The sequence below is a fragment of the Rhodoferax sp. GW821-FHT07F03 genome, from assembly GCF_059418745.1.
This window is the reverse complement of record NZ_JBWKQM010000015.1, coordinates 57,672-115,342: the sequence shown is the minus strand read 5'-3', so window position 1 is coordinate 115,342 and position 57,671 is coordinate 57,672. Positions and strand designations below refer to the sequence as shown.

The 57,671-nt window shown below is 60.0% G+C and carries 47 protein-coding genes, 1 tRNA gene and 1 pseudogene (2 of these 49 cut by a window edge); 32 read left to right on the top strand and 17 right to left on the bottom strand.

Translation table 11 applies throughout. From position 1 onward, the window contains the following. Positions 1-568, bottom strand: the beginning of a protein-coding gene (locus tag AC07R0_RS21945; protein WP_495106452.1) for a hypothetical protein. 1,949 nt of this gene lie to the left of the window's left edge; the window shows 568 of its 2,517 coding nt (coding positions 1-568); its start codon is at positions 566-568; the stop codon falls past the left edge of the window. Positions 569-773: 205 nt separating this feature from the next. Between AC07R0_RS21945 and AC07R0_RS21940 the strand changes: the two genes are divergently transcribed. Both AC07R0_RS21940 and AC07R0_RS21935 read left to right on the top strand, forming a co-directional pair. Continuing rightward, complete coding sequence (locus tag AC07R0_RS21940; RefSeq protein ID WP_495106451.1) at positions 774-1,367, top strand: DUF1345 domain-containing protein; 594 nt, start codon at positions 774-776, stop codon at positions 1,365-1,367. After that, positions 1,364-2,860 (top strand): phospholipid carrier-dependent glycosyltransferase, encoded by a 1,497-nt coding sequence (locus tag AC07R0_RS21935; RefSeq protein WP_495106450.1) that lies wholly within the window; start codon positions 1,364-1,366, stop codon positions 2,858-2,860. Before AC07R0_RS21940 ends, AC07R0_RS21935 begins: the two co-directional genes overlap by 4 nt. Here the strand turns inward: AC07R0_RS21935 and AC07R0_RS21930 are convergent. Together AC07R0_RS21930 and AC07R0_RS21925 are read right to left on the bottom strand one after the other, a co-directional pair. Beyond that, the gene (locus AC07R0_RS21930; protein ID WP_495106449.1) at positions 2,857-3,651 is read right to left on the bottom strand and encodes a ChbG/HpnK family deacetylase; all 795 of its coding nucleotides are present in this window, start codon (positions 3,649-3,651) and stop codon (positions 2,857-2,859) included. The genes AC07R0_RS21935 and AC07R0_RS21930 overlap by 4 nt on opposite strands. Positions 3,652-3,665: 14 nt before the next feature. Then, positions 3,666-4,676, bottom strand: coding sequence for a glycosyltransferase family 2 protein (locus AC07R0_RS21925; protein WP_495106448.1), 1,011 nt, complete (start codon positions 4,674-4,676; stop codon positions 3,666-3,668). A 173-nt stretch (positions 4,677-4,849) separates the two neighbouring features. Here AC07R0_RS21925 and AC07R0_RS21920 point away from each other — a divergent pair, with 173 nt between their 5' ends. From AC07R0_RS21920 to AC07R0_RS21905, 4 genes are all read left to right on the top strand, one after another. After that, on the top strand, positions 4,850-6,268 hold the full coding sequence (locus tag AC07R0_RS21920) for a polyhydroxyalkanoate depolymerase (protein ID WP_495106447.1): 1,419 nt from the start codon (positions 4,850-4,852) through the stop codon (positions 6,266-6,268). Between the two features lie 47 nt (positions 6,269-6,315). Next, the gene (locus AC07R0_RS21915) at positions 6,316-6,963 is read left to right on the top strand and encodes an RnfABCDGE type electron transport complex subunit B (protein ID WP_495106446.1); all 648 of its coding nucleotides are present in this window, start codon (positions 6,316-6,318) and stop codon (positions 6,961-6,963) included. A 134-nt stretch (positions 6,964-7,097) separates the two neighbouring features. Next, positions 7,098-7,607 carry a putative pterin-binding protein gene (locus tag AC07R0_RS21910; RefSeq protein WP_495106445.1) on the top strand — a complete coding sequence of 170 codons (510 nt, stop codon included), beginning with the start codon at positions 7,098-7,100 and terminating at the stop codon, positions 7,605-7,607. Between the two features lie 151 nt (positions 7,608-7,758). Next, positions 7,759-8,931 carry a response regulator gene (locus AC07R0_RS21905; RefSeq protein WP_495106444.1) on the top strand — a complete coding sequence of 391 codons (1,173 nt, stop codon included), beginning with the start codon at positions 7,759-7,761 and terminating at the stop codon, positions 8,929-8,931. On the opposite strand, the gene AC07R0_RS21900 is transcribed toward AC07R0_RS21905, so the two are convergent. Genes AC07R0_RS21900 through scpA form a run of 9 tightly spaced genes read right to left on the bottom strand, consistent with a single transcriptional unit; the run spans position 8,928 to position 19,084 of the window. Next, complete coding sequence (locus AC07R0_RS21900) at positions 8,928-9,434, bottom strand: VOC family protein (protein WP_495106443.1); 507 nt, start codon at positions 9,432-9,434, stop codon at positions 8,928-8,930. The genes AC07R0_RS21905 and AC07R0_RS21900 overlap by 4 nt on opposite strands. Positions 9,435-9,438: 4 nt before the next feature. Next, positions 9,439-10,458 (bottom strand): biotin synthase BioB, encoded by a 1,020-nt coding sequence (bioB, locus tag AC07R0_RS21895; RefSeq protein WP_495074810.1) that lies wholly within the window; start codon positions 10,456-10,458, stop codon positions 9,439-9,441. A 9-nt stretch (positions 10,459-10,467) separates the two neighbouring features. Beyond that, the gene (locus AC07R0_RS21890) at positions 10,468-12,516 is read right to left on the bottom strand and encodes an acetyl-CoA carboxylase biotin carboxylase subunit (protein ID WP_495106442.1); all 2,049 of its coding nucleotides are present in this window, start codon (positions 12,514-12,516) and stop codon (positions 10,468-10,470) included. 9 nt (positions 12,517-12,525) lie between these two features. Continuing rightward, complete coding sequence (locus tag AC07R0_RS21885) at positions 12,526-12,816, bottom strand: helix-hairpin-helix domain-containing protein (RefSeq protein ID WP_495106441.1); 291 nt, start codon at positions 12,814-12,816, stop codon at positions 12,526-12,528. Between the two features lie 14 nt (positions 12,817-12,830). After that, positions 12,831-13,877: an acyltransferase family protein gene (locus tag AC07R0_RS21880; RefSeq protein WP_495106440.1), complete on the bottom strand. Its 1,047-nt coding sequence runs from the start codon at positions 13,875-13,877 to the stop codon at positions 12,831-12,833. 16 nt (positions 13,878-13,893) lie between these two features. Next, the gene (locus tag AC07R0_RS21875; protein WP_495106439.1) at positions 13,894-15,426 is read right to left on the bottom strand and encodes an acyl-CoA carboxylase subunit beta; all 1,533 of its coding nucleotides are present in this window, start codon (positions 15,424-15,426) and stop codon (positions 13,894-13,896) included. A gap of 30 nt (positions 15,427-15,456) precedes the next feature. Continuing rightward, the gene (gene meaB / locus AC07R0_RS21870) at positions 15,457-16,446 is read right to left on the bottom strand and encodes a methylmalonyl Co-A mutase-associated GTPase MeaB (protein WP_495106438.1); all 990 of its coding nucleotides are present in this window, start codon (positions 16,444-16,446) and stop codon (positions 15,457-15,459) included. Further along, the gene (locus AC07R0_RS21865) at positions 16,443-16,877 is read right to left on the bottom strand and encodes a GNAT family N-acetyltransferase (protein WP_495106437.1); all 435 of its coding nucleotides are present in this window, start codon (positions 16,875-16,877) and stop codon (positions 16,443-16,445) included. Before AC07R0_RS21865 ends, meaB begins: the two co-directional genes overlap by 4 nt. A gap of 17 nt (positions 16,878-16,894) precedes the next feature. Beyond that, positions 16,895-19,084: a methylmalonyl-CoA mutase gene (scpA, locus tag AC07R0_RS21860; RefSeq protein ID WP_495106436.1), complete on the bottom strand. Its 2,190-nt coding sequence runs from the start codon at positions 19,082-19,084 to the stop codon at positions 16,895-16,897. A gap of 87 nt (positions 19,085-19,171) precedes the next feature. Between scpA and AC07R0_RS21855 the strand changes: the two genes are divergently transcribed. The 6 genes from AC07R0_RS21855 to AC07R0_RS21830 all read left to right on the top strand — a co-directional run bounded on the left by AC07R0_RS21855 (position 19,172) and on the right by AC07R0_RS21830 (position 29,219). After that, a complete protein-coding gene (locus tag AC07R0_RS21855) occupies positions 19,172-19,816 on the top strand; it encodes a GntR family transcriptional regulator (protein ID WP_495106435.1) in 645 nt (214 codons plus the stop codon). 226 nt (positions 19,817-20,042) lie between these two features. After that, entirely contained in the window at positions 20,043-20,957 is a 915-nt protein-coding gene (locus tag AC07R0_RS21850; protein ID WP_495106434.1) for a protoglobin domain-containing protein, read from the top strand. 24 nt (positions 20,958-20,981) lie between these two features. Beyond that, positions 20,982-21,344: an STAS domain-containing protein gene (locus tag AC07R0_RS21845; RefSeq protein ID WP_495106433.1), complete on the top strand. Its 363-nt coding sequence runs from the start codon at positions 20,982-20,984 to the stop codon at positions 21,342-21,344. 2 nt (positions 21,345-21,346) lie between these two features. Continuing rightward, entirely contained in the window at positions 21,347-22,438 is a 1,092-nt protein-coding gene (locus AC07R0_RS21840; RefSeq protein ID WP_495106432.1) for a SpoIIE family protein phosphatase, read from the top strand. After that, positions 22,426-25,137 carry a response regulator gene (locus tag AC07R0_RS21835; RefSeq protein WP_495106431.1) on the top strand — a complete coding sequence of 904 codons (2,712 nt, stop codon included), beginning with the start codon at positions 22,426-22,428 and terminating at the stop codon, positions 25,135-25,137. The genes AC07R0_RS21840 and AC07R0_RS21835 overlap by 13 nt, the downstream gene beginning before the upstream one ends. Positions 25,138-25,430: 293 nt before the next feature. Next, on the top strand, positions 25,431-29,219 hold the full coding sequence (locus AC07R0_RS21830) for a response regulator (RefSeq protein ID WP_495106430.1): 3,789 nt from the start codon (positions 25,431-25,433) through the stop codon (positions 29,217-29,219). A 5-nt stretch (positions 29,220-29,224) separates the two neighbouring features. On the opposite strand, the gene dusA is transcribed toward AC07R0_RS21830, so the two are convergent. Next, the gene (dusA, locus tag AC07R0_RS21825) at positions 29,225-30,199 is read right to left on the bottom strand and encodes a tRNA dihydrouridine(20/20a) synthase DusA (RefSeq protein ID WP_495106429.1); all 975 of its coding nucleotides are present in this window, start codon (positions 30,197-30,199) and stop codon (positions 29,225-29,227) included. 195 nt (positions 30,200-30,394) lie between these two features. Between dusA and icd the strand changes: the two genes are divergently transcribed. Then, positions 30,395-31,657, top strand: a complete 1,263-nt coding sequence (gene icd / locus AC07R0_RS21820; protein ID WP_495106428.1) for an NADP-dependent isocitrate dehydrogenase — start codon at positions 30,395-30,397, stop codon at positions 31,655-31,657. Between the two features lie 183 nt (positions 31,658-31,840). Here icd and AC07R0_RS21815 read toward each other — a convergent pair. Then, positions 31,841-32,159: pseudogene (locus AC07R0_RS21815) on the bottom strand (flavin reductase family protein); the annotation flags it as partial. 308 nt (positions 32,160-32,467) lie between these two features. Here AC07R0_RS21815 and AC07R0_RS21810 point away from each other — a divergent pair. Beyond that, positions 32,468-34,120 (top strand): methyl-accepting chemotaxis protein, encoded by a 1,653-nt coding sequence (locus tag AC07R0_RS21810; RefSeq protein ID WP_495106427.1) that lies wholly within the window; start codon positions 32,468-32,470, stop codon positions 34,118-34,120. 92 nt (positions 34,121-34,212) lie between these two features. On the opposite strand, the gene AC07R0_RS21805 is transcribed toward AC07R0_RS21810, so the two are convergent. Continuing rightward, positions 34,213-34,842 carry a flavin reductase family protein gene (locus AC07R0_RS21805; protein WP_495099386.1) on the bottom strand — a complete coding sequence of 210 codons (630 nt, stop codon included), beginning with the start codon at positions 34,840-34,842 and terminating at the stop codon, positions 34,213-34,215. Positions 34,843-35,131: 289 nt separating this feature from the next. Here AC07R0_RS21805 and AC07R0_RS21800 point away from each other — a divergent pair, with 289 nt between their 5' ends. Both AC07R0_RS21800 and AC07R0_RS21795 read left to right on the top strand, forming a co-directional pair. After that, entirely contained in the window at positions 35,132-35,632 is a 501-nt protein-coding gene (locus tag AC07R0_RS21800; RefSeq protein WP_495074928.1) for a chemotaxis protein CheW, read from the top strand. 43 nt (positions 35,633-35,675) lie between these two features. Continuing rightward, a complete protein-coding gene (locus AC07R0_RS21795; RefSeq protein ID WP_495106426.1) occupies positions 35,676-37,418 on the top strand; it encodes a methyl-accepting chemotaxis protein in 1,743 nt (580 codons plus the stop codon). 182 nt (positions 37,419-37,600) lie between these two features. Here the strand turns inward: AC07R0_RS21795 and AC07R0_RS21790 are convergent, their stop codons facing one another. Both AC07R0_RS21790 and AC07R0_RS21785 read right to left on the bottom strand, forming a co-directional pair. After that, entirely contained in the window at positions 37,601-38,593 is a 993-nt protein-coding gene (locus tag AC07R0_RS21790) for a response regulator (RefSeq protein ID WP_495075088.1), read from the bottom strand. A gap of 16 nt (positions 38,594-38,609) precedes the next feature. Further along, positions 38,610-42,227, bottom strand: a complete 3,618-nt coding sequence (locus AC07R0_RS21785; protein ID WP_495106425.1) for a hybrid sensor histidine kinase/response regulator — start codon at positions 42,225-42,227, stop codon at positions 38,610-38,612. 189 nt (positions 42,228-42,416) lie between these two features. Between AC07R0_RS21785 and AC07R0_RS21780 the strand changes: the two genes are divergently transcribed. From AC07R0_RS21780 to AC07R0_RS21705, 16 genes are all read left to right on the top strand, one after another. After that, entirely contained in the window at positions 42,417-42,719 is a 303-nt protein-coding gene (locus AC07R0_RS21780; protein WP_495074931.1) for an urease subunit gamma, read from the top strand. A 30-nt stretch (positions 42,720-42,749) separates the two neighbouring features. Continuing rightward, a complete protein-coding gene (locus AC07R0_RS21775) occupies positions 42,750-43,340 on the top strand; it encodes a HupE/UreJ family protein (RefSeq protein WP_495106424.1) in 591 nt (196 codons plus the stop codon). 12 nt (positions 43,341-43,352) lie between these two features. Next, a complete protein-coding gene (locus AC07R0_RS21770; RefSeq protein WP_495106423.1) occupies positions 43,353-43,658 on the top strand; it encodes an urease subunit beta in 306 nt (101 codons plus the stop codon). Then, positions 43,658-45,376 (top strand): urease subunit alpha, encoded by a 1,719-nt coding sequence (gene ureC, locus AC07R0_RS21765; protein ID WP_495106422.1) that lies wholly within the window; start codon positions 43,658-43,660, stop codon positions 45,374-45,376. The genes AC07R0_RS21770 and ureC overlap by 1 nt, the downstream gene beginning before the upstream one ends. Then, on the top strand, positions 45,376-45,993 hold the full coding sequence (ureE, locus tag AC07R0_RS21760) for an urease accessory protein UreE (protein ID WP_495106421.1): 618 nt from the start codon (positions 45,376-45,378) through the stop codon (positions 45,991-45,993). Before ureC ends, ureE begins: the two co-directional genes overlap by 1 nt. A gap of 4 nt (positions 45,994-45,997) precedes the next feature. Beyond that, positions 45,998-46,762 carry an urease accessory protein UreF gene (locus tag AC07R0_RS21755; protein ID WP_495106483.1) on the top strand — a complete coding sequence of 255 codons (765 nt, stop codon included), beginning with the start codon at positions 45,998-46,000 and terminating at the stop codon, positions 46,760-46,762. A 48-nt stretch (positions 46,763-46,810) separates the two neighbouring features. After that, entirely contained in the window at positions 46,811-47,455 is a 645-nt protein-coding gene (ureG, locus tag AC07R0_RS21750; RefSeq protein ID WP_495106420.1) for an urease accessory protein UreG, read from the top strand. Between the two features lie 46 nt (positions 47,456-47,501). Next, positions 47,502-48,140 (top strand): 7-carboxy-7-deazaguanine synthase, encoded by a 639-nt coding sequence (queE, locus tag AC07R0_RS21745; RefSeq protein ID WP_495106419.1) that lies wholly within the window; start codon positions 47,502-47,504, stop codon positions 48,138-48,140. 28 nt (positions 48,141-48,168) lie between these two features. Then, a complete protein-coding gene (locus AC07R0_RS21740; protein ID WP_495106418.1) occupies positions 48,169-48,534 on the top strand; it encodes a 6-carboxytetrahydropterin synthase in 366 nt (121 codons plus the stop codon). 54 nt (positions 48,535-48,588) lie between these two features. Beyond that, positions 48,589-48,676, top strand: a tRNA-Ser gene (locus AC07R0_RS21735). A gap of 331 nt (positions 48,677-49,007) precedes the next feature. Further along, on the top strand, positions 49,008-49,841 hold the full coding sequence (locus tag AC07R0_RS21730) for an ABC transporter permease (protein WP_495106417.1): 834 nt from the start codon (positions 49,008-49,010) through the stop codon (positions 49,839-49,841). Continuing rightward, entirely contained in the window at positions 49,831-50,526 is a 696-nt protein-coding gene (cysC, locus tag AC07R0_RS21725) for an adenylyl-sulfate kinase (RefSeq protein ID WP_495106416.1), read from the top strand. Before AC07R0_RS21730 ends, cysC begins: the two co-directional genes overlap by 11 nt. Beyond that, entirely contained in the window at positions 50,519-51,889 is a 1,371-nt protein-coding gene (locus AC07R0_RS21720; protein ID WP_495106415.1) for an ABC transporter ATP-binding protein, read from the top strand. Before cysC ends, AC07R0_RS21720 begins: the two co-directional genes overlap by 8 nt. Positions 51,890-51,903: 14 nt before the next feature. Further along, the gene (locus AC07R0_RS21715; RefSeq protein WP_495106414.1) at positions 51,904-55,017 is read left to right on the top strand and encodes a glycosyltransferase; all 3,114 of its coding nucleotides are present in this window, start codon (positions 51,904-51,906) and stop codon (positions 55,015-55,017) included. A 5-nt stretch (positions 55,018-55,022) separates the two neighbouring features. Then, on the top strand, positions 55,023-56,477 hold the full coding sequence (locus AC07R0_RS21710; protein ID WP_495106413.1) for a UbiA family prenyltransferase: 1,455 nt from the start codon (positions 55,023-55,025) through the stop codon (positions 56,475-56,477). Next, positions 56,477-57,671 carry the 5' portion of an FAD-binding oxidoreductase gene (locus AC07R0_RS21705; RefSeq protein ID WP_495106412.1) on the top strand. Its footprint extends 122 nt past the window's final position, so 1,195 of the gene's 1,317 nt are visible here — the first part of the coding sequence; the start codon lies at positions 56,477-56,479; its stop codon lies off the right edge, out of view. The genes AC07R0_RS21710 and AC07R0_RS21705 overlap by 1 nt, the downstream gene beginning before the upstream one ends.

The window sequence follows — 57,671 nt, the reverse complement described above, 5'->3', positions numbered from 1 at the left end:
GCACCACCGCGGCCCGCCAGAGCGGAAACACCAGCAAGGCCAGGAAGAAGCTTTTCGCCAGGCGCAGGCTGTTCATGGACTCGTGGTAGCCCTGGTACCAGCCAAAGCTGAAACCACCGGCGTTATCAAAACCCCGGACCATGGCCACCAGAATTGAAATGCAAAACAGCAACACCAGCAGCCACACGCCGCCGGACGCATGCTGGCCGCTACCCCGCCTGTGCGATGCCGACAACGGGTGAAGAGTGCGGCGGGCATACCCCCCTGCTGCTGCGGCCAGCACCAGCATGTCCAATTCTTCAAAGGTCAGCCAGCCCGTCCACGGTGCAAAGCCAACCAGTGGCAGCAAGCCCGGCACCGCCAGCAGCCAGGTATCGGGCCAACGGTAGAAAACTGCGCAGGCCAGTACGAACAGCGCAAGCACCAGGGAAGGCAACACTGGGTAATGCAGAGCCAGGGCCAGGCCGGCACCACCACTGGCCAGTGCCAGCAGCGCAAAACGTGCGCGAAAGCGCAGGGTTCGAGGCTCTGCGCGTACACCGGCCAAAAGCTGCTGTTGGGAGTCCATCCTGGTCCGCCGCCGTCCATGTTGAAGTGGGGTGATGGTATCGTACGCAAGCCCGACCAGATCGGATACGCCAGTGCATGCATTGCACTGTTGACCAGTCCCTTCACACAGCCATATGAGCGCCCAGCCACCCCGACATCGTGTATCGCCAATCCGGCTCATTCGCAGCCGTCCCCGCCTGTTTTCTTCAGCGCTGGTAGGCACTTTGGTCGTCCTGGCCCTGGGCTATTTACCAGCCTTCCAAACCGCTACCCGCTTGATATTGGGCTGGAACACCTTTGCCCTGATTTACCTGGCGCTGGCCGGACGCATGATCTTCTATTCCGACCACGACAAGATACGTCGGCGCGCGCAGCAACAGGACGAAGGCCGCGGCACGATACTGGCCCTGGTGGTGCTGGCCGCAATGGCCACCTTAGGCGCCATCATTGCCCAACTGGGAGTGGTGAAAGACTTGCAAGGGTGGTTGCGCTACACCCATCTCGGCCTGGCTGTCTTGACCATCGTCACATCCTGGGCCTTTACCCACGTGATGTTTGCGCTGCACTACGCCCATGACTTCTATGCAGCGCTGGTGCGCGGCAAGCCAGTAGGCCTGTCCTTCCCGGGCACGGACAAGCCGGACTACGGCGATTTTCTGTATTTCGCCTGCATCATCGGCACCTCGGGCCAAACCGCCGACGTCAGCTTTACTACTTCGTCCATGCGGCGTACCGGTCTGCTGCACTGCGTGCTGGCCTTCTTCTTCAACACCACCCTGGTGGCGCTGACCATCAATATTGCATCCGGGCTTCTGTGAATACTTCCTTCCCTACGCCTCCATCCCGTCGGCTGAACAACCCGGCCCTGGTCCTGCTGCTGCTAGCGCTGTGGCTGCTGGCCACTTTAGGCGTGCGCCCCCTGCTACTGCCCGACGAAGGGCGCTACGGTAATGTGGCGCGCGAGATGCTGCTGGGCGACGGCCTGGTGCCTACGCTGAACGGCCTGCCCTTCTTCCACAAGCCGCCGCTGATGTACTGGTTGGACATGGCCGCTTTCCAGGTATTTGGGGTCAGCGCATTTGCTGCGCGGTTTGGCGCCTTCGTTGGCGCCTGGCTGATGGGTGCATCGCTGTTCCTCGCGCTACGCCGCTGGGTCGGCCTGCGGTTTGCACTCATCGCGCTAGGCATACTGGCCACCTGCCCATTCTTCTATGTGGGCAGCCAATACGCCAATCTGGACATGCTGGTGGCCGGCATGCTGACCGTGGCCATACTGTGCTTTGTACGCGCGCTGGAACTGCCCAAGATAGACCTGGCCTGGTTGGTCGCCGGTTGGCTAGCCTGCGCACTGGCGATGTTGGCAAAGGGCCTGATCGGCTTCGTGCTGCCAGCACTGGTGCTGGGCCCCTGGCTGCTGGCGCAGGGCCGTTGGCGCCAGATCATCGGCATGCTGCACCCGCTGGGCTTGCTGGCGTTCGGCCTGGTGGCGGCACCCTGGTTTCTGTGGATGCAGCAGCGCTTTCCGGGGTTTTACGACTATTTCTTCATAGAGCAGCATTTCCGCCGCTTCGCCCAGGCCACGTTCAACAACGTCCATCCGTTCTGGTTCTACATCGCTGTGTTGCCGCTGCTGACACTGCCGTGGAGCCTATGCTTGCGCAGCCAGTTGCAGCCCAGCCCCGACACACCAGCCCAGCCACTCAAAGGGCTGACCAGCCTGTTGGTGTGGTGGGTACTGGCCATCGTCGGATTCTTTTCGCTGCCCAGCAGCAAGCTGGTGGGCTACATCCTGCCGGCATTGGCGCCCTGGTGCGCGCTGCTGGCCGTGGCGGTTGCGCGTGGCCGTGTCTGGCGTTGGCTGATACCGACCAGCGCAGCGCTGTGTGTGGCTGTAGTGCTGGGCCTGGCCTGGAAGGCACCCGGCTCGCACCGGGACGTGGCCGAAGAACTGGCCCGCGTGCAGCAGGTCGAAGACCATGTGGTGTTCATCAACGAAGCGTTTTACGACGTGCCGTTCTATGCCCATTTGCGCCAACCTGCCATCGTGCTGAGCACCTGGAACGATGCGGATATTTCCCAGCATGACAACTGGCGCAAAGAGTTTGCCGACGCCGCCCGCTTCGACACGGCCCAGGCCGCCAAAGTGCTGTGGACGCCCGACCGCCTCACCACGCTGCGCTGCAGCCCCGGCACGACCTGGCTGGTCGCCGAGAAAAACTACAGCCTGCCGCCAGAGATGGGAACTGCCAGCCCGGTCTTCACCGGTACCAACGCGCAGCTGCTGCGGCTGGAAAAAACCGGCTGCCCTTAAATCGTCCCCAGCACCACGCCCGCACTGCGCAAATCCTGCGCAAAAGCCTCGCTACGCAAATACGCCCATTCGCGCAGCCGTGCGGGGGCAATCGGGTCCACCACGGTGTGCGGTGGGCCGTCCACGCCAGGGTGGCAAAACAGCAAACCACCCTCGGCAGGCAGAGCCGCCAGCCAGGCACGCATACGCCCAGCATAGTCGGGATCAATAAAGTCGTAAGCCCCGGTCAAACAAGGGTTGTGGCGTATACCCTGGCGGGCCAGCGCGCTTTGCAGCGCACGGCCGCCGGTTGCCTGGATCAGCCATCGTTTCACCCCCTCGCCCGGCCCCAACAGGCGGCCGGTGGCACGCACGGCCGGCATCGGCGACAGCGACGTGACCAACTCCAGCAGCACCTGCCGCACACCGGGCAAATGGTGCACATGCTGGTGGCCGTCCACGAATTGCGGGGCGCCGTCGGTCGCATCGGCAAAGGCCTGCCACTGTGCCCGCAACTCCAGAGCGATGGCGGCCAATGGCAGTTGCCGCAGATGCGCCGCCAAAATCAGCTTGGGCAGGCTGGGAAAACGGGGCCAATGGTGGCGCAGCTCCGGACTCAGGGGCTGGCCTTCGGTGAGGTTGAAATGCAGTCCGCGCTGCACGGCGGCAGGCATAGCCGCCAGCAAAGGTAAAGAAGCCTGCCAACCCGGCGCCTGCGGCATGCACGACACCAGATTAATACAACCGGCCTGGGCCAGCTCTGCAATCCCTTCGGAAATACCTGGCGTCAGACCAAAATCATCTGCGCACATAGCCAGAACACGCGTCACCCGGCCTGCCCTTCATCCGCATCGGTAAACGTGCTACGCCCTTGCTCGGACGCCACGATGTATATGGGCCGGTGTTTCACCTCATCAAAAATCCGCCCCACGTATTCGCCCAGTATGCCGATGGACAGCAGCTGCACACCGCTGAAGAACATCATGCTGGTCGCCAAGGTTGCCCATCCGGGCACGGCCTCTGAGTCTATGTAGTGCTCGATGATGATCCAGCAGCCAAACAGCAAGGCCCCCAACGCGATCAAGGAGCCCAAAGCGCTCCATAGGCGCAGCGGGAAATTGGTGAAGGTGGTAACGCCGGTAAACGCCAGCCGAGCCAGCCGCTTGAGCGAGAAACTGCTCTGCCCGGAAGCCCGTTCGTGTGGTGTGTAAGGCAGTATCTGCGTGCGAAAACCCACCCAGGCAAACAGCCCCTTCATGAAGCGATTGCGTTCGGGCAAGGACTTCAGGGCGTCCACGACCCGACGGTCCATCAGCCTGAAATCCCCGGCATCCACAGGTATGTGCACCGAAGAGTTGGTGTTGATCAGCCGGTAAAACAACCAGGTCCCCAGGCGCTTGGCCGCGGTTTCGTCGGCGCGCGACGAGCGCGCGGCACACACCATGTCCACACCGTCGCGCCAGGCATGCAGCATGGGGCCCAACATGTCCACCGGATGCTGCAAATCGGCATCCATACACACCACCACATCGCCCTGGGCGTGTTCAATACCGGCAGTGAGTGCACATTCCTTGCCGAAGTTGCGGCTCAGGCGCAAATAGCGCACACCGGATGCGCTGACCCAGGGCAACATGGCAAGGGGCGTGGCATCGCGGCTGCCATCGTCCACCACCAGCACCTCCCATTCGTCCGTCAACTGGCGCAGTGCGTGCGTCAGTCCGGTCAGCATGGCCGGCAGGTTGGACGCCTCGTTATAGGCAGGCACCACCACGCTCATGCGCGGGCGCATGGAACGGATTGAAAAAGAGGCCTGTACCACAGCCGGTTCGTTATTCATAAAAACTATATTATTCAAGCCCCCGGAGCCCCTGCCCGAGTCGCAAGTTCTAAGTGTAGGTGTTCACCGTAACGCTGCCGTGAACGCGCGTATTGGTGTTTCCTCTCCACTTAAAGCAACAAGCAACTGCTATATTGCACTGCAACAATACTTTCCCCCTGCTGAAACCCACCATGCTCTACCAAATCTACGAAACCCAGCGCGCGTTGATGGAGCCGTTTGCAGATTTTGCGCAAGCAGCTTCCAAGCTTTACAGCACCCCTTTGTCCCCCCTGGGTAAAACCAGCCTGTCGCAGCGCGTATCTGCCGGCTATGACCTGCTCTACCGCCTGGGCAAGGACTATGAAAAGCCCACATTCGGCTTGCAAACCATCGAGGTAGACGGCACCAATATCGCCATCCACGAGCGCGTGGAAATCGACAAGCCCTTCTGCGAACTGCGCCGTTTCAAGCGCTTCACCGACGACATCCACACCCTGACCCAGCTCAAGGGCCAGCCCGCCGTGCTGATCGTGGCCCCCCTCTCGGGCCACTACGCCACGCTGCTGCGCGACACCGTCAAAACCATGCTGAAAGACCACAAGGTCTACATCACCGACTGGAAGAATGCCCGCCTGGTGCCGCTGTCCGAAGGCGAATTCCACCTGGACGACTATGTGAACTATGTGCAGGAATTCATCCGCCACCTGCAAGGCATTTACGGCAACTGCCATGTCATGAGCGTATGCCAGCCCACCGTACCGGTGCTGGCAGCCGTGTCGCTGATGGCCTCGCGCGGTGACCTTACCCCTCTGACCATGACCATGATGGGCGGCCCTATCGACGCCCGCAAGTCGCCCACCGCGGTGAACAACCTGGCCATGAACAAGAGCTACGAGTGGTTTGAAAACAATGTGATCTACAAGGTGCCCTCCAGCTTCCCTGGCGCAGGCCGCAAGGTCTACCCCGGTTTCCTGCAGCACACCGGCTTCGTGGCAATGAACCCGAACCACCATGCCAAAAGCCATTACGACTACTTCCAGGACCTGATCAAGGGCGATGACGTGAGCGCCGAAGTCCACCGCAAGTTCTACGACGAGTACAACGCCGTGCTCGATATGGACGCGCATTACTACCTGGAAACCATCTCCACCGTGTTCCAGGACTTCAAACTGGTCAACGGCACCTGGAATGTGCGCGGCTTAGACGGCAAGATCGAATTGGTGAAACCGCAAGACATCCACCAAACCGCCCTGCTGACCGTGGAAGGCGAGCTGGACGACATTTCTGGCTCCGGCCAGACCCGTGCCGCACATGATCTTTGCACCGGCATCCCCACCAGCCAGCAGTGGCACTACGAAGTCCAGGGCGCAGGCCACTATGGCATCTTCAGCGGCCGCCGCTGGCGCGAGATGGTGTACCCCGAAGTCAAGGCTTTTATCAAGGCACACAGCCACATTGCCGCCACCGCTACGCCCAGCACCACCACGCCCGCTACACCTACTGCACCGGCAAGCCCAGCTCCAGCAGCACCCGTGGCTGTCAAACCGGCAGCCGCAGCGCCCGTGGCCCGCAAGGTGGCAGCTCGCAAGCCTGCGACCCAGAAAGCCTGATTCCGCGCAGGGCCCAGGTGCCAGTGCTTTCGCCCCCCTCGGCCCGCATGCTGCAAGCCGAGCAGATCAACGCTGCGCTTCCGCAAACCCAGTGCACCCGTTGCGGCTACCCGGACTGCGCATCTTATGCGCAGGCCATTGCCGCACAGGAAGCCCCCATCAACCAATGCCCCCCCGGCGGGGCCGAGGGCATTGCGCGGCTGGCACGCATTACCGGGCAGGCGGTGATACCGCTGAATCCCGTCTTTGGGGTGGAAACCAGCCGCGCCGTGGCTGTGATCGATGAAAGCTGGTGCATAGGCTGTACCCTGTGCCTAGCCGCCTGCCCCACCGACGCCATTCTGGGCAGCAACAAACGCATGCATACCGTCATCGAGGCGCACTGCACCGGCTGCGAACTCTGCCTGCCCGTCTGTCCGGTGGACTGCATCCAGATGCTGAACGCCAGTGGCGAGCGCACCGGCTGGAACGCATGGTCTGCCGCCGAGGCGCTTAACGCCCAAACTCGCTATGCAATCCATAGCAGCAGGCGCAATCAGGAAGAGCGCCAGACCGATAAAACATCTAAACAACCCAGCCAGGTAGCTGCCCCCACCTCACCAGCCAACGCGCTGCCCGCCGCAGACGCCAAGCAGGCCACCATCGCCGCCGCGCTGGCCCGCGCCCGCGCACGGCGCCAATCCGACGCCAGCTGACCAAGCCATCCACAAAGGGGAGCATGCCCCAGAGCCTGTGGCTGCTAAAAGCCTACAACGCAGGAGTCGGCCTTGTTATAGTCAATTGGCGTTACAAAATGCCACATCGATCAGCCATTCCCAGGAGCCTGTCCATGCAAACCTCTCTGCGAAACATCCGAATCTTGGCCTGCACCCTGGGTGCTTTCTGGGCGTTCTCAGTGATGGCCCTGGACAAACCGGAGGGGCGCGTCATCCTGACCGTCAGCGGCGCGATCACCCAGGCCAATGTTGGCGCCAATGCGGAATTCGACATGAAGATGCTGGAAAAGCTGCCGCAAAAAACCTTCACCACGCAAACCCCCTGGTACGCCACACCGGTCAGCTTCACCGGCCCCTTGCTGCGCGATGTGCTGGCCGCCGCCGGCGCCAAGGGCAACAAGATCCTGGCCACGGCACTGAACGACTACAAGACCGAAATCCCGTTTGACGATGCCGTCAAGTTCGACACCATCGTCGCCCGCCTGATGAACGACAAGCCCATGCCGGTGCGCGAAAAAGGCCCCTTGTTCATCGTCTACCCGTTTGACACCAAGCCCGAGCTACGCACCGAAACCTATTACAACCGCTCTGCCTGGCAGCTCAGCAGCCTGAAGGTTCAATAAAGTGTTTGCGTCCAACGGGTAGGCCAGCAGCCCTCAACCCAGGTCCCGCCACCGCGCAAACCGGCACAGACCGGCCCAGTCTTTCAGACGCTCTGTAGTAACTGCGTACGTGCCAGCCATGCCAGCACGTACCGAATGACGAGGAGATACCATGAGCCATCCATCCGATGTGCCAGACAGACTGACGGTACTGGTGGTAGACGACACGCCAGACAATCTGTCACTGATGAGCAACCTGCTGCGCAGCGTGTACCGGGTCAAACTGGCGCCGAATGGTGAGCGCGCGCTGAAAATCGCCCAGGCCGACGACAAACCAGACCTGATCCTGCTCGACATCATGATGCCCGGCATGGACGGCTACGCGGTGCTCCGCCAGCTGCAAGCCCAACCGGCAACCGCGAATATCCCCGTCATCTTCCTCACCGCGATGAGCGCCACGGAGGACGAGAAAATTGGCCTCGACCTGGGGGCCGTGGACTACATCACCAAGCCCATCAACCCGGCCACCGTCATGTCCCGGGTACGCAACCACCTGGAGCTGAAGCGGGCACGCGACTTTCTGCAGAACCAAAGCCGCTTCCTGGAGCTGGAGGTGCAAAAACGCACCCGCGAAGTTGCAGCCATACAGGACATCACCGTGCGGGCCATCGCCCTGCTGGCCGAAACCCGCGACAACGAAACCGGCAACCACCTGCGCCGCACCCAGAAATACGTCAAGGCGCTGGCGCAGCAGCTGCAGACCCACCCGCGCTTTTGCGACGAACTGACCGATGCGGCCATAGAGTCGCTGTACAAATCTGCACCGCTGCACGATATCGGCAAGGTCGGCATTCCTGACCGCATCCTGCTCAAGGAAGGCAAGCTGGACTTCAACGAATTCGAAATAATGAAGACCCACACCACGCTGGGCCACGCGGCGCTGGTCAAGGCCGAGGAAGGCGCGGACTACGCCACGGCATTCCTGCGCTACGCCAAGGAGATCACCCTGTGCCACCAGGAAAAGTGGGACGGCTCGGGCTACCCACAGGGCCTGCGCGGCGACGCCATACCCGCCTCAGCGCGTCTGATGGCGCTGGCCGATGTGTACGACGCCCTGATCTCCAAACGCGTCTACAAGCCCGGCTTCAGCCATGCCGAGGCCAGCGACATCATCCGCAGGGGTAGCGGCACACATTTCGACCCCGACATCGTGACGGCCTTTGGCGCAATCGAGGCGCAATTCCAGAAAATTGCCACCGACTTCGCCGACGATGACGGCATGGCGTCGGCCGAGGTGTACCGCATGGCCCTGGAGTTCGCGGCCGAATCCAGCGTAAAGATTTAAGCTTGGACCTGCGCCCAGCGCGCGAATGCGCCCACCACCTCGGGCGGCGCCTGCACCAGCTCGATCAGCACGCCCTCGCCCGACACCGGGAGCACCTCGTTCGACTTGGGGTGCACAAAGCAGATATCGAAACCCGCAGCCCCCTTGCGGATGCCGCCCGGCGCAAAGCGCACGCCCTGGGCCGTCAACCACTCCACGGCCAGCGGCAAGTCGTCCACCCACAGCCCCACGTGGTTCAGCGGCGTGGTGTGCACCGCCGGCTTTTTGTCTATGTCCAGCGGCTGCATCAGGTCCACCTCGACCTTGAACGGGCCGCTGCCGAGGGCGCAGATGTCCTCGTCCACGTTCTCACGCTCGCTGACGAAGTTACCGGTGACCTCCAGGCCCAGCAGATCCACCCACAGTGTGCGCAAACGCTGCTTGTCGGGGCCACCAATGGCGATCTGCTGGACGCCCAGCACCTTGAAGGGCCTGTCCTGAGCTTGTCGAAGGGGACGGGTCATCGGTTTAGGACGCCAGCACGCCCGAGGTCGGCAGGCCCAGCTTGGCCAGCAGCTGGCGGTCAGCTTCCACATCCGGGTTGCCGGTGACCAGCAGCTTGTCGCCGTAGAAGATCGAATTCGCGCCGGCCAGGAAGCACATGGCCTGCACGGCCTCGCCCATCTGCTGGCGGCCGGCCGACAGGCGTACGCGAGCGGTCGGCATGGTGATGCGGGCCACCGCAATCACGCGCACAAACTCCAGCGGGTCCAGCGGCGGCGCATCGGCCAGCGGCGTGCCTTCCACCCGCACCAGGTTGTTCACCGGTACCGATTCGGGATAGGACGGCTCCAGATTCGCCAGCTGGGCCACCAGGCCGGCGCGCTGGGCACGGGTTTCGCCCATGCCGACAATGCCGCCGCTGCACACCTTCACGCCAGCGCCACGCACGCGGTCCAGCGTGTCCAGGCGGTCCTGGTAGACACGGGTGTCGATGATGTCGCCGTAGAAATCGGGCGAGGTGTCCAGGTTGTGGTTGTAGTAGTCCAGGCCGGCGTCGCGCAGCTGGGCGGCGTGGCCGTCTTCCAGCATGCCCAGGGTGGCGCAGGTTTCCATGCCCAGGGCCTTCACGGCCTTCACCAGTTCGGCCACGTTGTCCACATCGCGGTCCTTCGGGCTGCGCCAGGCCGCGCCCATGCAGAAGCGCGTGGCACCGGCCTCCTGGGCCGCCTTGGCCGCGGCGACCACCACATCCACGCCCAACATCTTGGTGGCGGGGGTGCCGGTGTCGTAGTGCACCGACTGCGGGCAGTAGCCGCAGTCTTCTGGGCAGCCCCCGGTCTTGATAGACAGCAGGGTCGAGAGTTGCACGTCACCTGCGGGGAAGTTCTCGCGGTGCACGGTTTGCGCGCGGTGCATCAGCTCCAGGAAAGGCAGCTCGAACAGCGCCTCGACTTCGGCCAGAGGCCAGCGTTCTTCGGAATTCACCACGGGTTTCGGAGCCGTACGGTGCAAAGTGATCGGCTGTTCAAGGGTCGCAGTATTCATGGGTATCTCTTATGCAAAACGGACAATGGGCTGGTCTACAGACAGGGATTCTCCCTTAGCTGCCAAGACCTCTTCCACCACGCCATCGGCGGCGGCGAACAGCACATTTTCCATCTTCATGGCTTCGATCACGGCGACACGCTCGCCGGCCTGCACTTTTTGCCCCGGCTGCACCGCCACATCCACCAGCAAACCCGGCATGGGCGAGAGCACGAAACGGCTCATATCCGGCGGCGCCTTGTAGGGCATCAGGGCGTGCAGGGCTGCTGCACGCGGCGACAGCACCAGGGCATCCAGCTGGCGGCCGTCATGCGCGATGCGCAGGGCCAGCGGGTTGCGCGGCGTGCCCCGTTCCACCTGGGCGGTAAAGGCTTGGCCGTTGCATGTGCCATGGATACGCGGCGAGCCCAGGCGGGCATTACTACAAAATTTATAGCTTCTTGCGCCGATAGATACTGCGCTGGAGCCTGTTTTCCCTTCAAAGTCCTGCACACGAACCTGGGTGTGCACCGTGTGCCCGCCAGCACCCAGGGCCACCACGGTAAAGGCCTCACCCACCTCCACCTCGTGCCCAGCCACCTGGCCGCGGATGCCGCTGGCGCGGTCGCGGTAGCGGCGGTGCACAAAGGCGGCCAGGGCTAGCAGAAAGTCGGGGTCTGCATGCGGCACGTCCTCGGCGCGGAAGCCGCTGGCGTAGTGTTCGGCGATGAAACCCGTGTTGAAGTCACCGGCCACAAACTTCGGGTGCGCCAGCAGCGCCGCCTGGAACGGGATGTTGCTGCTTACGCCGCGAATGACAAAGCCGTTCAGCGCCTCGCGCATCTTGGCGATCGCATCCAGCCGGTCCGTGCCGTGCACGATCAGCTTGGCGATCATGGAGTCGTAGAACATCGGGATCTCGCCGCCGTCCTGCACACCGGTATCCACACGCACGCCGTACAAGTCCTGCGTGTTCGCCTGGAACATGCTTTCCTTCGGCGGCTGGAAGCGCACCAGGCGCCCAGTGCTGGGCAGAAAGTTGCGGAACGGGTCTTCGGCATTGATGCGGCACTCCATGGCCCAGCCATTGCGTTTGACCTCGGCCTGCGCCAGCGGCAGCTTCTCGCCCGCCGCCACGCGGATCATCAGCTCCACCAGGTCCAGGCCGGTGATGCACTCGGTCACCGGGTGCTCCACTTGCAGGCGGGTGTTCATCTCCAGAAAGTAAAAGCTCTGGTCCTTGCCGACCACGAACTCCACCGTGCCCGCGCTCTGGTACTGCACGGCCTTGGCCAGGGCCACCGCCTGCTCGCCCATGGCTTTGCGCGTGGCGTCGCTGATGAAGGGGCTGGGCGCCTCCTCGATCACCTTCTGGTGCCGGCGCTGGATGGAGCATTCGCGCTCGTTCAGGTAAATCACGTTGCCGTGTGCATCGCCCAGCAGCTGGATCTCGATATGGCGGGGTTCCTCGACAAACTTTTCGATGAAAACACGGTCGTCGCCAAAGCTGTTGCGCGCCTCGCTGCGGCAGCTGGTGAAGCCCTCCAGCGCCTCCTTGTCGTTATAGGCCACGCGCAGGCCCTTGCCGCCGCCGCCGGCGCTGGCCTTGATCATCACCGGGTAGCCTATGCCATGGGCGATCTGCACCGCGCGCTCGGCTGTTTCTATGGCGTCATTGACGCCCGGGATGCAGTTCACACCTGCTGCAGCTGCTAGTTTTTTGGAAGCAATCTTGTCGCCCATCGCCGCAATCGAATGGTGCTTGGGCCCAATGAAGACAATGCCCTCTTCCTCCACCCGCTTGGCAAACTCGGCGTTCTCGCTCAGGAAGCCATAGCCTGGGTGCACCGCCTGCGCGCCGGTGGCCTTGCAGGCGGCGATGATCTTGTCGGCCTGCAGATAGCTCTCGCGGCTGGGGGCGGCGCCGATATGCACAGCCTCGTCTGCCAGCTCCACGTGGCGCGCGTCCTTGTCGGCGTCCGAGTACACGGCCACCGTCTTGATGCCCATCTTGCGGGCCGTAGCAATAACGCGGCAGGCAATCTCCCCACGGTTCGCGATCAGTATTTTGGTGAACATGGAATAGTCCTAAGTTTTATTCTTCAGCAAAGCTTTGCGTTCGGCGGTGAAGTCCCACCAGGGTTGGCGTGGCCCACCGTTCATGAATTTCTTGGCAGCCATGAAGGTGTCCAGTACGCAGGGATCGTGGCGCTGGCCCATGGGGCCGCGCAGAGCCTCGTAGACCGCCACGGGGTCCATGGCGGCCACATCGGCGGGGGTCCGCAGACCCAGGCCACGCAGGTCTTGCGCGATGGATGCACCGATATTCGGGATGTCGGTCAGTACGCGGACCTGGGCAGCAGTATCGGCTTTGGGCATGGCTACTCCTCCACTCAAGACAGGCCACGCCTGAGCATCCGGCGTTTGCCGACGAACCGGATCGACTCGACGTAGCGGTAGGAAATGAAAGACAGCACGTATACCAGCAGCACATAGGCGGTGAACCACAGCCACTCCAGCATGCCGCCTGCGGGGCGCCAGGCAATGGCATGCAGCAACACCAGCACCACCGGGTGCCAGAGGTAGGTGGAGTAGGAATAGTCGCCCAGCCGAACCAGAAAACTTGCCCCTGGCAAACGGCTGACCCAGTTGTTGCACAGCAGAGCACTCAGCACCATGGCGCAGGCCAGAAACATCTTGAACGCCCCCGAAAACTGCCAGACCACGGGCCAAGGGTAGGTCGCCAGATACGCCACCGTCACGCCTGCGATCGCAACGGCCAAAAGCAAAACACTACGCCGGCGCTGGTTCTGCGCAGGCAGCGCCAGCCATTGGCCGGCCAGCAGCCCCACCGCGAACAAAATCAAGAGTGGGCTGCTGGCGATGCTGGCCAACCACCACTGCGGCCCCCATACCAGCGGCAGCACGCACAAAACACCCAGGGTCGGCCACAGCCAGGCCCGCCTGAACAGGCCCAACATCAGCGCCAGCAGGGCATAAAAAAACATCTCGAAATTCAGCGACCAACCCACCACCAGCGTCGGGAACAGCCCCAGGCCTGCAGGGTGCTGGTGCGGAACAAAGGCCAGGGATAGCAGCAGGCTTTGCAGCGTCCACACACCCCAGTTCAAAGCGCCCAGCCCCACCACGCTGGCCGCCAGAATCAGACACAGCGTCGCCACCCAGTAGGCCGGCACGATGCGCTCCACCCGCCTGGCCAAAAAACTGAGTGCGGACACGGGGCGCTGCGCCAGCGAACGCTGCATGATGAAACCGCTGATCACAAAGAACACAAACACCGCGTAGGTACCCACCGCCCCGGCGAAATGCCACAGGCCTGGACTGTCATCCATGTTGTGAAAGAACTGGTGGTAGTGGTGCAACACCACCAGCCAGGCCGCCACGGCCCGCAGTATCTGCAGGGACAACAGCTTGTTCATCGCGCGCTCTGCATGCTTACAGCGGAATATTGCCGTGCTTGCGCCACGGGTTTTCGATCTTCTTGCTGGCCAACATGACCAGGCTGCGGCAGATGCGCTTACGGGTTTCGTGCGGCAGGATCACGTCGTCGATGTAGCCGCGCGCACCAGCCACAAAAGGGTTGGCGAAGCGGGCCTTGTACTCGGCTTCCTTGGCGGCCAGCTTGGCCGGGTCGCCCTTGTCTTCGCGGAAGATGATTTCCACCGCGCCCTTGGCGCCCATCACGGCGATCTCGGCATGCGGCCAGGCAAAGTTGACGTCGCCGCGCAGGTGCTTGGAGGCCATCACGTCATAGGCGCCGCCATAGGCCTTGCGGGTGATGACGGTGACCTTGGGTACGGTGCATTCGGCGTAGGCGTAGAGCAGCTTGGCGCCGTGCTTGATGATGCCGCCGAACTCCTGGCTGGTGCCGGGCATGAAGCCGGGCACGTCCACGAAGGTGATGACCGGGATATTGAACGCATCGCAGAAGCGGATGAAGCGCGCGGCCTTGATGCTGCTCTTGATATCCAGGCAGCCGGCCAGCACCAGCGGCTGGTTGGCCACGATGCCCACCGTCTGGCCCTCCATGCGGGCGAAGCCGATGACGATGTTCTTCGCGTATTCGGGCTGCAGCTCGAAGAAGTCGCCGTCGTCCACCGTCTTGGTGATCAGCTCCTTCATGTCGTAGGGCTTGTTGGGGTTGTCGGGCACCAGGGTGTCCAGGCTGTAGTCCATGCGATCGGCACGGTCGCCGCTGGGGCGCAGGGGCGCTTTTTCGCGGTTGTTCAGCGGCAGGTAGTTGTACAGGCGGCGCAGCATCAGCAGCGCCTCCACATCGTTCTCGAACGCCAGGTCGGCCACGCCGCTTTGCGTAGTGTGGGTGATGGCGCCGCCCAGTTCCTCGGCCGTCACCTCTTCGTGGGTTACGGTCTTCACCACCTCGGGGCCGGTGACGAACATATAGCTGCTGTCCTTCACCATGAAGATGAAGTCGGTCATGGCCGGGCTGTACACCGCACCGCCGGCGCAGGGGCCCATCACCATGCTGATCTGCGGCACCACGCCGCTGGCCATGGCGTTCTTCAGGAACACGTCGGCATAGCCGCCAAGCGAAGCCACGCCCTCCTGGATGCGCGCACCGCCCGAGTCGTTCAGACCGATCACCGGCGCTCCGACCTTCATCGCCTGGTCCATGATCTTGCAGATCTTCTCGGCATGGGCTTCGCTCAAAGCGCCGCCGAACACGGTGAAGTCCTGGCTGAAGACAAACACCAGACGGCCGTTGATCATGCCGTAGCCGGTGACCACGCCGTCGCCGGGAATCTTGTTGTCGGCCATGCCGAAATCGGCGCAGCGGTGCTCGACAAACATATCCCATTCTTCGAACGTACCCTCGTCCAGCAGCAGCTCCAGGCGCTCACGCGCCGTGAGCTTGCCCTTGCTGTGCTGGACGTCGATGCGCTTTTGCCCGCCGCCCATGCGGGCTTGTTCGCGCTTGGCTTCCAGCTGTTCCAGGATATGTTGCATAAGAATGGTTGCTCCGTTTTTGATAGCTAGCTACGCAGATGTTTTCTGCGCCAGCAATAGATTTCGTGCTGCGGTGGATGCGGGCAGCCGTCCTGCCGCCACCTCGGCCTGCAGCTGCGGCAACAAAGCCTGCACCTGCGGGTGCTGGCGAAAGGCCTGCTTCAGCCCCGCGTCTATGCGCTCCCACATCCAGGCCAGCGACTGCTGCTGGCGCCGGGTCTGCCAGTTGCCGTTGGCAGTTTGCAGTTTTTGGAACTTCAAGGCTGCGGCCCAAAATGCCTCTACACCCTGGCCTGCCAGCGCGCTCAACAGCAAGGCCTGCGGCCGCCAGTGTGCGTCGTCGTGCGGGCCAAATAAGCCCAATAGCTGCATGGCGGAAGTCATTTGCAACTGGGCGCGCTGGGCCGCCAGTGCATCGATGTCGGACTTGTTGATCAGCACCAGGTCGGCCAGCTCGACCACGCCTTTTTTAATGGCCTGCAGGTCGTCACCAGCATTCGGCAGCTGCATCAGCACGAACATGTCCGTCATGCCGGCCACGGCCGTCTCGCTCTGGCCCACGCCCACGGTTTCCACGATCACTACGTCATAACCCGCCGCTTCACACACCAGCATGGCCTCACGCGTCTTCTCGGCCACACCGCCCAGGGTGCCGCTGCTGGGGCTGGGGCGGATGTAGGCCCGCTCGTGCACAGACAGCTTTTCCATGCGCGTCTTATCGCCCAGGATGGAGCCACCGGACACCGTGCTGGACGGATCAATCGTCAGCACCGCCACGCGGTGGCCCAGGCCTATCAGGTACAGGCCCAACACCTCGATAAAGGTGGATTTGCCCACGCCTGGCACGCCGCTGATGCCGAGGCGGAAGGATTTGCCGGTGTGCGGCAGCAGCGCGGTCAGCAGTTCATCTGCCTGCGCGCGGTGCTCTGCACGGGTGGATTCGAGCAGGGTGATGGACTTGGCGATGGCGCGGCGCTGGGCCGGGCTATCGCCTGCCAAAAGGGCAGCAAGAAAGCTCATGCGATCTGCGCCTTCCAGCGGTAGTCGATGTCGAATGCGCTTTCTCCTACCACCTCGAAACCATGGCGCAGGTAAAAACGGTTGGCATCACTCAGGCGCAGTGCAGAAAGCGTGACGTCCTGGCCATGGCTCTTGACCCACGCCATGGCCCAAGCCCCCACACCCTGCCCCTGTAGTCCGGGACGGACGTAGAGGTGCTCCAGGTGCAAAGAACTTTCATCCGTTGGCCTGAGCGTGACGTAGCCAATGCGCTCGTCCGCCAGGCAGATGTGCTGCATATGCTGCGGCGCAAAGGCGGCCTGCAAGCGTGCACGGGCGCGTTGCGGGTCGAAGCGCCCCAGCCGCTCCAAACTTTCACGCAAGGCGGCAATGCGCAGCTCCGCCATGGACTCGAAATCTTCCGCGACAACGGGGGCAAAACTCAAACGCATAAGGCTCCGGCTTTGGCTCAGGCCTTGGCTGCGCCCAAGGATTGGCGGATCTGCTCCAGCACATCCCGCGCACTCACCGGAATCGGCGTGCCAGGCCCGTAGATGCCCTTCACGCCCGCCGCATACAGCATGTCGTAATCCTGGCGCGGGATCACGCCGCCCACGAAAACGATGATGTCGTCCGCGCCCTGCTTGCGTAGCTCGGCAATGATGGCCGGCACCAGGGTTTTGTGGCCTGCTGCCAGGGTGCTCACCCCCACGGCGTGCACATCGTTTTCAATCGCCTGGCGCGCGCATTCCTCGGGGGTCTGGAACAGCGGGCCCATGTCCACGTCGAAGCCCAGGTCGGCAAAGGCGGTAGCCACCACCTTGGCGCCCCGGTCGTGACCGTCCTGGCCGAGCTTGCTGACCATCACCCGGGGGCGGCGGCCAAATTCTGCGGCGAAGGCGTTGATGTCGGCCTTGAGAGCGTCCCAGAATTCCATGGTGTCCCCTTCGCCCGAGGCGGAGTCGTAGGCTGCAGCGTACACGCCGGTGACTTTCTGCGTGTCGGCGCGGTGGCGGCCGTACACCTTCTCCAGCGCATCGCTGACCTCGCCCACGGTGGCGCGGGCGCGGATGGCGTCTATGCTCAGGGCCAGCAGATTGCCCTGGCCTGTTTCTGCTGCAGAACTAATAGCAGCCAGCGCACGATCCACCTGCTCGGAGTCGCGTTTTTGCTTGATAGCCTGCAGGCGGGTAATCTGGCCATCGCGCACCGCCACGTTGTCGATGTCACGGCTTTCGATGGCGTCTTCGGTCTGCAGCTTGTATTTGTTGACGCCAACGATCACGTCCTTGCCGCTGTCGATGCGCGCCTGCTTCTCTGCCGCGGCGGCTTCGATCTTCAGCTTGGCCCAGCCGCTGTCCACGGCCTTGGTCATGCCGCCCATGGCGTCGACTTCTTCGATGATCTTCCAGGCGGCATCGGCCATGTCCTGGGTCAGCTTTTCCATCATGTAGCTGCCGGCCCAGGGGTCGATCACATGCGGGATGTGGGTCTCTTCCTGGATGATGAGCTGGGTGTTGCGGGCGATGCGGGCTGAAAACTCGGTGGGCAGGGCGATGGCTTCGTCGAAGCTATTGGTGTGCAGGCTTTGCGTGCCGCCAAATACGGCCGCCATGGCCTCGATGGTGGTGCGCACCACGTTGTTGTACGGGTCTTGTTCAGTCAGGCTCCAGCCACTGGTCTGGCAATGGGTGCGCAGCATCAGGCTCTTGGGGCTCTTGGCGTCAAAGCCCTTCATGATGCGGCACCACAGCAGGCGCGCGGCGCGCATCTTGGCCACTTCCAGGTAGAAGTTCATGCCTATGGCCCAGAAGAAGCTCAGACGCCCGGCGAAGGCGTCCACATCCATGCCGGAGGCGATGGCGGTCTTCACGTATTCCTTGCCGTCTGCCAGGGTGAAGGCCAGCTCCAGGGCCTGGTTCGCGCCCGCCTCCTGCATGTGGTAACCCGAGATCGAGATCGAGTTGAACTTGGGCATGTGCTGTGCCGTGTAGCCGATGATGTCGCCAATGATGCGCATGCTGGGCGCGGGCGGGTAGATGTAGGTGTTGCGCACCATGAACTCTTTGAGAATGTCGTTCTGGATGGTGCCGCTGAGCTGGTCCTGGCGCACGCCCTGCTCTTCCGCCGCCACCACATAGCCGGCCAGCACCGGCAGCACGGCACCGTTCATGGTCATGCTGACACTGACCCGGTCCAGCGGGATCTGATCGAACAGAATCTTCATGTCCTCCACCGAGTCGATGGCCACGCCGGCCTTGCCCACATCGCCGGTCACACGCGGGTGGTCGCTGTCGTAGCCGCGGTGCGTCGCCAAGTCAAACGCCACGCTGACGCCCTGGCCGCCAGCGGCCAAGGCCTTGCGGTAGAAGGCATTGGACTCTTCGGCGGTGGAGAAGCCCGCGTACTGGCGGATGGTCCAGGGCCGCACCGCATACATGGTGGCTTGCGGGCCACGCAGATAAGGCTCGAAGCCGGGCAAAGTATTGGTGTGCGGCAGGCCCGCCGTGTCCTCGGCGGTGTACAACGGTTTGACGGTGATGCCGTCGGGCGTATGCCAGTCCAGTGCCGATACATCGCCGCCCGGCGCCGACTTGGCGGCAGCTTTGGCCCATTGCGCGAGGCTGGCAGGGCTAAATTCAGGTACGGTGTGACTCATATGACTTAGGGCTTGGCTGCGTTGTGCGGCAGTTTACTGCATTCATAATTATAAATTCAGAATTATTTTTGCCGTAGAATCCGGCCCATGGCTGCCACCACCCTTACTCCACTGACTCCCCGCGCGCTCTACGAAGAAGTGGCCGAGCTGCTGCGCCAACGCATTTTTGCGCGCACGCTGGAGCCAGGCAGCTGGATCGACGAGCTGAAGCTGGCCGAGGAATACGGCATCAGCCGCACCCCGCTGCGCGAGGCGCTGAAGGTGTTGGCCACCGAAGGCCTAGTGACCATGAAGGTGCGGCGTGGCGCTTATGTGACCGAGGTGTCGGAAACCGACCTGTCCGATGTCTACCACCTGCTGGCGCTGCTGGAGTCCGACGCCGCCGGCGTAGTGGCCACCCGCGCCACCCCCGCGCAACGCGCCGAGTTGCAGGCCCTGCACGCCGAGCTGGAAGCCGCGGTGGACCAACGCGAGCAGTTCTTTGCCATCAACGAGCAATTCCATATGCGCCTGCTGGCTATCGCCAACAACCGCTGGCGCGACCAGATCGTGGCCGATCTGCGCAAGGTAATGAAGCTGAACCGGCACAACTCGCTGCTCAAGTCCGGCCGCATCCAGGAGTCGCTGCAGGAGCACCGGGCGCTGATGGATGCCCTGCTGGCCCAGGACGCCGCGCGCGCCAGCCAGTGCATGCACCAGCACTTCCACAATGGACTGGAAGCGGCCTCCTGACGACTCGGAAAAGCTACAGTATTTGTAGCTGCCTGCGCAGATAAACCCTGCGCCAGCGCGTATTTTTACCATCATCCCCTAAACAGATGATCGCCCCGCTCCACGGGTTGCTACGGGGCTTGGCGAATGGTCTAAAGCACTACAAAATGGGCCATACCTGCGGCCCGGCGCATATCCAACGCGTATACGGCCCGCCCCCCTGCCAGAGCCATCTCCAAGGAGCGCCATGACATCGCACGAGTTGCTGGAAAAGTTCAATATCACCCCCCAAGATGTAGACCATGTTCGCAAGGCAGGCAGCATCATCGAACCCCAGCTGGAGGCATTTGTGGAGGAGTGGTATGTGTGGCTGCGCAAGCAGCCGGAGTACCTGCAGTTCTTTCCGGACAGCGACAACGTGGGCCGGGTGCGCAAGCTGCAGGTACGCCACTGGCAGCAGTTCTTTGCCGCCGAGATCAACGACTTCTACGTGGCCCGCTGCACGCATGTGGGCGCCATCCACGCCCATATCGAGCTGCCCAACGACATCTACTTCGCCGGTGTCAGCATGTTCTACCAGATGCTGGTGAAAAAACTGCGTACTACCAACCTGTCCACCGAGGAGGTGTTGGACATGGCCCTGTCCATCAGCAAGCAGCTGAAGATGGACACATTTCTGGTGATAGACACCATCTCGCGCATCGCACGCGAACGCATTGCCGACCACAGCCGGGCCATGATGGAAATGTCCACCCCGGTCACGCCGATCTGGGAGGGCATCCTGCTGCTGCCGCTGGTGGGCATCATCGACACCACGCGCACGGCCGAGATCATGAACAAGACGCTGACCAAGATCGCCGAGAGCCGCTCCAAGGTCTTTGTGCTGGACATCAGCGGCGTGGCCTCGGTGGACACCGGCGTGGCCAACCAGCTGATCAAGATCACCAAGGCCACCCGGCTGATGGGCTGCGAGTCCATCATCTCCGGCGTGTCGCCCTCCATCGCCCGCACCATGGTCGAGCTGGGCGTGGTGATCGGCGAAGTACGCACCACCGCCACCCTGCGCGATGCCTTCGAGCTGGCGCTGCGCGCAGTGGGCGTAACTGATGTCAGCGCCACCGCCCAACTTACCGGCGGCCTGCGTCCCCGGAACGGGTCGTAGGGACGCGTTGGCATGTCCGCCAGCATGCTCCACAACGTCTCCATGACCGAGGTGCAGGGCTGCCTGGTGGTGGCCATGCAGGCCGATTTGCGGGACGAAAGCTTTGATGCGCTACACCAGGCCGTAACCGAGCGCCTGGTGGACAAACGGCTGCCAGCGGCCGTGCTCGACTTCTCTGCCGTGCCGGTGCTGGACCTGCATGAGTTCTCGCGCATCCAGGCCCTGGCCCGGGTGATGGGGTTTCTGGGCGCGCAGGTGGTGTTTGTGGCGCTCAATCCGGGTATTGCCAGTTTTCTGGCCCAGGCCGGTGCGAACATCGGCGACCAGCAGTTTTGCATGCACATGGAAGACGCCTTCGTGCTGCTGGCGTCCCAGGGTACGTATTAACCATGTCCGGCAGCACCCACGACAGCGCCGCCTTCCGCATCCAGTCCGCACTGGACCTGCGCATGGCCGTGGCCCAAGTGGGGCGCATGCCGGCACTGGCGCAGTACTCGGCGGTAGACCTGACGATGCTGGCCACCGTGGTCGCCGAGCTGGGCAGCAACATCCTGAAATACGCGGGCCAAGGCCAAATCCGCATCCAGCCCGTGCACAGCGGCTACCGCCATGGCGTGGACATCGTGGCCGAAGACGCCGGGCCGGGCATTGCCGACGTGGCCCTGGCCATGGAGGAACACTACAGCTCCTCGGGCACGCTGGGCCTGGGTCTGAGCGGCGTGCGCCGCATGGTGTCCGAGTTCCACATCGCGTCCGCCCCCGGACAGGGCTGCAAGGTGCAAACCCGCAAGTGGTTGAACCAGTCTGCCCACACCATGGCCCTCTCCGCCGCCCCGCCGCGGCCCGGCCCTGCCCCATTGCAGGCTGCCCCCGCACCGGGGCCTGGCCAGGCCCCGAAGCTGTCGTTCGATCTGGCCGAAATCAACCGCCCCCGCTACCCGGAGTACCTGTGCGGCGACAGCACAGTGGCACAACAGGTACCGGACGGCTTGCTACTGGCCTGCATCGATGCATCGGGCCATGGCAAACGCGCGCATGCGGTAGCCGAGCCGCTGGCCGACCTGGTGCGCACGGCCGGCAACACCCAACCGGACCAGCTGCTGCAGCGCATGCACCAGTACTGCATAGGCACGGTGGGCGCAGCTGCAGCCGTGGCCTTCGTGCATGCGGTACGCGGCGAGCTGTTGTTTGCCGGCGTGGGTAATATCCGCATCCGTTGCGTCGGGGCCATCCCCTGGGCCGGCATCTCACGTGACGGCGTGCTGGGCGAACGCTTCCCTTCGCCGCATGTACAACGCTTCCCCCTGCATGCCGATGATGTGGTGCTGCTCTATTCGGACGGCATACGCGAAACCATCAGCAGCCAGATGCTGCGCCGCGCCCGCCTGGGTACGGCACAGCAAATTGCCGAGCATGTGCTGCGCGAGGGCAGCAAAACAACAGACGATGCCAGCTGCATCGTGCTCAAGTGCAAGCGGTAGCCAGCATAGGCCAGCTGTCGCTGTATGCGGCCCACTCCTGCCTGGAGGCGCGCAGCAAGGTCTTGCATGCCCTGCTGGCCATCGAGGGCCCGTCGCCACACTGCACGCCCATGGCAGCATGCACCTCCGAAATGTGCCGCTGGCTGCTGGCCCATGGACAAGACCCGCAGCTGGCCATGGACATCTACCGCCTGGGGCTGCGCGATTTTGCCGGCCTGAGCTTCAGCGCCAGCACGCCGCTGCCGGCGCCTGCACTGGTATTGCGCGGTCTGGTGCACAACAGTGAAACCTTCCAGAAAGACGGCCGCCACGGCCTGCGCCTGTACTTTGCCCTGCAGCAAACGCTGCGCCCCGAGCGCCTGGACGACCTGCGGGCCCGGTTTGCCGAAAAGTCGCGCGAAGAGCTGTTCATGGAGTCCCGCCAGGCCGAGAGTGATATGCGCGCCATGCTGGAGCAGTTGCGCTTGGCCAAGGATGCAGCCGATGCAGCCAGCCGGGCCAAAGGCGACTTTCTGGCCAATATGAGCCATGAAATCCGCACGCCCATGAACGCCATCATCGGCATGTCCTACCTGGCGCTGAAGACCGACCTGAACCCGCGCCAGTATGAGTATGTGCTCAAAATCCGCCAGTCCGGCCAGCACCTGCTGGGCATACTGAACGACATACTGGACTTCTCCAAGGTGGAGGCCGGCAAGCTGCGTGTGGAACAAACCGCCTTCGAGCTGGACCAACTGCTGGAAAACGTGGCCACCGTGGTGGCCGACAAGGCGCAGAGCAAGAACCTGGAGCTGGTGTTCAAGGTGCCAGCCGACATGCCGCAAAGCCTGCTGGGTGACCCACTGCGCCTGGGCCAGATCCTTATCAACTACGCCAACAATGCCATCAAGTTCACCGAAGACGGCGAAATCGATATCGTCGTACGCATGGAAGAACGCAGCGACACCCAGGTCCTGCTGCGCTTCGAGGTACACGACACCGGCATAGGCCTCACGCCCGAGCAGATCAGTCGCCTGTTCCAGAGCTTCAGCCAGGCCGACAGCTCAACTACCCGCCAGTATGGCGGTACCGGCCTGGGCCTGGTGATCAGCAAAAACCTGGCCGAGCTAATGGGCGGCAACGTAGGCGTGTACAGCGATAAAGGCAAGGGCTCCTGCTTCTGGTTCACCGCCCGGCTGGGCCTGGGCGAGCAGCGTCCGCGCTGGCTGGCCCCCAGTATCGACCTGCGCGGACGCCGGGTACTGGTGGTGGATGACAACGACAGCGCCCGTGCCGTACTGGTGGACATGCTGGCCGCGCTGAACCTGAGCGTGGCCTCGGTCGCGTCCGGCCCACAGGCGCTGGACGCCTTGCAGCTGGCCTCCGACGCTGGCACGCCCTTCGACATCGTGATGCTGGACTGGCAGATGCCCGGCATGGACGGGCTGGAGGTCGCGCAGCGCATTACGACGCTGCGCCTGCCTCTGCTGCCACGCCGCGTAATGGTCACGGCTTATGGCCGAGACGAAATCGACGGCCAACATGCGGCCTTTATCGACGAACTGCTGCACAAGCCGGTCAGTGGCTCGGTGCTGTTCAACACCATGATGCGCCTGCTGGACGCACGCCCACCACAGGCAGGCGCACAAAATGCGTCCCCAGCCGGCAGTTCAGCCCTGGCCGCGCTGGCCCCCTTGCGCGGCGCGCACATCCTGCTGGTGGAAGACAACCCCTTGAACCAGCAGGTGGCCAGCGAGCTGCTGCAAGAGGCGGGCTTCCAGGTCAGTCTGGCCGACAACGGCCAGATCGCCATCGACATGGTGTGCGCGCGGTCTGTGCAACAAGCTTTTGACGTGGTGCTGATGGACATGCAGATGCCGGTGATGGACGGCATCCACGCCACGCTGGCGATACGCGCGAACCCCGATTTCGCCCAGATGCCCATCCTGGCTATGACGGCGAATGCCATGCAGGCGGACCGCGACCGCTGCGCCGCCGCCGGCATGCAAGGCTTTATCGCCAAGCCCATAGACCCCGAAGAACTCTGGCGGGCTCTGGCACGCTGGATACACCCGCGTGCCGGGCTGGGCGGCGTGGCATCCATTGCAGCAGCCCCACCCGGCCCAGCCCTCTCCCTGACCAGCCGGCTGCGGGCGGTGCCCGGGCTGAACGTCACCATGGGGCTGGAGCACATGATGGGCAAGGAGTCCTTCTACGGCAGCATGCTGGGTAAGTTCATCGACGGTCAACATGACTGCTGCACACGCATACGCCTGGCCCTGCAGCAGAACGACCCCGCCATAGCCGAGCGCCTGGCCCACACCCTGCGCGGCGCAGCAGGCACGATTGGCGCCGCGGGCCTGCAGCATGCCGCCGCCCAGGTGGAGTTCGCCATCCGAGACCAACGCAGTCCGACCGAAGTGGAAGCCCTGTTGCAACTGCTGCAGCAGCCGCTGGATATCCTGGTGCAGGCCACCCAATCGGTACTGGGCAAGGCGCCGTCCCCAGCCCGGGCCACAGACCCCATACCTGCTGAAGTGATGCAACGCTTCGTGCTTCAGCTGCAAGACAACGACCCAGATGCGCGCGATGTTTTCCAGCGCTACCGCGAGCCCTTCAGAGCCGTGCTGGGCGGCCGCCATGCCGACATGGAAGCCGCCCTGCGGGATTACGACTTTGAACTGGCACTGACAGAGCTATCCCAGGCCATGCAGGCCTGACTCAGCTCCAGAAGGTCACCCGTCGACCACTGGCTACGCTATATCCATTACGCTCAAAGTTCCAATCCACGGTGTTCGGTATATTGGCAGCTCGCCACCCTGGCGCTGCAAGCGAAAAATCAGGCCCGTCTACCAACCGATATGAATTACAAAGAAAATAGACCTGCGGCGCAGATAAATCGTACGCAAGCAGCTATTGAATATATAGCACCCCAAATACGTGCGAACGCCCTGAGGCGCGCACATGCGGCGGGCCATACTGCACACCATCACCGCACTAGAAACAGCGCACCATGAAAGCCTGGCTGAACCGCCGGTTGATATCGCAGAAAGTGGCCCTGCTGGGTTTACTCAGCCTGTTGCTACTGGCCTTGCCCATGGCCCTGTACCTGCGCGAGGCCAACACCACCACCGACACGTTACACAAAGAGCTGCAGGGCGTACCGCCGATACGCTCGGTGCTGACACTGGTGATGCAGCTGCAAAAACACCGTGGACTGGTGGCACAAACCTCGTCCAGCAGCCCCACCGCCGGGCTGCGTGACGCACGGGCCGGCGTCCACACGGCGATGGCGCGTGTCCAGTCCCAACTGCCCGGCATACGCACGCCGGTGATCTCCGCCCTGTGGGAGCAATGCCAATCCGAGTGGATGGACCTGCAGGACACGCTGGACAGCAAGCACCCGCTGCAGGATCAGAGCTTTGTCCAGCACACCACGCTGATACGCCTGCTGACGAAGATCAACGACCAGCTGGCCGACGACTTCGGTCTGAACCTGGACCCGCACGCCGAGAGTTATCTGCTGGAGCGTGTGGCCTTGATCGAATCTCCCTCGCTGCTGGAATCGCTGGCGCAAGTGCGTGACAAGGGCGTGGAACTTATCAACAAGATCGATGTATCGGCCGAAGAGCGCAACTACCTGACGGCCCAGATCGGCCGCATCACCGACGACTTCGACGAGCTGCAAAACACACTGGAAAAAGCCGTACGCGCCAACGCAGACTTCCGCGAACCGCTGCAGACACCGGTGCTGGCCAGCAGCTTCCATTGGCAACGCATCTACAAGAACCTGCATGCCCACATCCTGCAGCCGGAGATCTTCGGCCGCAATGCGCCCGACGATTTCCAGACCTTGAACGAAATCATCGACACCCAAAGCCGGTTCACAGAAGCGGCCTTCCTGGCACTTCAAAGCAGCCTGGACCAGCGCCTGGACGCACTGACCACCACCAAGTACACGCTGCTCACCGTGGTCGCCTTGCTGTACCTTGTGCTGGCGGTGCTGGCCTACTTCATAGGCCGATCCATCAGCGAACCGGTACTGCAAGCCGTGCAGATTGCACGCCAGGTTGCCGCCGGCAACTTGTACGACACCCCGCTGCCGCATGACAACAACGAGATGGGCCAGCTGCTGGCCTCGCTGAACGACATGAACCAAAGCCTGCTGCAAACCAACCGGGCGCGGCAACAGTACGAGGAACGGCTGGCGGTTGCACTGCGTGAGCAGGAAACCATTTTCGAATCGGTGAGCCTGGGCGTAATCTTCGCCGTGGACTACACCATCCAGCGCTGCAACTCGGCCATGGAGCGCATGTTTGGCTACGGCCCGGGCGAACTGCTGCAGCGTGGAACCAAGGAGCTATTCCTGTCCGAGAAAGCCCTCTCCGCCATCCGCCGGCGGGTCAACCCGGCCATGCAGGCCAGCGGATTCTTCTCAGGCGACGTGGAGTTGCGGCGTAAAGACGGATCGCCACTGTGGGTGCATACCTACGGCCGCGCCATCAATCCAAAGAAGCTCGAAGAAGGCGTGGTATGGGTCTATGAAGACATCTCCATCCAGCGCGCCACCGCCACCGAACTGCGCCGCGCCAAAGAAGCAGCCGAATTGGCCAGCCAGGCCAAGAGCGACTTTCTGGCCAATATGAGCCACGAAATCCGCACGCCTATGAACGCCGTCATCGGCATGTCGCACCTGGCGCTAAAAACCGACCTGGACCCGCGCCAGCGCGACTACCTGCAAAAGATCTACAAGTCAGGCCAGCACCTGATGGGCATATTGAATGACATCCTGGACTTCTCCAAGGTCGAGGCAGGCAAGCTGCAGGTGGAGCACATCGCCTTCGACCTGGAACAGGTGCTGGGCAATGTGGTCACCGTGATTGCCGACAAGACCCAGGCCAAGAACCTGGAGCTGGTGTGCGACCTGCCCGCCCAGGTACCGCAGCAGCTGGTAGGCGACCCACTGCGGCTGAGCCAGATCCTGATCAACTACGCCAACAATGCCATCAAGTTCACCGAGCATGGCGAGATTGAAATCTCGGTGCGTGTGCAGGAGTACACACCCAGCGGCGTCGTTCTGCGCTTCACCGTGCGCGATACCGGCATCGGCCTGAGCGCCGAGCAAATTGGCCGTCTATTCCAAAGCTTCAGCCAAGCCGACAGTTCCACCACCCGGGAGTACGGCGGCTCGGGCCTGGGGCTGGTGATCTGTAAGCGCCTGGCGGAACTCATGGGGGGCCAGGTCGGCGTGGACAGCACGTCGGGCCAGGGCTCCAGCTTCTGGTTCACGGCCCGCATGGGACTCGGTCAACGGGTGGCACGCCCACACCTGAGCGACATGCAGCTGCGTGGCCGCCGGGTGCTGGTGGTAGACGACAACGACGCTGCGGCCACGGTGCTCAGCGAAATGCTGCGCAGCATGGATTTTGTGGTGGAAACCGCCTCCAGCGGTGCGCTGGCACTGGAAGCTGTCAGCAGCCGCGCCCAGAGCAGCAGCCCCTTCGATCTGGTGATGATGGACTGGCAAATGCCCGGCATGGACGGGCTGCAAGCCATACAGCGGCTGCGCGCCCTGAAGCTGCCAGCCGAACCACAGGTCGTGCTGGTCACGGCCTTCGGCCGCGAAGAAATCATGCTGGGTGCAGGTGATGCCCACGTTCCCAATGTGCTGCTCAAGCCTGTCAGCCCCTCCCTTCTCTTCGACACCATGGTCAACGCGCTGGGGCAGCACACGACGCTCAGCCCGGCCCAAGACACGGCCGCGCACACCAGTGCCGCACTGCGCAGCCTGGCGCCGCTGCGCGGTGCACGCATCCTGTTGGTGGAAGACAATCTGCTGAACCAGCAGGTTGCCGGCGAGCTGCTGAAGTACGCTGGCTTCCATGTGGATATGGCCGACAACGGACAAATCGCAGTGGACATGGTTCAACAAGTGGCCTACGACCTGGTGTTGATGGACATGCAGATGCCGGTGATGGATGGCATCACCGCTACCGAGGCGATTCGCCAATTGGGCGCCGGCAGCGCGCCGGCCACGCTGCCCATCGTGGCCATGACCGCCAACGCCATGCAAGCAGACCGCGAGCGCTGCCTGGCCGCCGGTATGAACGGCTTCGTTGCCAAACCCATAGAACCCGATGAACTCTGGTGTGCGCTGGCGCAGTGGGTACTGCCCCGCAGCGGCCTGGGCCTGGACGTCAAGCCACCAGAGGTCGCTACCGAGCCGCCAGCAGATGCCGTGCCGCAGCACATCGCCGCGCTGGACACCGCTCTGGGCCTGCGCCGCGTCATGGGCAAACAGTCGCTCTATGTATCGATGCTGCGCAAATTTGCCCATGGCCAGGCGCACTCCGCCAGCGCTATAGCCCAAGCACTGGAGGCGGACGACGCAACCAGCGCGGAGCGCTACGCCCACACCCTCAAAGGTCTGGCCGGCAATATTGGAGCCACCGATTTACAACATGCCGCGAATCAGCTGGAGGCCGCCCTGAAAGCCCGGGAACCCGCAGAAGCCGTGGCCATACTGCTTGCCCTGGTCGCAAGCCAGCTGGCCGCGCTGGTTGAAGCCATACAGGCAGCCCTACCCAGCACCAAGACATCCAGCACCGAAGCAGACCCGGTACTACTGGCTGCCACGCTGGATACGATACGCCGGCAACTGGCCGACAGCGACCCAGAGGCCCTGGACACCTGGCAAGAGCACAAGGGCATGCTGCAAGACGCGCTAGGGGAGACCTACCGCACGGTATCTGCTGCCATGGCCAACTACGACTTTGAAACCGCGCTGGTCGAACTGAAGTAATCCTGTCAGTGGGCGTGGGCCAGGGCCATCACCTCGCGCGGTGGCGTGGTTTTCAGGCGGTGGTCGCTCCAAACCTGGCGCCAGCGGCGCGCACCGGGCAGGCCGTGGCGCAGACCCAGCATGTGGCGGGCAATACCATACCAACCCAGGCCTTGCTCTGCGGCCAGGCGCTCCATATAAACCACCATCTGCTCTTCCACGGATTCACGCGTAGCCTCGCTAGGCGCAGCACCGTAAAAAGCCTGGTCCCAGCCCGCCATGGACCAGGGGTTGTGGTAGGCCTCGCGGCCCACCATTACACCGTCCAGCAGGTCCAGTTGCTCGGCAATCTGCTGCTGCGTGGTGATGCCACCGTTGATGGCAATCGTCAGCGCCGGAAAGTCGCGCTTGAGGCGGTGCACCAGCTCGTAGCGCAGCGGGGGAATCTCGCGGTTTTCCTTGGGGCTCAGGCCTTTCAGCCAGGCGTTGCGCGCATGGACGATGAAGGTGCTGCAGCCAGCCTCGGCCACCGTGCCGACGAAGTCGCGCACAAACTCATAGCTCTCGGTCTTATCGATGCCGATGCGGTGCTTCACCGTGACGGGCACATCCACCACATCCACCATGGCCTTCACGCAGTCGGCTACCAGCGGCGCCTCGTTCATCAGGCAGGCGCCAAAGGCACCGCGTTGCACCCGCTCGCTGGGGCAGCCGCAGTTAATATTGATCTCGTCATAGCCCCACTGCTCGCCCAGCACAGCGCAACGCGCCAGGTCGGCCGGCTCGCTGCCACCCAGCTGCAGCGCCACCGGATGTTCTTCGGCATTGAAGCGCAGGTGCCGAGGCACGTCGCCATGCAGCAAGGCGCCGGTGGTCACCATCTCGGTATAAAGCAATGTGTGGCGGGAAATCAGACGGTGGAGATAGCGGCAATGCGCGTCAGTCCAGTCCATCATGGGCGCAACGGACAGGCGCCAGGGACTGTGGGCAGGGGACGTCATGGAATGCAGGGCTTGGGGAAATAGGCTAACCCGTGATTGTCCTGCTTTTCCCTATCTAGATCAGAGCCGCGCAACAGAAGCCATCCATGCCGATGCAGTAGGGGTTTAAAGTTAAACTTTATAAGCAGTCCTCGGCAAGTGCTGCCGCCAGGAGCATTGCGTGCCCGTTTCCTAATCCTCCGGAGTTTTACCCCCATGTACCAGCACATCACCGTACCTGCTGAAGGCCAAAAAATCACCGTCAACGCAGACACCACACTCAATGTGCCGGCCAACCCCATCATTCCCTACATTGAAGGTGATGGCACGGGCCAGGACATTACCCCGGTGATGCTGAAAGTGGTGGATGCTGCCGTGGCCAAGGCCTATGGTGGCAAACGCAAGATCCACTGGATGGAAATCTTTGCGGGTGAAAAATCCACCACCATCTACGGCCCTGACCAATGGCTGCCCCAGGAAACCCTGGCCGCCATACGCGAATACCTGGTATCCATCAAGGGGCCGCTGACCACGCCGGTGGGCCGCGGCATACGCTCGCTGAACGTGGCCCTGCGCCAGGAGCTGGACTTGTACGTCTGCCTGCGCCCGGTGCAGTACTTTGACGGCGTGCCCTCCCCCGTCAAGGCGCCGGAGAAGATCAATATGGCAATCTTCCGCGAGAACTCCGAAGACATTTACGCCGGCATCGAGTTCGAAGCCGAGTCCGACAAGGCCAAGAAGCTGATCCAGTTTCTGCAGGACGAGATGGGAGTGAAGAAGATCCGCTTCCCGCATACCTCGGGCATCGGCATCAAGCCCGTGTCGCGCGAAGGCACGGAACGCCTGGTGCGCAAGGCGCTGCAGTACGCCATAGACAACGACAAGCCCAATGTGACCATCGTGCACAAGGGCAACATCATGAAGTACACCGAAGGCGCGTTCCGCGACTGGGCCTACAGCCTGGCGCAGAAGGAATTCGGTGCAGAGCAAATCGACGGCGGCCCCTGGATGCGCTTCCAGAACCCCAAGAACGGCAAGCAGATCATCGTCAAGGACGTGATCACCGACGCCTTTCTGCAGCAAATCCTGCTACGCCCGGCCGAGTACAGCGTGATCGCCACGCTGAACCTGAACGGTGACTATGTGTCCGACGCGCTGGCGGCCCAGGTGGGCGGCATCGGCATTGCGCCGGGCGGCAACCTGTCCGACTCAGTGGCCTGCTTTGAGGCCACCCACGGCACGGCGCCCAAGTACGCGGGCAAGGACTATGTCAACCCCGGCTCCGTCATCCTGTCCGCCGAAATGATGCTGCGCCACATGGGCTGGCTGGAGGCCGCTGACCTGATCATCGCGTCCATGAAAGCCGCCATCGCCAGCAAGAAGGTCACCTACGACTTCGCGCGCATGATGGCAGACGCGATCCAGGTCAGCTGCTCGGGCTTTGGCGATGTGATGATTGAACAAATGGAGCAGATTTAACACGTAGCACCAGCCGAAACCCGCTCAGTCGCTGCGGGTCTCGGCTTGTACCTGCAGCAAAAAACCCTACAGGGTTGGCGCCAAGCCGCTGCCGCTGCTTCCGGCTTTGACGTTACCTGGTTGGCGGAGGGCGGTGCCCCCCATCAACCGTTGGGTGACCCCGCTGGCGACATGACGCAATCTCTTATTCATATGGGGCGGCAGGCGCTCGCCGCAACGGTGCGTTTGCGCGGCTAAATCTTCGTCGCACATATGCACCACGCCTCCCTGGCTGCGCTGAATGCTGGCAGCCGTGCCCATGAGGTAACCGTCTTTCAGCCAATTGATGCTGAACATGACGATGGGTGGCCCTTCGCCCTCATGTAGAACATTCTGAACGGTGCGGCGTTGACCGCCCCGGTAACCCCAACGTGGTGACCAGCGCAATCGGCCGCGGCACGATCAGGCGGGCCATCATCTCGTAGTACTGGTATTCGGTCAGGGTGGCGAAGTCGATGTTCATGGGACGGTGAGCACTATCAGCCACGCCTGGCCCGCGCATAGGTTCAAGTAGATGCGGCGTCAACGCAATATGTGTACCCATGGAAACCGGCCCAATCGCTATAGCCCGCATCGGCATTTGACGATTTCCTTGATGCAACGCAAGTTCCAGGGATTGGAACGATTGACTATGCCGAAAAAGAGCGCATGCTGGTCTTGCTGGATATCGAAAAGCACACAGTCAGCTATCGCACAGCCCTTGTGCAGCGCGGCGCACCTGTATCCGCATCAATATTGCCTCACCCAACTACGCCAAATACAAGATACAAGATGAAAAACCTCAAAATATCGACCCGTTTGACGGCAATGTTCACATTGATGGCTGCGCTCATGCTGGTAATTGCCGCTGTCGCGCTGTTGCAAATGGCCACCATGTGGAAGAGCACACACGAGATCACCTCCAACTGGTTGCCCGCCGTGGAAAAGGTTAACCAGATGAATACCAACACCTCGGACCTCCGTGTCTCCGAGTTTCAGCACGTCATGAACACAGAAGATGCGGCCATGGCTTCTATTGAAAAAGACATGGCAGCCGTGCTGGCAGAATTTGATAAAAATGAAAAAGTCTATGTCCAGCTGATCAGCAGCCCTGAAGAACAAAAGCTCTACGACAGCTTTTCCTCAGAGTGGAAGCAGTACATGCAAATCCACCAACAAATGCTCGTTCTCTCGCGCAAGAACGAAAACGATGCCGCCAAGAAGCTGCTCGAGGGCGAGATGCGCAAGCTGTTTGACAGCTCCAGCGACACGCTGCTAAAGATGGTCCAACTCAACAGCAAAGGTGGTGTCGACGAGAGCGCCACTGCCGAACGGGCCTACGCTACGGCACGCAGCGTCTTGATCGGATTTTGCTTGGCAGGATTGGCACTGGCGCTTGTGGTGGCCATCTGGCTGATCCGCTCCATTGCCGGGCCACTGACGATGGCGGTGGACGCCATTGAGCGCGTGGCAGCCGGCGACCTGAGTGTGCGCATCGAATCCAACACCAAGGACGAAGCCGGCAAACTGCTGGGCGCGCTCCAGACCATGCAGGAAAACCTCGTCCGCGTGGTATCCAATGTGCGTGACGGCTCCGAAGGCGTGGTCACAGCCAGCGCCGAAATCGCCCAGGGCAACAACGATCTGTCCAGCCGCACCGAGCAGCAAGCCAGCGCCCTGGAAGAAACCGCCGCCTCCATGGAAGAGCTCTCCAGCACCGTACGGCAAAACGCCGACAGTGCCCACCAGGCCAACCAATTGGCCGTGAACGCATCGACCGTTGCGGTACAGGGCGGTGAAGTGGTTAGCCAGGTAGTGGACACCATGAAGGGCATCAACGACAGCTCCAAAAAGATTTCCGACATCATCAGCGTGATCGACGGCATTGCCTTTCAAACGAACATCCTGGCGCTGAACGCCGCGGTGGAAGCTGCCCGCGCCGGAGAACAAGGCCGCGGCTTTGCGGTGGTGGCCAGCGAAGTGCGCAGCCTGGCGCAGCGCAGTGCGGCGGCAGCCAAGGAAATCAAGGTTTTGATCGACAACAGCGTGACCCAGGTCGACCTGGGCACGGCCCTGGTGGCCAAGGCCGGCAGCACCATGACCGAGGTGGTGGCCTCCATCCGCCGAGTGACCGATATCATTGGTGAAGTCAGCTCTGCCAGCAATGAGCAAAGCCAGGGCGTCGCGCAGGTAGGCGAAGCCATTACCCAGATGGACCAGGTCACGCAGCAGAACGCGGCCCTGGTCGAAGAATCAGCCGCAGCCGCCAATAGCCTGCAGGGGCAGGCCGAGCAACTGCTACAGGCCGTGGCCACCTTCAAGCTAAGTACGGCCGACAACCACAGCCCAACCCCGGTAGCAGCGCCACAACGCGCCGCCAGACGCTCCAGCAACTTGCCCCGCCCGACATTCCAGGCAAAAGCTCCTGCGCGACTGAAAGCCTAACTTTCTTCCGCCGGGACAGCATGTTCCGGATAGTGGCCAAAGTCGATGCGTTGTTACGACGGGCATCGACTTTGGTGTTTATAGACACCGACTTACATCTCGTCTATCTGCGTCGAGCGCGACTGGGCCTGTGCCTCCAGGGCGTAGCGCTCATTCGTCTTCACATAGAAGCTGGCGCCAAAGCGACCCACCGGGTGGTAATGCTGCAGGCGCACGCGCCAAGTGTCGGTGTCGATCAGCTCGTCGCGCGCATGCATCCAGCGCACCTGGCCGATGAAGATCTGGCGGCTGTCGGTCTCCAGCGTTTCCCATAGCGTGCACTCAAACGCCACGGGCGCCTCGGCGATGCGCGGCGGCGCCACAGCGCAGGACGGCGCGGCCGTCAACCCCACGGCTTCCAGCTCGCTCTCGTGGGGTGGTAGGCGCTCGCCGCAGCGGTGCATTTGCTCGGCCAGGTCTTCGTCGCACATATGCACCACGAATTCCCCGCTGCGCTGGATGTTGGCGGCCGTGTCTTTCAGGTAACCGTCCTGCAGGCGGTTGATGCTAAGCATGACGATGGGTGGCTCCTCGCCCATCATGTTGAACATGCTGAAGGGCGCGGCATTCACCACGCCGGTAGGCCCCAGGGTGGTGACCAGGGCAATCGGGCGCGGCACGATCAGGCTCGCCATCATCTTGTAGCGCTGGTATTCGGTCAGGGTGGAAAAGTCGATGTTCATGGAACGCCATGGAGTGGTGAAGAGGCAACTGGGCCAACGGCCTCACAAGCCATCAGCAATATGCATACCCGCGCCGAAGCGGGCAGCGGCAAAAACGAGCACACCCCTAGCCTTCTTACGACAAACCAATGCGCCACGAGCAAATGAATCATTAATATCAAATTATTTCAATAAGACGATCTATTTGATATTAAATGTTCCTTTTTATCAAAATGTGCACTTTTTAACGATAAAAATGAAACGAAAAAATTAAAATACACACATCTACCCACACATCCAGGATGCCACGATGACCCAACCGGTCCCCCACCCAAATACCAGCGCGCCAACAGCGCGTGGCACAACCAGCGAGTACCTCTCGTTTCAGCTCGGTACCGTGGAATACGGCATCGACATCCTGAAAGTGCAGGAGATCCGCTCGTACACCCAGCCTACGCACATCGCCAACGCACCCGACGAATTGCTCGGCGTCATCAACCTGCGCGGTGTCATCGTGCCGATCATCGACCTGCGGCTGAAGCTGCATTGCCCCACAGCCGCCTATACGGCGTCCACCGTGGTGATTGTTTTAAGCCTCGTCCACCAAGTCATCGGCGTGGTGGTCGACTCGGTGTCTGACGTGGTGCAACTGGAGCCCACTTGCATCCAGCCGCCGCCCGGTCTGCAGATGGGTACCGACGAAGGTTTCATCACCGGCCTGGCCAATCTGGAAGAACGGATGTTGATCCTGCTGGATACCGAATCCTTTCTGGGCAGCGCCGAACTTAGCCAAAACCTCACCGTTCACTAGTAGCCCGTTATTTCCGAACAATTCAATTCAAAGAGGAATCAAAATGAACTTCAAGAACTTCACCGTCAAAGGCCAACTGGGTTTTGCCTTCGGGCTACTGGCTGCATTGGTATTGGCCATCTCCTGCGCCGCCTTGTTCACATTGAACAACACCAACAACCATTTCACGGAATACAACCATGTCAATGTTGCCCAGTCCCAACTGGTGGCAGATGTGCGTGGAGCGGTCAACCGCCGAGCCATCGCAGCACGCAATCTGGTACTGGTCACCACTCCCGAAGATCTTGCCGCAGAGCAACAAGCTGTGACGCAGGCCCACCAGGACACCCAGGATTCCCTGCTCAAACTGAATAACGCCATCAAACAAAACCCGCAGATCAGCGCCGAAGAACGCCGCCTGGTCGATGAAATCAACCACGTCGAAACCCTGTATGGCCCAGTGGCACTCGACATCGTAAAGCTGGCGCTGGATGGCAAAAAAGAAGAAGCCATTGCCAAGATGAACAAGGAATGCCGCCCCCTGCTGGCAGCCTTGCTTACAGCAGCCAGAAAGTACCAAGAGTTCAGTGTCAAGAGTGGAGCCGAAAGTGTCGCCGTCGCAGGAGCCGACTACAGCCAAGCAAAATTTTTGCTGATAACCGCCAGCCTGGTAGCGATGGCTGCAGCCGTGGCATTGGGTGTTCTCATCACCCGCAACCTGGTGGGCGCCCTGGGTGGTGAACCCGCAGCTGCGGCAGACCTGGCCCGTGCCGTGGCCCAAGGCAACCTGACCATGCCCATCACCGTCAAGCCCGGCGACAGCACCAGCCTGATGGCACAGCTCAAAGCCATGCAGGACAGCCTGGTCAGCGTGGTGTCCAATGTGCGCCAAAGCGCCGATGGCGTCGCTACCGCCAGCGCCGAAATCGCCCAGGGCAATAGCGATCTGTCCAGCCGCACGGAACAACAAGCCAGCGCGCTGGAAGAAACCGCCGCCTCCATGGAAGAACTCTCCAGCACTGTCAAGCAGAATGCCGACAGCGCCCACCAGGCCAACCAATTGGCCGTCAATGCGTCCACTGTTGCCATCCAAGGCGGCGAGGTGGTCAGCCAGGTGGTGGACACAATGAAGGGCATCAACGACAGCTCGAAGAAGATCAGCGACATCATCAGCGTGATCGACGGCATCGCCTTTCAAACGAACATCCTGGCACTGAATGCCGCCGTGGAAGCCGCCCGTGCCGGAGAACAAGGTCGGGGCTTTGCGGTGGTAGCCAGCGAGGTACGCAACCTGGCGCAACGCAGCGCCGCCGCCGCCAAGGAAATCAAGACCCTGATCGACAACAGCGTGACCCAGGTGGAGCAAGGTACCACCCTGGTGGCCAAGGCCGGCACCACGATGACCGAGGTGGTCACCGCCATCCGTCGCGTGACGGACATCATTGGCGAAGTCAGCTCGGCCAGCAGCGAGCAAAGCCAGGGCGTGGCCCAGGTCGGCGAAGCCATCACCCAGATGGACCAGGTCACGCAGCAGAACGCGGCCTTGGTCGAAGAGTCGGCCGCAGCCGCCAACAGCCTGCAGAGCCAGGCCGAGCAATTGCTGCAGTCGGTGGCCGTATTCAATCTGGGTACGCATACAAATACCAACGCCACGCCGACCACGCACCGGCAAGAACAGCGCAGCCCTACACGCACCAACAATGTTGTGCGCCCCACGTTCGCTACCAGCAAGCTTGCAGCCCCCAAGCCCTTCACACAAAAAGCCGCGCTTGCTGCGACCGGCACTGATGGCTGGGGCAGCTTCTAAAAACCCCGGCGGGCGGGTACACGGCCCGCCAACGGCAAACACCGAGGTCCCTGCCGGGTGCTGAATCAGCATCCGGCAGGGACCTCGGTGTTTATGCAGGCTGCAAACGATTTAATTACTATCTATTTCATAGCTACTAGCGCAGGCAATACCTGCGCCAGAGGCATAAAAGCTTATAAGTTCTAGCCCTCAAACTGCGGGTGCAGCTGGCGAATCTTGGTCATGGCCATGCCGGCGGCGGCGGTACGTGTCTCGACCCCCATCTTCACGTAGACGCGCTCCAAGTGCTTCTTCACCGTGGCCGGGCTGCTGCCCAGGATCTCGCCGATGTCGCGGTTGGTCTTGCCCTTGACCACCCAGTACAGCACCTCGGCCTCGCGGCCGGTGAGCTTGAAGCTCAGGCTCATGGCCTCGATGACGGCGGCGTCGGACACCTCACGCATCACGATCAGCCAGTCGCCACCGCCCTCGCTGTCGCCGGTCTGCTGGTGCAGGCGAAAGCTGAGGCGGCGCGCGCCCTTCTCGAAGCTCAGGCGCGGCGGCTCGATCTGCTGTTCTGCCGCCGGTAAATGCAGCTGCAGCCAGTCCACCACTGGCTGCGGGGTCTGCGGCGCGCTGGTGCCAAAGTAGTCCAGCAGCAGATCGCGGGCCAACGCGGTTTGCCACATCAGCTTGCCGTCGCTGGCACGCACGGTGATGCTGGCGTAGCCAAAAGCATCCAGCGCATTGCGGGCCTGGCCGGCCTGGTGCACCTGCTGGCGGGCTTGGCGGGCGCCTTGCAAATGCACATTCATGCGGGCCAGCACCTCCTTGGGTTTGATGGGCTTGGTGACGTAGTCCACACCACCCGCGTCCAGCGCGGCCACCAGGTGCTCGGTCTCGGTCAGGCCGGTCATGAAGATGATGGGGATGTGGGCCGTGGCCGGATTCGCCTTCAGCCGGCGCGCAACCTCAAAGCCGTCCATGCCGGGCATCATCGCGTCCAGCAACACGATGTCGGGCAGGGCCTGGGCGGCACGCTGCAGTGCAGCTTCGCCCCGGGTGGCGACAAGCACGGTATAGCCGGACTCGTCCAGCGCGTCGTGCAGCACGGCCAGGTTGTCGGGCACGTCGTCCACGATCAGCACCACGTCGCTGTTGCGACGGTCCAGCGTGGTGCCCAGCGGGTCAGGCATGGCGGAGGAAATCGGCTTAACGGGCATGGGCGTTGTCGGGTGCCTGGGCCAGCAACTGGCCTATGGCTTCAAACTGGAATTGTTGGGCCAGGGCGCGCACTTCCTGCACCAGGCCCTGGCATGCTGGCTGGGCGGCGTCCAGCGCCGCCAGCTGGTTGAGGATACCGCGGTAAAAGCCGAGTTCGGCCACCTCGCGCAAAGCCTGCAGGCTGGCCGCATCGGGCCAAACCCGCGCCGGCGGCGGCTGGGGCGCAGCGGGCACCGTCGCGGCGGCATCCGTCCACTGCAGGCCCAGGCGTCGCTCCAGCCAGTCCAGCAGCTCGCTGTGGCGTACCGGCTTGGTGATGAAGTCTTCGGGGCGTATGCCCACGTCGTTGTCCAGCCCCTTGTCAAAGGCGTTCGCCGATACGACTGCAACATGCGCCTGGATGTGGCCATCTGCGCGCAGCCGGCGTATGGTTTCCCAGCCGTCGATGCCGGGCATGGCCAGGTCCATCAGCACAGCATCAGGGCCGTAGCCGGCAGCCAGCAGATCCAGCGCGTCGTGGCCGCTGGCGGCGGTGCGCACCTCAAAGCCCAGGGGCTGCAGCAGCTGCACCAGTAGCTCGCGGTCGGGTTCCTCGTTGTCCACCACCAGCAGCTTACGGCGCGCGCCCAGGTAGGCGCGGCGCACACGCGGGACGGCGGGCCGCAAGGCCTTGGCGTCACCTCCGCGAATTTCGGGTAGGAACAGCTTGACGCGGAACACCGCGCCCTGCCCCGGCGTGCTGGTGACCGTCATCTCGCCGCCCATCAGGTCGGTCAGCATCTTGGCGATGGTCAGGCCCAGGCCGGCGCCGGGCGCGCCCGGATTGGCGGGGGCGGACGAGGTGCCGCGCGCAAACGGCTCGAAGATGCGCTCCAGCTCGTCAGCGCTCAGGCCCGGGCCGGTGTCTTCAATGTCGATCACCGCCATCTCCAGCGCATAGCGCACGCGCAGGCGCACATGGCCGCTGGCGGTGAACTTGATGGCATTGCCCAGCAGGTTGATGAGGATCTGGCGCAGCCGCTTCTCGTCGGCGCGCACCTGCTCGGGCAGCACGCCCTGTGGGTCGAAATGAAAAGCCAGGCCCTTGGCGCGCGCCTGGGGTTCGAACATATCGCCCATCTCGTGCAGCAAATCGGCGAACGGCATGGGCTTGGTGGCCAGGGTCAGCTTGCCGGACTCGATGCGCGCAATGTCCAGCGTGCCTTCGATCAGCGACAGCAGATGCTCGCCGCCGCGCCGTATGACGCTGACCGCCTGCTGCCGGTGTGGCGGTACGCTGGCGTCTTCACCCATCAACTGAGCGTAGCCCAGGATGCTGTTGAGCGGGGTGCGCAGCTCGTGGCTGATGGCGCTGATGTAGCGGCTCTTGGCCTGGTTGGCCTGGTCGGCCGCGCGCTTGGCTTGCTCGGCGATCTGCCGGGCCTGCTCGGCCACCAGCTTGGCTTCTTGCAGGGCGCGATCGGTCTGCTGGTGCAGGGCAATTTCGCGCTGCAGCAAATGCGTCTGGCGGTTCGATTCCTCTTGCGCCACTTGGCGGCTTTTGTGCGCCAGCACCAGCCACCAAGACACGATGCCGGCCGTGACGATCAAGGCCATATACGCTTTGACGAAACCGGAACGCAACGCCTGGCTAGGATCAAAATCAAGCTCTGACGCAGATTCCACCAGCGCACGCAGCTCTTGAAAATATAGCAATCCAAACAAGGTGGCCAGCACCGGCACCACCACCAGCATCAGCAAAATGAAGTGTGCCAGGCCGGTGTCCAGGTAAGGCCATATGCGCTGCGGCAGCAGCCAGCGCAGCGCCGCCGCCCACTGGACCGACAGGCTGGCCTGGGGTTTGCACAGATCGCCACAGCGCGCATCCAGCGTGCAGCACAGCGAGCAGATGCTGCCCTGGTAGGCCGGGCAATGGGCCATGTCGGGCGACTCGTATTCACGCTCGCAGATCACGCAGCGCTGCACCTTCAGGCGCTGGTAGCTGCCTGCGTCCACGGGGCCGGCGGCAACGCTAGTCGCAGCGCCGGGCCGCCCCAAGCGCGACGCCACCCCCTCGGGGGGCAGCGCAGCACACGCAGTGGCAAGCCTGGGGGCCACACCGTTCCAATCCGACTGCGGGCCGCGGGCGATGTAATAGCGGCCTTTGGTCCACCACGCCAATATCGGCGACGCCACCAGGGCCGTGCCCAAAGCTATCAGCGCCGAAAACGCATGCGCCAGCGGGCCCAGCAGCCCCATATACGCCACCATGGACAGCATGGAAGCCAGCGCCATCGAACCCACGCCTACGGGATTGATGTCGTACAGATAGGCGCGCTTGAATTCAATGCCCGGCGGCGACAGACCCAGCGGCTTGTTGATGACCAGGTCGGCCACCACGGTCATCATCCAGGCGATGGCCAGGTTGGAGTACAGGCCCAGCACATCGCCCAGGGCCTCGAACACATTCATCTCCATCAGCATGAAGGCGATCAAGGTGTTGAACACCACCCACACCACCCGGCCCGGGTGGCTGTGGGTGATGCGCGAAAAGAAGTTGGACCAGGCCAGCGAGCCCGCATAGGCGTTGGTGACGTTGATCTTCAACTGCGACAGCACTACGAAGGCCGCCGTGACCGCCACCGCCCAGCCGTACTGCGGAAACACGTACTCGTAGGCCGCCAGGTACATCTGGTTCGGGTCCACCGCGCGCTCCGGCGGCACCATATGGGTGATGGCCAGGTAGGCCAGCAGCGCGCCGCCCAGCATCTTCACCATGCCCAGCAGCACCCAGCCCGGCCCGCCGGCCAGCACACCCAGCCACCAGCGCCCCCGGTTGGTGGCGGTCTGCGCCGGCATGAAGCGCAGATAGTCGGCCTGCTCCCCCATTTGGGTAATCAGGGCAATGCCCACCGTGAGGGATGCACCAAATGAGAGCAAATTAAATCCCTCACCCTGGCCAGAAACACCAGCATAGTGCGCGACTGCACCAAAAACGCCCGGCTCGCGCATCCACACGTAGGCAAACGGCACGACCAGCAGCGCCAGCCACAGTGGCTGGGTCCAGACCTGCAGCCGGCTGATGGCCGACACCCCGTGCGTCACCAGCGGTATCACCACCAGCGCGCACACCAGGTAGCCCCAGCGCGGTGGAATGCCCAGGGCCAGCTCCAGCGCATAGGCCATGACGGCCGCCTCCAGCGCGAAGAAGATGAAGGTGAAAGACGCGTAGATCAGCGAGGTCAACGTGGAGCCGATGTAGCCAAAGCCCGCGCCGCGCGTCAGCAGGTCCATGTCCACCCCGAAGCGGGCGGCATAAATGCTAATCGGCAGGCCGGCCATGAAGATGATCAGTGCCGTGGCCAGAATGGCCCAGAAGGCGTTCACAAAGCCGTACTGCACCAGCAGCGTGGCGCCCACCGCCTCCAGCACCAGGAAGGACGCGGCACCAAAAGCCGTGTTGGCCACCCGCCATTCGGACCATTTGCGAAAGCGCTGCGGGGCAAAGCGCAGGGCGTAGTCTTCCAGCGTCTCGCGCGCCACCCAGCTGTTGTAGTCGCGCCGGACCTTCACCACATGCTGTGGCGCGTCGTTCAAAGGTATGTGTTCTGCATCTTGCACCCCCATAGCCTCGCAGTTTCCAGGCCACCGGCCGGCTGTGCAATGCGCCCAATGGCGTACGCCGGGGCACAGGGATTGCTACATACTTGTCTAATAATCCGATGCAACTTTCACACACTGAGCCCTTATGGAACTAACGCCTCGTGTTCGGCCTGCCTTTGGCGGCCGCGCGAGCTAATACTTGAGTGAAACGAAATGGAACTGACACCTCGCGAAAAAGACAAGCTGCTGATCTTCACCGCCGCCCTGCTAGCCGAGCGGCGCAAGGCGCGCGGCCTGAAGCTGAATTACCCCGAAGCGATTGCCTTCATCAGCGCCGCCGTGATGGAAGGCGCCCGTGACGGCAAGAGCGTGGCTCAGCTGATGAGTGAGGGCCGTACCGTGCTGGGCCGTGCCGACGTGATGGACGGCATCGCCGAAATGATCCCCGACATCCAGGTCGAAGCTACCTTCCCCGACGGCACCAAGCTCGTCACCGTGCACCAACCCATTGTTTAACCACCGTTTAACCCACCGGACGCCCACACCATGCGCACGCCCTCTCTACGCACTATTGTTTTGATAGCTTCTGCCGCAGTATCTACGGGCGCAAGCGCCCATTTAGGCACTGATGCCGGGATACACCATGCATTTCTGGACGGTCTGGTGCACCCGCTGACCGGCATGGACCACTTGGCCGCCATGGTCGCCGTGGGCCTGTGGAGTGCCATGACGGCACGCCGCGTCTGGCTGGCGCCCATCGTGTTCGCCGGCATGCTGCTGGTGGGCGCGCTACTAGGCCTGGGCGGGCTAGAGCTGCCGGCGGTGGAGCCGATGATCGCCGCGTCCCTGCTGGTGCTGGGCCTTCTGGTCGCTACGCAAGCCAAGCTGCCGGCTGCGCTGGCGACGGGCCTGGTCGGCGCATTCGCAGTGTTCCACGGCGTGGCGCATGGCACCGAACTGGCCGGCGGCGACAACGGCTGGCTGCCGCTGGTGGGCATGCTGGTGGCTACCGCCGGCTTGCACCTGGCGGGCGTGGGTATCGGCCTGGCGATGCGCGCGCATAGCACCTGGTGGCCGCGCGCCATCGGCTGTCTGGTCACGCTGCTGGGCGGCGCATTTCTGCTGCAACTGGTTTAAGAGGTATTGGCCATGACCCCAGGCGAACTCCTCATAGACGCGGGCGAGCACGCCCTGAACACCGGGCGCCGCACGGTGACCCTGGTGGTCAACAACACGGCCGACCGGCCGATCCAGGTCGGCTCGCACTACCACTTTGCCGAAACCAATGGCGCGCTAGGCTTTGACCGCGCAGCCGCCCAGGGCATGCGGCTGAACATCGCCTCCGGCAGCGCAGTGCGCTTCGAGCCCGGCCAGCAGCGCACGGTGGAGCTGGTCGATTTCGCGGGTGAACGGGTGGTTTACGGCTTTCGCGGCCTAGTGCAAGGAAAACTCTGATGGCAACGATTGGACGCCGCGCCTACGCGGAAATTTTTGGCCCCACCACCGGCGACCGGGTGCGCCTGGCCGACACCGACCTGCTGATCGAGGTCGAGAAAGACTACACCCTGGGCGCCGGCGCCTATGGCGAGGAAGTGAAGTTCGGCGGCGGCAAGACCATCCGCGACGGCATGGCGCAAAGCCAGCGCATGAACAGCGAGGGCGCTGTGGACTGCGTGATGACCAACGCGTTGATCCTCGACCACTGGGGCATCGTCAAGGCCGACATCGGCCTCAAAGGCGGGCGCATCGTCGCCATCGGCAAGGCCGGCAACCCCGATGTGCAACCCGGCGTGGACATCATCATCGGCCCGGGTACCGAGGTCATCAGCTGCGAAGGCAATATCGTCACCGCTGGCGGCATCGACAGCCACATCCACTTCATTTGCCCGCAGCAGATCGAGGAAGCCCTGGCCAGCGGCGTCACCACCATGATGGGCGGCGGCACCGGCCCGGCCACCGGCACCTTTGCCACCACCTGCACGCCCGGCCCCTGGAACATTGAGCGCATGCTGCAGGCGGCGGACGCCTTCCCCATGAACCTGGGCTTTCTGGGCAAGGGCAATGCCAGCCTGCCCAACGCGTTGCACGAGCAGATCAACGCTGGCGTGATCGGCCTGAAGTTGCACGAAGACTGGGGCACTACGCCGGCCGCCATCAGCAACTGCCTGGATGTAGCGGACGCCACCGACACCCAGGTCGCCATCCACTCCGATACGCTGAACGAGAGCGGCTTTGTCGAAAACACCATTGCCGCCACCAAGGGCCGTGGCCTGTGCGCCTTCCACACCGAAGGCGCCGGCGGCGGGCATGCGCCGGACATTCTGCGGGTGGTGGGCGAGGCGAACTTCCTGCCCAGCAGCACCAACCCGACCATGCCCTACACCGTGAACACGCTGGACGAGCATGTGGACATGCTGATGGTCTGCCACCATCTGGATGCCAGCATCCCCGAAGACCTGGCGTTTGCCGAGAGCCGCATCCGCAAGGAAACCATTGCCGCCGAGGACGTGCTGCACGACCTGGGCGCCATCAGCATGATGAGCAGCGACAGCCAGGCCATGGGCCGGGTCGGTGAAGTCATCCTGCGCACCTGGCAGACGGCACACAAGATGAAGCAGCAGCGCGGCAGCCTGCCCGAGGACAACAGCCGCAACGACAACTTCCGCGCCAAGCGCTATGTGGCCAAGTACACCATCAACCCGGCGATTGCCCACGGTATCAGCCACGAAGTCGGCAGCATCGAGGTCGGCAAATGGGCCGACCTGGTGGTGTGGAAGCCGGCCTTCTTCGGCGTGAAACCTGCGCTGATCCTGAAAGGCGGCTTCATCGCCATGGCCGCCATGGGCGACCCGAACGCCAGCATCCCCACGCCGCAGCCGGTGCATTACCGCCCCATGTTCGGCGCGTACGGAAGTGCCCTGGCCCGTGGCTCGCTGACCTTTGTGTCGCAGGCCGGGTTGAACGCCGGCATCCAGGACAGCTTTGGCCTGAAAAAGACCCTGAGCGCAGTGAAGAACATCCGTGGTGTACGCAAGCAGCACATGGTGCACAACAGCTATCTTCCCAAAATGGAAATCGACGCCCAAACTTACAGCGTGCGTGCCGACGGACAATTGCTGACCTGCGAAGCAGCAGTAAGCTTGCCCATGGCACAACGTTACTTCTTGTTTTAATGCTCCAAACCTCCAAACTCATCCCCCAAGGCAAGGGCCTGGCCCCTGCCCTGCTCAAACGCGCCAGCACCGTGGAGCTCGACTGGGACGTGCGGCAGAAAAGCCGCTTCGACGCCACCGATTCGCTGGACCGCAAGCTGGGCGTCTTCTTGCCACGCGGCACTCTGGTACGCGGCGGCGACGTGCTGGTGGCCGAAGATGGCTCGCTAGTGCGGGTACTGGCTGCACCCCAATCCGTGCTGGTCATTACTGCCTGTACCAGCCACGGCTCGCCCTTTGACCTGACACGCGCTGCCTACCACCTGGGCAACCGCCATGTGCCAATTGAACTGCAGCCCGACCACCTGAAGATAGAGCCCGACCACGTGCTGGCCGACATGCTGCGCGCCATGCACCTGGACGTGGTGGAAGCCAACGTGGCCTTCGAGCCCGAAGGCGGCGCCTACGCCTCCGGCGGCCACAGCCATAGTCACGACCACGCGCATGGCCATAGCCACGAACATGCCCCCGCCACGCATAAGCCGGTGAACATCCCCATCGCCGCCGCACCGCATGTGCACGGCCCCGGCTGCGGCCACGACCATGGACATGACCACGGGCACGGCCATTCCCACTAAGCCCATGACCGTGCGCAGAGTCCGCCCGTTAACACCAGCTATCCGCCGCCATCCTGCCAAAGCAATTAGCAACCCAGTCAGCGCAAGGGACTCGGCCAGGCCTGGCCTGTTGCAGCTGATATGGCTGGCATCACCAGCTCTGCCCGTGGGGGGGTTCTCCTACTCAGAAGGGCTGGAAGCGGCCGTAGACCGTGCGGGAGTAGCTACAGAAAGTAGAGCATCTGACTGGTTGGTGGATCAACTGCATGTAAGCCTGGCACGCGGTGACCTGGCAGCCATCGCCAAAGCCATTCCCGCCTGGCGGCGCGGCGCCGTCAAGGATGTCGCCGAACTGAACGCCTGGGTGCTGCAGACCCGCGAAAGCAGCGAATTCCGAGCCCAGGCTGAGCAAATGGGCCGCTCGCTGCTGGACTGGCTGCGCAACCACAACACCGCCAGCCACGAACAGATTGCGGCCTGCGCCCAGATGCAGCCCACCTACCCTATCGCCTATGCCCTGGCCGCCTCCGCCACCCAGGCAACATTGCGCGACTGCCTGCTGGCCTACGCCTTCGGCTGGGCCGAGAACATGACCCAGTCGGCCATCAAATCCGTGCCGCTGGGCCAAAGCGCCGGCCAGCGCATACTGGCGCGCCTGGCAGCCGACATCCCCTCCGCCGTGGACCAGGCCATCCAGCTCCCAGACAGCCAGCGCCAGGCTTTCTCGCCCATGCTGGCCATTCTGAGCAGTCAGCACGAAGTCCAATATTCAAGGCTTTTCAGGTCCTAGCGCTTATTTTGCCTGCGCAAGCAGCTCATTTCTTAATAGCAAAACACCATGTCTTCTCTGCACCATATCGCCAACCGCACCAAAAAACTCCCGCCCCTGCGCGTCGGCATCGGTGGCCCCGTGGGCTCCGGCAAAACCACGTTGCTGGAAATGCTTTGCAAGGCCATGCGCGACAAATACGACCTGGTGGCCATCACCAACGACATCTACACCAAGGAAGACCAGCGCCTGCTGACCGTCAGCGGCGCCCTGCCCGCCGACCGCATCATGGGCGTGGAAACCGGCGGCTGCCCGCACACCGCCATCCGCGAAGACTGCTCCATCAACTTGGAAGCCATCGACCGCATGCTGGTCGAGCACCCGAACGCCGATATCGTGTTTGTGGAAAGCGGTGGAGACAACTTGGCAGCGACCTTCAGCCCCGAGTTGAGCGATCTGACCATCTACGTGATCGACGTGGCCGCCGGCGAGAAAATCCCGCGCAAAGGAGGCCCCGGCATCACCAAGAGCGACCTGTTCGTCATCAATAAAACCGACCTGGCGCCGCACGTGGGCGCCAACCTGGACATCATGGAATCCGACACCCGCCGCATGCGCGGTGCAAAGCCGTTTGTGATGACCAACCTGAAAACCCTGACCGGACTGGCCGAGGTGGTTAGCTTCATTGAGACGAAGGGCATGCTGGCCCAGTAAAATCAAGGGCTTAGCAAGTTTCACCGCGCACAGCGGTGCCACCCACATGACCTATAGCGTCAAAGAGATTTTCTACACCCTGCAAGGCGAAGGCGCCCAGGCAGGTAGCCCCGCCGTGTTCTGCCGCTTTGCGGGTTGCAACCTGTGGACCGGCCGCGAAAGCGACCGCGCCACCGCGATCTGCCGTTTTTGCGATACCGACTTTGTGGGCACCGACGGCACGCTGGGTGGTAAATACACCTCCGCCGATGACTTGGCCGATCTCATCGAGGCCCAGTGGCCCGCTGGCGAAACCCAGAACCGCCTGACCGTTTTAACCGGTGGTGAGCCGTTGCTACAGGTAGATACAGAACTGGTCGCAGCACTGCATACCCGAGGCTTTCGCATCGCCGTGGAATCCAACGGCACCGTACGCGCACCCGAAGGCATAGATTGGCTTTGCATCAGCCCCAAAGCCGGTGCGCCATGGATACAACAGCAAGGGCAGGAACTCAAGGTGGTATGGCCTCAACCCGGCCTGGATCTAGACACGCTGGCCCGCACCGGCCAATTCGCGCATCGCTTCCTGCAGCCCATGGACGGCCCGGAACAGTTGGCCAATATGGGCCTGTGCATAGACACCTGCATGCGCCAGCCCACCTGGCGCCTGAGCATCCAGACCCACAAAATCAGCGGCATCCGCTGATCCCCCATTTTTGTTTGCGAGTATTCCCATGCAGCTGACCATCAGCCAACGCTTCTATTTCGACGCCGCCCACACACTTCAACGCGAAATTGAAACAGCAGGTAGTCGCCGCATCCATGGCCACACCTACCATGCAGAGGTCAGCGTGACTGGGCCGCGCGATCCGGTGAATGGAATGGTGTTGGACTTGGGATTTTTGCGTCAGCGGCTAGAAGGCGTGCGGGAGCAACTGGACCACCATTTTCTGGACGAAGTCCCTGACCTCGGCACCCCAACTCTGGAGAACTTGTGCATGTTTATTGCTGCACAGTTGGCAGACATCCATCCACGCGTCAATAGGGTTCGGGTTTGGCGCGATGCAATCGGCGACGCATGCGTGCTGGATGTCCCATAAATAGGGTACGTTTTGTAACAGTGGGGTAAATACCAAGGTTAGAATCATGGGCTTGGAAGCGTGGCAGAGTGGTCGATTGCACCGGTCTTGAAAACCGGCGATGGGAAACTATCCGTGAGTTCGAATCTCACCGCTTCCGCCAAATTGGCAGATTGGCAGATTGGCAGATTGGCAGATTGGCAGATTGGCAGATTCATAGTTAACGATTAAGGGCCATGTCGTTTTGACCCATTCCTTTCGTCTTTGACTGCAAGAAGTTTAGCTGCGTTGCACGCCAGTCAAACTTACTTAGTTCGTACATATCCCCCTCGCGCTTAACCACGCCTGTACACATCAGGTTCTATGCACCATAGAGCCCACTCCAAAGAATTTCAAAGAATGAGTCCATATACGCCAAATATCGATCCCATAAAGCCTCGTTTTTTTATCGACACACGCGGCTTTTTACTTTTCATGGCAATGGCGTTTCAAGCATGAACCCACATGCAGCCGATCCAACTTCCCCTTTAGCCTTAGTCCGCAGTCTTTCACGCAACCGCCAGCTCATTGTGCAGATGACCAAACGGGAAGTAGTCGGCCGATACAAGGGGTCGGTAATGGGCATGGCTTGGTCATTCTTCAACCCTATATTTATGCTGGTGATTTACACCTTTGTCTTCTCGGAGATTTTTAAATCCCGTTGGGGTGGTGTTGAGGGGGACAACAGCAAGACCCAATTCGCCGTGGTGTTATTTGTCGGCATCATTGTACTGAACCTATTCAGCGAAGTAATTAATCGTGCACCCTATTTAATTGTAGGCAATGCCAATTATGTAAAAAAGGTGGTTTTTCCCATAGAAATATTACCCATTATTTCCATCAGTGCCGCGCTTTTTCACACCCTAATAAACCTCTGCGTACTACTAATAGCCTTTGTTATTTTTAATGGTTACTTGCACTGGACTGCAGTATTTATTCCTTTAATACTGTTACCACTCGCGATTCTCGCTACGGGATTCGCCTGGATTCTTGCATCCTTAGGTGTATTTTTGCGCGATGTTGGGCAAACTATTGGCATCCTCACTACCGTACTGATGTTCCTTTCACCCGTGTTTTTCCCAATAACTGCAGTACCAGAGCGATTTCGTCAGTTCATCATGGCCAATCCACTGACCTTCATTATCGAACAAGCCCGCGAAGTGCTGATTTGGGGGCACACACCGAGCTGGATTGGATTAAGTTTTTATACCATCGCCGCTTCTGTCTTTGCTTGGGCAGGCTACTCTTGGTTTCAAAAAACCAGAAAGGGATTTGCTGATGTCCTTTAACGACACTACACATTCGACTGGTTCTAGCAATATCATTTGGCACCATGCCACAGTTACTCGAACACGCCGTGAGACGCAAAACGACCATCGCGGCGCTATCGTCTGGTTAACCGGATTGTCCGGTTCAGGAAAATCGACGCTGGCGCACGCTGTCGAAGAAGGGCTGCACCAAATTGGCTGTCGCACTTTTGTTATGGATGGGGACAACGTGCGCCATGGTCTTTGTAGCGACTTAGGATTTTCCGATCAAGATCGTAGAGAAAACATCCGACGCATCGGGGAAGTAGCAAAACTTTTCATGGAGGCCGGGGTAATAGTACTAACCGCATTTATCTCACCCTACCGTGCGGACCGTGAATATGCACGCAGTATGGTGGAATCCGGAGACTTCATGGAGATCTATTGCGACACCCCCCTTGATGTTTGCGAAATGCGGGATGTAAAAGGACTTTACGTAAAGGCTCGTGCCGGCGAAATTGCGGAATTTACCGGTATATCGTCACCCTATGAAAAGCCAATAAATCCCGAGCTTGTTGTGAATACTGGAACAATATCTTTAGATGCCTGTGTGCTGCAAGTTATTACCGAAATAAAAAACAGAGGCATTTTTCCACTGCACCCACCACCAGCGGTAGGACAAAAAAACAAGAAACCTCCCAAGAAAGCGGCTCACAGCCATGAATGATATCGCCATTCGTGCACACAATCTAAGTAAGTGCTTCCAGATCTACGACTCTCCACACGACCGACTCAAGCAGTTCATCATGCCTCGCTTTCAAGGCATAGCAGGAAGAATACCCAAACAATACTTCCGGGAGTTTTGGGCACTACGAGATGTTTCTCTCGAAATCAAAAAGGGGGAAACTGTCGGCATCATAGGCCGTAATGGCTCCGGCAAATCCACCCTACTGCAAATCATCTGCGGCACGCTTAATCCGTCCAGCGGTAGTGTGGAAACCCGTGGTCGTATCGCAGCCTTACTGGAACTTGGCTCTGGATTCAATCCCGAATTTACCGGGCGCGACAACGCGTACATGAACGCGGCTGTGCTCGGTTTAAACAGGGCTGAAGTGGACGCCCGCTTTGATGACATTGCATCCTTCGCGGATATCGGCCAGTTCATCGACCAGCCTGTCAAAGCATATTCCAGCGGTATGGTGGTCCGACTAGCATTCGCTGTAGCGATTAATGTTGACCCTGAAATCTTGATTGTCGATGAAGCGCTCTCCGTCGGCGATGAACTCTTTCAACGTAAGTGCTTTTCACGCATCGAAGCGATCAAAAACAAGGGAGCAACAATTCTTTTTGTATCCCACTCCGGCGGCACTATTGTGGAGTTATGCGACCGTGCAGTACTCATGGACTCTGGTGAAAAGCTAGCGGCAGGAATACCCAAACAAATCGTGGGCCGCTATCAAAAGTTACTTTATGCTCCAACGGACAAACGTGAAACTATGCGGGAGCAGATTCGTCGGGCAGACGAGTCTATTATGACGTCAGTTCATATCGTTGAACAAGCCAGTCTCAAGACGCAATTCCAAGAGCCACAAGAAAATTTTGACCCTTATCTCAAACCCAGTAGCACCATTGAGTACGAATCCCATGGCGCCTATATCAATTCCCCCATCATTTTAACGCTATCAGGTGAACAGGTTAACAACCTGATTCGAGGGAAGACATATCGTTATGTCTATACCGTTCAATTCATCAAGAGTGCCAACAATATCCGGTTTGGCATGCTTATTAAAACAACATCGGGCATTGAACTTGGTGGTGGTTCTTCTGCGAATTCACCGCGTGAAAGCCTCGCCAGCGTTGAAGCGGGATCCAGCTATCGCATTGAATTTCGCTTTCACTGCACACTGAATACGGGCGTCTATTTCTTAAATGCTGGCGTCAGTGGAGATGTAAATGGCACTGAAACCTACTTACACCGATTGATTGATATCGCCATGTTCCGAGTTCAGCCTAACACGGGAAGCCTCACAACTGGTATTGTTGATTTTGGTTGCTACCCGGAAATTAAGTTGCAACAAGTTCACGTTTGAATAATAGATAATTTATGGAAACAAATAACAAGAAGCTGATTGTCGTACTGGGAATGCACCGAAGTGGGACCAGTGCCATTACGCGCGGACTGCAGGTTATGGGTGTGAATCTTGGCGACAACATGTTGCCGCCAGTTGCAGGTGACAATGCAAAAGGGTATTGGGAAGACATTGACATTAATGCACTCAACATTGAAATGTTGTACGCAATTGATAGCGAATGGTTTCACCTATCAGCAATCGATTACATTGATGTAGAAATATTACGAAAAAAGGGATTTTTTCTTCGAGCAATTGATATTCTTCGAAAGAAAATTGACGCGCACTCTTCTTTTGGATTCAAAGATCCACGCGTAGCAAAATTACTACCATTTTGGTCAGAAGTATTCAAGCATTGCCAATTCGAAGTGAGTTATGTAATAGCATTACGTAATCCACTTAGTGTGGTTAAATCCCTGACCAAACGAGGTGATCTTGAATCCACTCAAGGCTATCTGCTATGGCTAGAACATGTCATTTCAAGCTTCAAGGGCAGCGCCAAACATAATCGAATAATTGTTGATTATGATCATTTGATGCAATCACCAGACATCGAAGTTACGCGAGTTGCAAAATGCATTGGTCTTGAAATAAATTCCACAGAACTAAAAAATTATAAAACAGAATTTCTAGATGAAGAGTTGCATCACAATATTTATCATTTAAATGATCTATTGCAAGACAATACCTGTCCTCATATTGTACAAGAGATCTACAGCGCCTTACTAGACGCGGCATCCGAGAAAATAAATCTCGAAGATTCAGAGTTTCAGAAAAAAATAATATATTGGATAAATGAATTTGAACGCCTAAAGTCACCTTTATTACTTGTAGATAGACTCTTCGCGCAGAAAAAAAATGCGCAACAGGCAGTAGCTGAACGAGATGCACAGATTGCCGACCTAAACCAAGCAGTAGCTGAACGAGATGCACAGATTGCCGACCTAAACCAAGCAGTAGCCGAACGAGATGCACAGATTGCCGACCTGAACCAATCAGTAGCCGAACGTGATGGACAGATTTCCGACTTGAACCAAGCAGTAACCGAATATGATGGACAGATCGTCAACTTGAACCATACTGTGGCTGAACGCGATAGGCATATCTTAGCCCTCTATAACTCAAGCAGTTGGCGAATTGCCGCGCCAATACGTTTAATCACGCATCAAATAAAACGCATCACCCATGTTGCGAAATTGACTGCCCCAGCAATAAAGCACGGTGGCGGTCTGAAAAATACCGCGAAAAAAGCACTACAGTTATACCGCCACGATGGATTTTCAGGTGTGAAACGCGGCTTGCGCAAGGTTGCAGTGACAACGCAAACCGTACCAACAGAAGGTTCCGATATTTTTGATCGAAATGATTACACCGAGTGGATAAATAGATTTGACAGATTAAATGAAGAATCTCGAATTATTTTTCGCAAGAAAATTGAGGAATTCCCCCAAAATCCTCTTATTTCCGTGGTAATACCGACATATAACTCAAAAACCACATGGTTAATTGAAGCCATTGAGTCAGTGCGCAATCAAATTTATCCTCACTGGGAACTTTGCATTGCCGATGACTCGTCTACCGACAAAGCTATCAAACCACTTCTTGAGCGTTACGCTCAAGAAGATACACGTATCAAATTGGCTTTCCGAAAAGATAATGGACATATTTCTGCCGCCTCCAATACAGCCCTTGCATTAGCTTCGGGTGAATGGGTTGCGCTATTAGATCACGATGATTTATTGGCAGAAAATGCACTATTTTTTGTAGCAGATGCCATTATTAAAAACACCGATGCAGCACTGATATATTCAGACGAAGACAAAATAACCGAAAAAAACCAGCGCTACTCTCCATATTTCAAGTGTGAATTCAATTATGAATTATTTTTAGCACAAAACATGATTTGCCACCTAGGCGTATACAAACGAAGTTTAATAAATAAATTAGGTGGATTTCGCGTAGGGTTCGAAGGTGCACAAGATTACGATTTGGCACTTCGTGTAATTGAAAATATAAAAACCAGCCAGATCGTACATATACCACGAATCTTATATCACTGGCGAGCTATAGCAGGCAGCACAGCACTTGCTTCCAACCAAAAAAATTATGCAGCGCAAGCTGGTCAGAAAGCAATACGAGAACATCTAGCACGGATTGGAAAAATCGCAACTGTGACATCTGCGCCAGAGGCCCCGGCCTTGAATCGCGTGCGCTTTTCTGTACCCAATCCAGCTCCATTGGTCAGCATCATTATACCGACCAGAGATCACGCCAATTTAGTTTCCATGTGTGTTGAATCCATTTTAAATAAAACAACATATAAAAACTATGAAATAATCATTATGGACAATGGAAGCATTGAACCCCAAACTCTTCATCTTTTTGACACCCTAAAGAAGAAGGGTATTCGAATAGAGCAGGATAGCTCACCGTTTAATTTTTCATCGCTCAATAACCATGGTGCAAAAATTGCCAAAGGTAATATTTTATGCCTTATGAACAATGATATTGAAGTTATAACTCCTGATTGGCTGGAAGAAATGGCTTCATTTGCCAGCCAACCTGAAGTTGGCTGTGTTGGTGCTCGACTATGGTATCCAGACGGACGCTTGCAGCATGGGGGGGTTATATTAGGTATAGGTGGTGTTGCAGGTCATTCACACAAATATGCGCAAAAAGGATTCCCTGGATATTTTGGACGAGCAGTACTGCACCAAAGTTTTAGTGCGGTGACTGCCGCGTGCTTGGCTGTTCGTCGTTCAGTTTTTGAGCAGGTAGACGGTCTAAATGAGTCCTTGGCAGTTGCGTTCAATGATGTTGATTTTTGCTTGCGTGTGCGTGAGGCTGGCTTCCGAAATGTTTGGACGCCCTATGCTGAAATGGTGCACCACGAGTCTGTATCGCGAGGTCACGAAAACACTCCAGAGAAGCAGTTACGTTTTTCTAATGAAGTCCAAAAGATGCATGAGCGCTGGGGCATGCAACTTACAGTCGACCCTGCCTATAGCACCAACTTGACAATTGACTCTGAAGATTTCAGCTTAGCTTGGCCTCCACGGGCATTTCAATATACTGAGACGAGAACTTAATCATTATGAGTTCCAAAATTGAATTACCCACATCAAACACGAATCGAATAATTGCCGTTGATTTAGATGGAACCCTCATTCGAACAGACATGCTTATTGAAAGCATTTTTTTACTGTTGCGGACATTACCACATAAGTTTTTCGAATCTATATTATGGCTAATAAAGGGAAAGGCATATTTTAAAAATAAGGTAGCAGACAATGTGGCTCCCTCCGCAGCCACTCTGCCTTACAACGCAAACTTGTTGTCCTGGCTAAGTGAACAAAAAGCATTAGGAGCATCCCTGATTCTTGCAACAGCGTCCGACTCGCGTCTGGCCCATGCAATTTCTGACCATCTGCAAATATTCGACAAATTTATTGGCACGAAAGATACCAATCTTGCAGCCGAGAACAAACGTGACGTACTGGTCGAACATTACGGGCGAAATGGCTTTGAATATGTAGGAAACTCAAAAGCAGATATTTCTGTATGGGAGGTTGCAAGTGTCGTACATGTCGTAAATCCGGAGCGGGGGGTACTGGCCAAGGCTGTGGCGATGGGACGTATTGGCAAAATATTTGATGATCACCCAGGCTACTTTAGTGTGCTACGCAAGGCACTTCGCCTGCATCAATGGGCAAAAAACCTGCTGGTATTCGTACCTTTACTAGCCGCTCACAAAATTACAGACTTCAATTTGCTCATGAACGCCCTACTGGCGTTTATGTGCTTTGGGGCATGCGCTTCTAGCGTATATCTGCTGAACGACATGCTTGACCTGCAAGATGATCGGCAGCATCGCACCAAACGCAACCGTCCTCTAGCCGCAGGGACTTTTCCGGTATTCCATGCAATCCTGTGGATTCCCGGTCTCCTAGTGTCCTCGTTTGGTGCGGCGCTGTTATGGCTACCTGTGCAGTTCTCGGTGGTGCTGCTCGCTTATTACGCTCTGACATTGGCCTATTCACTTTCGCTCAAACGTATAGTCATGTTCGATGTGGTTGCACTGGCAATGTTATATACCGTGCGGGTGGTAGCGGGTGCAGCTGCCACTGCGTTAGCGACGACATTCTGGATTCTTGCTTTTTGTATGTTCATTTTTCTCAGCCTCGCGTTTGTCAAACGCTATACAGAGCTGTATGACGCACGAGAAAAAGGCCATCAAAAAAAAGCGCCGGGTCGTGGCTATGTGGCCTCAGACTTCGAACTTCTCGCCTCACTAGGCGGTTCCGCAGGATATTTATCCGTCCTGGTTTTGGCCCTGTATATCAACGACACATTGGCGCAAGCGTTGTACAAGCATCCGCAGTGGCTGTGGGCAGCCTGCCCATTGCTTCTTTTCTGGCTAAGTCGCGTCTGGATCATTGCTCACCGTGGAGAAATGCATGATGACCCCATCGTGTTTGCGCTACGCGATCACACGAGCCGGTGGGTTGGTATTTGCTTTTTTGGGATTTTTGCCTTGGCGTCATTTTGATGCCTATGCTTGAATCTTGGGGGCGCTACCCTCACCACCCGCAAACTCCGCACACCATAACCTGGCCGACAGAGGTGGCTGCTGCCGTAGCCCAAGTTAACAGCTTAGGCCACGGTGCAACACTGGCTTTTGGACGTGGCCGCAGCTATGGTGACTCATGCCTAGCCCAGGCTGACCACGTCATCGCGTTGGCCAGTATGGACCGCATCATTAGCGCAAACTGGCAGACCGGACTCGTTGTGGCGCAGGCTGGTCTCAGCCTGGACACCCTCATTCAGCTCGCATTGCCGCATGGTTGGTTTGTGCCGGTAACACCAGGTACAAAATTTGTAACCTTAGGCGGCGCCATAGCCAATGATGTGCATGGTAAAAACCATCACATTGCAGGCACTTTCGGCCGGCATGTGCGCAAAATTGTGCTCTACAGGTCTGACCAAGGGGTAGTTGAATGCACCCCACTACAAAATGCTGAACTCTTTAACGCCACCGTGGGCGGGCTGGGCCTGACCGGCATTATTCTGTCCGTTGAACTGCAGTTGCGTACCGTGTCTTCAAGCGACTTGACCCAAACCAGCATCAAGTTCGAGAATCTTGAAGAGTTTTTTGCATTGTCGACACAGCACGATTCCAGCAACGAATACACCGTGGCATGGATCGATTGCCTAGCAACTGGAAAAAACATCGGCCGCGGACACTATATTGCAGGTAACCATGCTACGACTGGGCTACTTGAGGCCGCGGCCCGCAGCACAAGGCGTATGCCGTTTAATCCACCCTTTTCATTGGTCAATACAGCTAGCTTGAAGCTATTCAACAGCTTGTACTACCAGCGACAACAACGCAAAAAAGTACAAACACGCGTTAATTACAACCCCTTCTTTTACCCGCTAGACCAATTACTGGAATGGAACCGAATCTACGGTAAAGCCGGATTTCAGCAATACCAGTGCGTTGTGCCCAAACAGGATGGTCAACGGGTTATTGGCGCAATTCTTGAAGAAACTGCCCGAAACGGGGCCGGATCGTTCCTTGCTGTACTCAAGCAGTGCGGCGACATCCTGTCGCCAGGCCTGTTGTCCTTCCCAAAATATGGCGTCTCGCTGGCGCTAGATTTTGCCCAACGCGACAACGTTAACGCCCGTCTCTTTGCACGGCTAGACGCGCTGGTCCACGAGGCTGGTGGCCGCCTTTATC

What these genes read in the sequence shown, in the direction of transcription:
- AC07R0_RS21795 (WP_495106426.1), top strand. Translation starts at nt 35,676, where the DNA reads ATGAACTTCAAGAACTTCACCGTCAAAGGCCAACTGGGTTTTGCCTTC.
- AC07R0_RS21915 (WP_495106446.1), top strand. Translation starts at nt 6,316, where the DNA reads ATGCTGCAAGCCGAGCAGATCAACGCTGCGCTTCCGCAAACCCAGTGC.
- scpA (WP_495106436.1), bottom strand. Translation starts at nt 19,084, where the DNA reads ATGAGTCACACCGTACCTGAATTTAGCCCTGCCAGCCTCGCGCAATGG.
- cysC (WP_495106416.1), top strand. Translation starts at nt 49,831, where the DNA reads ATGTCCTTTAACGACACTACACATTCGACTGGTTCTAGCAATATCATT.
- AC07R0_RS21710 (WP_495106413.1), top strand. Translation starts at nt 55,023, where the DNA reads ATGAGTTCCAAAATTGAATTACCCACATCAAACACGAATCGAATAATT.
- AC07R0_RS21805 (WP_495099386.1), bottom strand. Translation starts at nt 34,842, where the DNA reads ATGAACATCGACTTTTCCACCCTGACCGAATACCAGCGCTACAAGATG.
- AC07R0_RS21910 (WP_495106445.1), top strand. Translation starts at nt 7,098, where the DNA reads ATGCAAACCTCTCTGCGAAACATCCGAATCTTGGCCTGCACCCTGGGT.
- AC07R0_RS21890 (WP_495106442.1), bottom strand. Translation starts at nt 12,516, where the DNA reads ATGTTCACCAAAATACTGATCGCGAACCGTGGGGAGATTGCCTGCCGC.
- AC07R0_RS21810 (WP_495106427.1), top strand. Translation starts at nt 32,468, where the DNA reads ATGAAAAACCTCAAAATATCGACCCGTTTGACGGCAATGTTCACATTG.
- AC07R0_RS21780 (WP_495074931.1), top strand. Translation starts at nt 42,417, where the DNA reads ATGGAACTGACACCTCGCGAAAAAGACAAGCTGCTGATCTTCACCGCC.
- AC07R0_RS21800 (WP_495074928.1), top strand. Translation starts at nt 35,132, where the DNA reads ATGACCCAACCGGTCCCCCACCCAAATACCAGCGCGCCAACAGCGCGT.
- AC07R0_RS21730 (WP_495106417.1), top strand. Translation starts at nt 49,008, where the DNA reads ATGAACCCACATGCAGCCGATCCAACTTCCCCTTTAGCCTTAGTCCGC.
- AC07R0_RS21715 (WP_495106414.1), top strand. Translation starts at nt 51,904, where the DNA reads ATGGAAACAAATAACAAGAAGCTGATTGTCGTACTGGGAATGCACCGA.
- AC07R0_RS21790 (WP_495075088.1), bottom strand. Translation starts at nt 38,593, where the DNA reads ATGCCTGACCCGCTGGGCACCACGCTGGACCGTCGCAACAGCGACGTG.
- AC07R0_RS21920 (WP_495106447.1), top strand. Translation starts at nt 4,850, where the DNA reads ATGCTCTACCAAATCTACGAAACCCAGCGCGCGTTGATGGAGCCGTTT.
- AC07R0_RS21785 (WP_495106425.1), bottom strand. Translation starts at nt 42,227, where the DNA reads ATGGGGGTGCAAGATGCAGAACACATACCTTTGAACGACGCGCCACAG.
- AC07R0_RS21845 (WP_495106433.1), top strand. Translation starts at nt 20,982, where the DNA reads ATGCTCCACAACGTCTCCATGACCGAGGTGCAGGGCTGCCTGGTGGTG.
- bioB (WP_495074810.1), bottom strand. Translation starts at nt 10,458, where the DNA reads ATGAATACTGCGACCCTTGAACAGCCGATCACTTTGCACCGTACGGCT.
- ureG (WP_495106420.1), top strand. Translation starts at nt 46,811, where the DNA reads ATGTCTTCTCTGCACCATATCGCCAACCGCACCAAAAAACTCCCGCCC.
- AC07R0_RS21865 (WP_495106437.1), bottom strand. Translation starts at nt 16,877, where the DNA reads ATGCGTTTGAGTTTTGCCCCCGTTGTCGCGGAAGATTTCGAGTCCATG.
- AC07R0_RS21850 (WP_495106434.1), top strand. Translation starts at nt 20,043, where the DNA reads ATGACATCGCACGAGTTGCTGGAAAAGTTCAATATCACCCCCCAAGAT.
- AC07R0_RS21770 (WP_495106423.1), top strand. Translation starts at nt 43,353, where the DNA reads ATGACCCCAGGCGAACTCCTCATAGACGCGGGCGAGCACGCCCTGAAC.
- dusA (WP_495106429.1), bottom strand. Translation starts at nt 30,199, where the DNA reads ATGACGTCCCCTGCCCACAGTCCCTGGCGCCTGTCCGTTGCGCCCATG.
- AC07R0_RS21885 (WP_495106441.1), bottom strand. Translation starts at nt 12,816, where the DNA reads ATGCCCAAAGCCGATACTGCTGCCCAGGTCCGCGTACTGACCGACATC.
- icd (WP_495106428.1), top strand. Translation starts at nt 30,395, where the DNA reads ATGTACCAGCACATCACCGTACCTGCTGAAGGCCAAAAAATCACCGTC.
- AC07R0_RS21880 (WP_495106440.1), bottom strand. Translation starts at nt 13,877, where the DNA reads ATGAACAAGCTGTTGTCCCTGCAGATACTGCGGGCCGTGGCGGCCTGG.
- AC07R0_RS21875 (WP_495106439.1), bottom strand. Translation starts at nt 15,426, where the DNA reads ATGCAACATATCCTGGAACAGCTGGAAGCCAAGCGCGAACAAGCCCGC.
- ureE (WP_495106421.1), top strand. Translation starts at nt 45,376, where the DNA reads ATGCTCCAAACCTCCAAACTCATCCCCCAAGGCAAGGGCCTGGCCCCT.
- AC07R0_RS21925 (WP_495106448.1), bottom strand. Translation starts at nt 4,676, where the DNA reads ATGAATAACGAACCGGCTGTGGTACAGGCCTCTTTTTCAATCCGTTCC.
- AC07R0_RS21930 (WP_495106449.1), bottom strand. Translation starts at nt 3,651, where the DNA reads ATGTGCGCAGATGATTTTGGTCTGACGCCAGGTATTTCCGAAGGGATT.
- AC07R0_RS21755 (WP_495106483.1), top strand. Translation starts at nt 45,998, where the DNA reads ATGACCGTGCGCAGAGTCCGCCCGTTAACACCAGCTATCCGCCGCCAT.
- AC07R0_RS21740 (WP_495106418.1), top strand. Translation starts at nt 48,169, where the DNA reads ATGCAGCTGACCATCAGCCAACGCTTCTATTTCGACGCCGCCCACACA.
- meaB (WP_495106438.1), bottom strand. Translation starts at nt 16,446, where the DNA reads ATGAGCTTTCTTGCTGCCCTTTTGGCAGGCGATAGCCCGGCCCAGCGC.
- AC07R0_RS21900 (WP_495106443.1), bottom strand. Translation starts at nt 9,434, where the DNA reads ATGACCCGTCCCCTTCGACAAGCTCAGGACAGGCCCTTCAAGGTGCTG.
- AC07R0_RS21855 (WP_495106435.1), top strand. Translation starts at nt 19,172, where the DNA reads ATGGCTGCCACCACCCTTACTCCACTGACTCCCCGCGCGCTCTACGAA.
- AC07R0_RS21775 (WP_495106424.1), top strand. Translation starts at nt 42,750, where the DNA reads ATGCGCACGCCCTCTCTACGCACTATTGTTTTGATAGCTTCTGCCGCA.
- queE (WP_495106419.1), top strand. Translation starts at nt 47,502, where the DNA reads ATGACCTATAGCGTCAAAGAGATTTTCTACACCCTGCAAGGCGAAGGC.
- AC07R0_RS21720 (WP_495106415.1), top strand. Translation starts at nt 50,519, where the DNA reads ATGAATGATATCGCCATTCGTGCACACAATCTAAGTAAGTGCTTCCAG.
- AC07R0_RS21905 (WP_495106444.1), top strand. Translation starts at nt 7,759, where the DNA reads ATGAGCCATCCATCCGATGTGCCAGACAGACTGACGGTACTGGTGGTA.
- ureC (WP_495106422.1), top strand. Translation starts at nt 43,658, where the DNA reads ATGGCAACGATTGGACGCCGCGCCTACGCGGAAATTTTTGGCCCCACC.
- AC07R0_RS21830 (WP_495106430.1), top strand. Translation starts at nt 25,431, where the DNA reads ATGAAAGCCTGGCTGAACCGCCGGTTGATATCGCAGAAAGTGGCCCTG.
- AC07R0_RS21840 (WP_495106432.1), top strand. Translation starts at nt 21,347, where the DNA reads ATGTCCGGCAGCACCCACGACAGCGCCGCCTTCCGCATCCAGTCCGCA.